This window comes from Rhizobium anhuiense, assembly GCF_003985145.1.
Lineage (GTDB): Bacteria > Pseudomonadota > Alphaproteobacteria > Rhizobiales > Rhizobiaceae > Rhizobium > Rhizobium anhuiense.
Genome location: NZ_ML133540.1, coordinates 57,672 through 100,566, shown reverse-complemented (window position 1 = coordinate 100,566; position 42,895 = coordinate 57,672). Strand labels below are relative to the sequence as shown.

Genomic DNA, 42,895 nt, shown 5'->3' with positions numbered 1-42,895 from the left:
GCCAGCGGGCAATCTTGCGGCGTTCATCGATATCGATCTGGGAGTAGGTGCGCTTCATGTCTCGTTCCTTGCAAGGATAAACCGTTGTTATCTATTGCAAGTCGCACTTCATCCTTGAACCCACCCCTCTTACAACATGATGTGGCGTAATCTAGTTTATGGACTTAAGACATTGATATATAATGATATAATGGTGATTCTAGCCGACATGAACCGTTACGTCATACCCAAGCGATCGAAGGGCTTTGCTGGTCCGCCCATTGCGCGGCGGATATCTGTCCGGCAATGCCCACCCTACAATCTCCCCCAGAGCGCTCACGCCGATCAGTTCGATTTTCCGCTTGGGATCGACAATCGCGTTCCAAAGGCGAACAGGGACGTCTTCAATTCGACCATCATAGAGAATGTAGGATAGAGTCTCCAATGCGGATACCCCACCGCGGTTTGGCGCCCGGTAGATATGTCTCGCCAGGGCATCAACTTTCTCGGGTATGTCGTATGGCCGGTCGCCCTTTAGCCCGATAAGTCGATTGGGCGCACGTCGGGCAAACTCCCGCGTTGCGTGGATTTTGCCGAGCACCTGAATGAATTCATTTTCCGTAAGGCGTTTTAGACGGTCTTCCGCAAACGCCCGCTGCAAGGCGGGGGCAGTCTTATTGAGCATCCGGTTCTCGTCTGAACTGTCCGGCCGCTTCTGCCACCATCGAATTGCAGTCTCAACGGCGGTATCTGGATCCAATCTGTTTCTGCCAAAATGCGTCTCGAAGTCTGCTCTCCTGCCGTCGAATGTATTCTGGTAGTAGTGAGCATGGAGGAACTGGTCGGCATGGGCACCCAACGGCGCGGTGGAGCTCACCCAAGACGGCCTGTTTCCGTCAACTGAAATCTTGACGGAGATGTCTCGAATAATTTGAAGAGTGCTGTTCCACTCATTCAGAAACGCTTGCTTGCGCTGCTCACCCGCTGACTTCGCGCTTGAACGTGCCAGCCCGCGGAAATGCGGAACGAGGGTGGTTGCGGTGAACGCTTCATCCGCAGCCTTTTGAGCAATTTTGCGCCTTGTCAGTTCCTTGTTCCTGGCCGAGATAAGATCGAACAGCTCCTGAGTCAACGGGGCAGCATGGGTCTCAATCTCAGCAAAGAATTGCTCCAGCTGAAGATCGTGACCGCTAGCCACCAGCTCGTCCTCGGTGAGGAAAACACCGGCCTCGACGTTATTCCACCACGCGCTTTGGGTAAGGTTTGCAGAGCCGATGTATGCGCCGAAGCCGCGCCACCAGATTACCTTCGGATGGAATTGGCGCACGAGCTTGCACGTATAGCGCCCCGACCTTCGGGAAAGGAAACGTTCGAGAATGAGGATACTCACCGGCACCTGTTCATCAAAACGTCCCCAGAAACGCAGCGGTAGTTTGTTTTCCCAACACCAATCAAAAAGAAGATCGTTTTCCGTGGCGTAAGCGACCGCAGCATCAACCCGATCAGTGTCTTCGACAGCATTCAACAGAATGTTTCGGAGATAGTTGCCGTTGATCCCGTTCAAAAGCAATTCCAAGCGGCGCCCCCTTTTTCTTCGACTGATCTATACTCTTTGAGGTTGTTGCGTCAAAGTCTGGTTCTTCTCCTCCGACAGCGGAAGGCTGCGACGGTGCCCTCGCATCAAATCACGGGAGCCGGGCGCAGACGTGATGCAGAAATACCCTACCCTGATCTGGCGATCTCCAAGCAGCCGTCCAAACCCGCTCTCTTGGCTACGGAGCGCGAGGTTTTTTCAGCGCCTGCCGAGCGTAAGAAGACGCTGATATCGAGGATCCTTCTCGAGCTTTGGTGCGACCTTCTTAATGTGGAAAAGAGCTTTATCGAGGCCACCTGGAACGATCGCTCCGTCATCCCCCGCAACCGACCGATCCATGATCGACAAAAGGGCCGCCGCTTTTTTAGGATCGTTGATAATATTGAAATCACCTCGATCTTCATCCAGGTCGATCACTCCGAAATCATAAAGCGACCAGCAGTCGAAGGGCGTAAGATATGGGAGAACCATTTCGGTTGCTTCGACATAACAGGATGCAGCCTCAGCCGGTAGTCGAGCAAGCCTCTCGGAAACGGCCTTTGAGCTAAGAGTAAGTTCCTTCGGCCACACGTCCGAGAAGACGGAGTTGACGATCTCGAAACGTTCCTCCTCCGTCAAATCATCGTCCGGTGCAAGATACTGCGAAAAGGCACGCACCGCCTCCGTGCGGACTTCATCTGTCCCCAGCCTCAACATCTGTTGGATCAGATCGAGGGACACGGCGGGTTCTGCGTTCTGAACACGATCCGTCAGCGCCGACCAGACGACGCGTTCCGACAGATCCCCTCGAACCTCGCTCGACAAGCGGTCGGATAGAGCTGCTGCCACCAACGACGGGGCGAGTTCTGCCACGACCTCCTTTTGAGGGAGGTGCGCCATCGAAAACGCTTCCCACAAGACGGTGGTTTCCTGGCTTTCAAGTGCGTTGATAAGCGGCTGGAGAAGGAAATCTCTCGACCACTGTTCTGCAGCAGCGATGAAGTAAGCCAGTTCCCTGACGAGAACAAACTGCGCGTGAAGGCGCGCTATCCCGATTGTCTCACTTATTGCTTGGAGCATTTGTGGCCAACGGCCCTGAGACAGTGGATTATCGCCCTTCTTTACTGTCGGGCAGGTTTCGACGAAGGCCAAGGCGAGCTGGCCGGCGGGGGAGTTGAAAGCCTCCTGACTATAACCGGAGCGATCCGCTTTGCTCGAATTCGTTTTCTCGACAGCGAAGGGCCACAACCGAAGCCAGGCATTTTGGAATTCCTCGCGGCTCGTGAGCAATCGATCCCAACTCGTCATGAACGACGCGAGGCCGTCAATGGCCTTAGACAAAACAGTCGCACGTTCGTCGACAATTGAAACACATATGGACAGCGCGATCAGGATCTTATCCTTGTCTTCTTGCGAAGCCGTGTCAGGCGTGGCGTTAAGGTTCGCGGGCCGGTAAGCGTATCCAAGTGCTTGCCACACCTTGGCAGCGACAGCACCCTCAGCCTTCGTCAGAAGACCGAGCACCACAGATGCGTTTTCTGCAATAAATTCCGAAGCGTTCTGACTTTTGTCGTCCCAGCCCGTATCTGCGAGCGATTTCGCCAGTTCGTCCAGGAGTTTGGTTGTCGGGATCGCGTCGAAGGTGTTCTCGACAGTCCTTACGCGATGGATCAGGCGGACACCCTGATTGAAACCGTGTGTCAGTTCAATGGCTGGCAGGTCTCCCGACCGGGTTGCGAAGTCGTCGAGCCATTCCTGACCTTTATCCGTAAGGTTGCCGCCCGCAGCTTGGATTCGTCGAAGCTCCACGAACACGTGGTGGTCCCTGTAACCTGCCCTGTCCGATTTCTCGATCCTGCTGGGAATAAGCTTCGCGGGCTCCCCTCTCAGTATTCGCTGCTCGATGCGATTTTGGTTGTCGGTAGAAAGTGTTGCCCATCGAAGCGCGCGCAACTCAGCGAATTCTGGATGTGCGCTCGCCCACCAGAATTCTCGGTCGGAAAGCTCTATGAGGAAAGCTGCGACCTCATCACTGTCAACAAGCGCCGGGTTCCGGGCCGCTGCGGCCCAAAGCCGCCGATAAAGCGTCCAACCTTCCCGGTCCCAATTGTCGATAACCCTACGGGCGGCCTGAAGGTCGAGGCTGCTGAGACGCTCCATCACCGCAAACATCAGCTTGGTCGATGGTGCGAACCCTTCACTATGACGATCCGGCTCACCGCCACCATCCGGATATTGCTCCGGAGGTACGAAATAGGCTCGGTGAATCTGCCAGTTTGTGACGTCCATATCCTTGGAAATTGAACCAATCATATGCCCGAGATTTAGTCCTGCGAGCAGCGCTGCGTTCAAGGCCGTCGCCAATTCGAAAAGGAAGTTGCGATCTTCATTCGCCTGAAGCCCGATGTCGGCCGGCATCAACCGGCTGCCACTGGATATGGACGCATAGATGAGATGCTTGAGATGCCGCGGTCTGGCGGGCTGCGCCTCTCCGGAAAGGGCCCTTAATCGCTTGGACGTATCGATCTGGAGCCACGGCCGAACCGCATCCACAATCAGACGGATCGTCTCTCGCGGGCTACCACCACCCTTTAGCTGCCTACGGATCTCGTACTTTTCCCGGTGCGTTTCGACATCGGGCCTTTCCCAATATTCGAAGACACATCTCCAAGCCAAGCTGTACGGATCGCGAACGGGCTTCGGCTGGTACTCAACCAAATCTCGCAGCGCTTCACGTTCTGCGATCTGATCTGGTTTCAGCTCGATTGCCCACTCGAGAATCGCTGTGTCCTCAAGTCGTCCGTCGGCGAAAGCTCGTGTTGTTAGATTAATCCTACGTTCGGTATCGGTAAGGCTCAATCTAGGCATATCAGCGCCCTTTCCCGGAATCGCGGATAATACGATTCAAGAACGTTAGCCAACGAGGCGACCGGCTGGCGCCAGAGAGGATTCTTGCAAGTTCAGCTTGTTCGCTAGGGTTGGACCTCCGCGCATAATATCTGAGAAATGATTGGGCAGCCAAACCTTCGGTACTGTCGGGGTCGAGGGCAGCGAGTTTCTTTAGGTAGGACTTCGTCCCTTTCTCATTCCGTCGGTCGGGGATGATGTCGGCCCACCGCACCAATAAATCACCCAAGGCCTTATGTTCGTCGATCTTGTCGTAGACGATGGGCGTGATCCCCCGGCTCTGCCATTCGACGGCCATCCGCTCATCACCAGGCTTGCAACCAACGAAAGCGTAACGCCGCTTAAGATCGACAAAGTGCCGCTCGTCAGCAGCGATCGCATTAAGAAGGTAGCGGACAGGTGAATCACTGGCGCTATAACCAACGAGAACGATGTGAAAAATTCTGGCTGCGTCATAAAGGAAAGACGTGATGAGATTGCGCCGGAGATATGAGTCCCCGAAATCCTGATCGGTCAAAATCAGCGCCGACCCCTTCTCCTTACGCCAGCCTAGTTTCCCATGAATATGAAGGATACCGGCAAAGTCTCGGCTGCTGCTGGGATTAGGTATTTCACCTCGAGCGAAGGCTTCATGCTGGACGCGAAGCTTTGAAGCAGCCTCGCTCAGAAGCCTGTCGAAGTTGGTCGTAACGAGGAGCGTCTGACCGTAACGCTGCCCGAGGCGTACCAGCGCGTCATGGACCGGGTTCGGTTCGATCGTCTGCGAAAGAACCGTTGTCGCTGCTTGTCGCATTGTGCTTTCTTTGCTTGGATCTCCGTCTATCCGACGCTCGAGCATGCCAAGAACGACGTCGAATTCGCGCTGGCAGAAAAATTTCAACTCCGTTCTCTGCTCGTGGCTGAGCAGATCGGTCACCTCATACCATTTCGGACCATCTTTTTTGGAGACGGCCTTGATCGCAGACGACATGGACGGATCGACAATGTCGTAGATTTTCGCGACGAGCCCGCCAAAATCGGGGAGCTGGGTCGGTTTCGGGTATGAAGCGCCCGCGCCGACAACAAAAAGAACACGTCCTTGATCCCTTGCAAGAAGAAGGTCTTCGGGCAGGCTGGGAAGGCCAGGCCAAAATATGACTTCGCTAGACATCCCGGCTCCCCTGAATCCACCCTGCGTTGAGACGGAAGGTACATAGTCGCGCTACCACTTGAGCGCTCAGCTTGCAACTGTAACTGGACCGCCCTGGTCACCAGCACGCAACAAATGGCGCGCCGTGCCGACCTGCGGCTTGAGGTTCTCGCCAAACCTGCCGCCGCCAAAATCTCCCCGCCGTCTTCGCCGGCTGCTCGGGCTAGCAAAATTCAGGCGGCGGCAGATCCTCCGTGTGCGCTCCAGCCGCACGCGTCATTCCAATGGGCCCGGGCAACAGAAAGCGAGGGGCAACCGTCCTTTCTGGTCAACGCCCTAGGTGCCGATGGTGGGAACAACACAACGCTCAAACACAAGTGAGTATCTATTCTCCCATACGCGTTTAAGATGTCTTGTAATTATTTAATATTTTTAATTATTTGAGTTTACTAGATAACGCGTCGCTGGTTCGAGTCCCTTCAAGGCGCGCGCAATTTCCACCGATCGCCATCCATAGCCGTCGATAGCCGCTGAAATTATGAGGGTGCAAAAAGCGGAAGATGGTCCCCTATCGAATACTCTTGTACTCTGCCGCCGAGTACTGGCGGGCGACGCTGCCTCAATCGACGACCGTGCCGAACACGTCGAGTCCGAGTAGCTTTACGTTTTGGAAACATCCCAGCACATCGGTCTGATCAGGAAGATAAGCTGAAAAGCCGCTAGAATTTCTAGCGGCCCTTTTGATCGCAGAGGCTTGGGAGTCAAATTACTCTGCGGCGACCTGTTGAGGGCTAAGGCGCAGCGCAGCTGCGCGACGGTGGCCTTCCAGTTGCTCGGTGGCACTTTGGCGAATAGCTGCCGGAGCTACGGCAGCGACTCCACGCTCGTCGAGCCACTGGTGCGTGGCAATCTTGACGTATGAGCCAACCCAAAGGCCACCCGTATAGCGACCGGCTGCCATCGTTGGCAGGGTGTGGTTCGTACCGCAGCACTTGTCAGAGTACACAACGCTGGCCAGTTCGCCGATAAAGATCGAACCGTAGTTGCGGAGCTTCTTTGCGGTCGCCTGAGGGTCACGGGTGTGAACCTGAAGATGTTCAGTGGCGATGTAATCGGAGTAGGCGATCATCGTCTCTTCGTCTTCGACGACGGTCACTTCGCCGTAGTCCTTCCACGCAACGCTGGCAACCTGAGCGGTCGTCAAGGTTTCGAGCTGCTTTTCGACTTCATTGATCGTCTCTTCAGCAAGCTTACGGTCCGTCGTAACCAGCCCTACACGGGTGCGCACGTCATGCTCAGCCTGAGCCAGCATATCGGTCGCGAGGGTTGCGGGGTTGGCGGTCTCGTCAGCGACGATGAAGATTTCGCTTGGGCCTGCAAGCTGGTCGATACCGACCTGACCAAAGACCTGCCGCTTTGCTTCGTTTACAAACGCATTGCCCGGACCGACGATCTTGTCGACGGCAGGAATCGTTTCAGTACCATAGGCCATTGCAGCAATCGCCTGGGCTCCGCCGACGCGGAAGATTCGGTCTGCACCGGCGAGATGGCAGCCGGCAATCATAGCCGGATGGGCATTCGGTGGAAGGCACGCGATGACCTGGTCACACCCGGCGACTTTTGCAGGGACAACCGTCATGACGGGTGCCGAGAGGAGCGGATAGCGACCACCCGGGACATAGCAGCCAACGATTTCTATCGGGATGACGCGATGGCCAAGGTGCAGCCCCGGAAGCGCCTCAATTTCCAGCGGGAGTATCGTGCCCAGCTGCGCTTCGGCGAAGCGACGGACGTTTGCAATGGCAAACTCGGTGTCTTCGCGAGTTTGCGGGTCTAGATCGGCGATAGCCTTGAGCTTCTCTTCGTGAGTAACTTCGAAGTTGGTCACGTTGGCCTTATCGAACGCGACAGAGTATTCGCGAACGGCGGCGTCGCCATGCTTACGGACATTCGCAATTATATCCTTTACGGTCTTTTCGACAGGAGCCGTATCCGAGACAGCATCTCGGGTCGGTTCCTTGACCCGTGTAAACTTACCTTTCAGCGCATCGAGACGCGACGTCATCAAAACCTCCTATGTGGGATGATCCTGATGAGCATCGTGAAACTTTGGCACCCTCGCAATTGCCTACAAACAACGTGTTCATTATTATCACCAACTCAGTAGCCGCTAGCTCCACGAAGGTATCTCGATTGTGGCGAAGGTGGCATGCTCAGGCGGTGCAATAAAGGGGAACGATAATTGCCAAAGATTGGTAGTAAGCTCCGGGAACTGCGCCGCCGCCGCGATCTCGGTGTGAGGGAGTTGGCGGCGCGCTCAGGAATTTCACATTCGACGATTTCGCTTATCGAGCGAGACAAGATGAGCCCTTCAATAGATACGCTCGGCGCGGTATTGGACGCTCTAGGAACGACCCTTCCGGGATTTTTTTCCGATCTCCAATCCAGCCTGCCATATTCTCCATTCTATTCGTCTGCGAACTTGGTGGAGATTGGAAAGGTTGAAACAATTTCATATCGTGTCATCGGCCTCGATCATCCCAATCGACAATTACTAATGTTACACGAGCGCTATGCACCCGGGGCTGACACCGGCGAAGAGTTTACGCATGCGGCACAAGAGGCAGGCATGGTCCTTTCCGGAGTGGTCGAAATCACCGTCGGTAACCAAAAAAAGGTTCTGAAGCCGGGTGACGGCTACTACTTCGATAGTCGCCTTCCACATCGCTTTCGAAACCTACATGATGGACAGAGTGAAATCTTGAGTGCCATTACCCCTCCGACATACTAACTTTGCTGTCATCTATTGCTGGTGAGTATAGTCACCGGGGGCGTTATCCCTGCTTCCCTAAGTCGCAAAACCTGCTTTGCTAGGTCGATAACTAAAAGGGGGAGCGTCCTATGGTTCTTTGCAAAGCTACTTTCATCGCGTCAACTGTTCTCGCGGCTAGCGGTTTCCATAGCCGCGTGATCTGACAAGTGTATCCCGGGGCGAGAACATCCAAAAGGCACGGCGCAAGATCTTCTTCGCGCCGGCTCGTGCAGTTTCCCCTTCGCCACTTCGATGGACGAGACCGTGCTGACCTTGTTCTTTGCGGGGCCAAGGCAAAGAACATCGGCGCGCCAAATGTTCTCGACAACTCGAGAAAATATCGGTCCCGCGAACGCGGCTGCAGGGTTTCTTTTTATCGTGGGAACGATGCTCATCGCGGGACCGGCATCGCCGGCTCAAAAGAATACCAAGCGAGCCTAGCAGAACATAGCTTCCCGGCGGAGCGTCTTTTCTCTCCGGAAAGCTCAAAAAGACGGCCAAAGGCCAGCAGTACTCTCCAACGCCGTTGGAAAGTTTGGTGTCGAGCGCCCGTACTGGGCCAATCGATGAAAAGGGGAATAGCAATGTTTAAGAGACTTATTGCTTCGGCGCTGGTGGCGTCGTCTGTAGCTAGTTCTGCGATGCCGGCAAATGCAGCAGAAGATGGCGTCACGCTCGGTTTCGCTGTGGCGTTCACGGGTTGGGAAGCAGCTTACGATGGTGAAGCCACTAAGATGGCTCAGCTGTGGATCGAGCAGCAGAATGCAAAGGGCGGGCTTCTCGGCCAACCGATCAAGCAAATTCAGCAAGATACGAAGTCCGACCGCGTCGAAGGTGCCAAAGCGGGCCAGGCGATGGTTCAGGGTGGCGCAGATGTTGTCCTGGTAACGGCTGATTACGACTACGGCGCTCCAGCAGCTCTCCAGGCTCAGAAGGCTGGCCTAATCTCCGTGTTCCTAGGAGCATCTGATCCCAAGGCCGGTGTCGCTGGCGTTGGTAAGCTTTCCTTCACCGCCAACAATGCTGGCCAGGTTGAAGGCGCGACAATGGCCGAATGGGGTATCAACAGGCGTGGCTTCAAGAAGGGCTACGTGCTCGTAGACAACCTCCTCGAGTACAACAAGTCTTCCTGCGCTGGTTACGAATGGGCGTTCCCACTTCACGGCGGTACGATCATGGCGAAGGACGAGTTTAAGAACGGTGACGCCTCCATCAGTTCGCAGGTCACTCGACTTGCCAATGCTGTGCGCGACGAAGGCGTTGACAACGTGATGCTGTGCTCAGTCACCCCTGGCGGCGCAAGCGCGATCAAGCAGATCCGAGCTGCTGGAATCAACATTCCGATCTTGAGCAACACCGGCATGGATGGCCTTTATTGGAATAGCGCCGTTCCTGACCTCAAAGACTTCTACGTGCCTGTCCAAGCGGTCTTCTCCGGCGATCCGCGTGCAGAGGTTGAGGCACTGACGAAGGCGTATGAAGCAAAGTACGGCAGCCGCCCTGCGACGCAATATGCTTACCCGATCTATGCGTGGCTCGACCTTTACGCCAAGGCAGTAACGAAGGTGGGTTCGACCGATGCCGAAAAGGTTGTTGTCGAGATGAACAGCTACAAGGATACTCCGACGGTTCTTGGTACGCGCTCGTTCTCTGACCTTATTCACATCCAGACGCAAATCCCGATGTTCGTTACCGAGATCAAGGACGGCAAACAGAACGTCATTGAGGAAGTGAAGATAAGCCAAGATATTCCAAACGACGTTCTCTACCGCCTGAAGAAGTAAAGGCGTAGAACTGGGCACGCCGGTTAACTGGCGTGCCCCTACAAAAAAAGGGGAATATCATGGCTGACATTTTGTCGCTTCACTCAGGCAATGACGCTGCTACGCCCACCGCTAGCGGCTTGGTTGCAAGGAATCTGACCGTTCGTTTCCAGGGTCTTGCGGCAATTTCAGATGTTTCACTTCACGTGGGTAACCGGGAAATCTTTGGCCTGATTGGACCGAACGGTGCCGGAAAGACCACGCTGGTAAATTGTCTCACGGGGTTTCAGACCCCGACAGAAGGAGCGATTTTTCTTCATGGTTCGGACACAGCTGGTTGGCGAGCCGACCGGTTTCGCCTTGAGGGCATCGCGCGTACTTTCCAGTCGGGGCGGTTGTTCAACGACTTGAGCGTTCTCGAAAACGTAGAGGTCACTGGCCTTGGGCTTGGCCTGGCACGAAATCCAGCGCGTGCGGCAAGTTATGAGCTGCTCGAATGGATTGGCATCGCAGATAAGGCCTCCATCGCAGCCGGAGCTTTAGCCTACACCGATCAGCGCCGATTGAGCATCGTGCGCGCCCTCGCCGTCGCCCCCAAATTCATTCTCCTCGACGAACCAGCAGCTGGCATGTCGGACGCGGAAGCTGACGAACTCGTACATCACATTGCCGAAATCCCTGATCGCTTCGGATGCGGGGTCCTGTTGATCGAACATAACATGCACGTCGTGATGAGCATTTGTCACCGCGTGCACGTCCTCGACGGGGGCAAAACCCTGGCGGTCGGTACGCCGGATGAAATCAAACGACATGAGGGCGTTCTCGCCGCCTACCTCGGCATGGAGGCCTGACCCGATGTCAAACACCATCCTATCGCTATCCCACATTACAGTCCGATATGGACAGATGACCGCGTTGCGAGATGCTTCGATCCATGTCGATAAGGGCGAGGTCGTGTGCATAATCGGCCCCAATGGAGCGGGTAAGTCCACTATGCTCGCAGCCGCCGCTGGCGGCGCACCGGTTGTCTCTGGCAACATTCAGTTCAATGACAAAGCGATCACCGGAGTGGCTCCGGAAAAGATTGCTCGCCTCGGAATTTCCCTGGTGCCTGAGGGACGACATGTCTTCGGCTCGTTGACTGTGGAAGAGAACCTTCAGATCGCTGGATACATCCAGAAGGACAGCAGTCAGGCCAAGCAGGACGTCGAACGGGTGCTGACATATTTCCCCGGTCTTCGAGAGCGCCTGAAGTTTCCGGCTGGCCGCCTTTCTGGTGGTGAGCAGCAGATGTTGGCAATCGGACGGGCACTCATGACCCGTGCAAAACTGATCATGGTCGATGAGCCTTCGCTGGGTCTGGCCCCGAAAATCATCGACCAAATCTATCAAATCCTGCTGGATATCCGCCGCACGGAGGGTCTCACCCTCCTGATCAACGAGCAAAGTTCCAACCGCATTCTCAAGCATGCCGACCGCATCTACGTGTTGCGTGGCGGAGTGATCCAACTTGAGGGCAGGGCGGCTGATCTCGCGGACGGCGAAGCTATCCGTGAAGCCTACTTCGGCTTCCAGCACTCTGACGCTCGGGAGACACAACAATGATCAATTTCATTCAGAACATGGTTGATGCCCTAAGCCTGGGCAGCATCTACGCTCTTGTGGCGCTGGGTATCGGTCTTCTGTTCGGCATTCTTCGGCTCATCAACTTCGCACATGGCGATCTGATCACTATCGGTGGCTATAGCCTGATCGTGCCATCCGCAGATGTTACCTCCCAGATGCTCATCGGAAACTGGAGCTGGTGGACGCTGCTTCCGTCGGTCTGCCTGATCGTTGTGATCGTCGCCCTGCTCACAGACGCACTGGTATTCCGACCCCTTCGGCGCGCGAACGCGACAACTCTGATGATCGGATCATTCGCCTTGAGCTACATCATCCAGAATGGTCTCCTTCTGGTCTACAGCTCACGTGCCAAGGCCGTCGATCTCTGGCCGTCGTTGAACACTCAGATCGAACTGGGCGCTGTTCGCCTGCCGGTCCTTCAGCTTACCACCATCGGGACGACATTGGTATTGATGGTTGCCCTGATCGCTTTCCTGCGCGGCACTCGATACGGCGTCCAGATGCGAGCAGCCGCAGAAGATTTCCGCATGGCCCAGTATCTTGGTGTGAACGGCAACTTCGTAATCGGGATGGCATTCGCAGTAACTGGTATCCTGGCAACGGCAGTCTCACTTCTCTACGTCACTCAGACTGGCTCTCTAAGCCATACCATGGGCGTTCCACTGGCACTCTTCGGGTTCGTGGCCGTCGTCATCGGAGGAATGGGAAGCTTGGTTGGAGCGGTTGTCGGTGGTTTCTTGGTCGGCATTCTGCTGGTGATGCTGCAAGCCTACTTACCTGCCGATCTTCGTGGCTTCCGAGATGCTTTTGCCTTCGGCATCCTTGTCCTCGTCCTGCTCGGTCGTCCTTCGGGTCTCTTGCCATCCAGAAACATCATTGAGCGAGTTTGAGCCATGAAGGGACACACAAATCTTTCGCTTTTCGGCCAGCATTCTTCAGCAGTCGTGCTGTCGTTGGCCGTCGCAGCAATCGCACTTGTCACCACGCTCGTTGGCGATGAGGCCATTGTAACCTCCGTCACAGAAATGCTGATCAGAATGACGCTGGTGGTCGGCCTTTACATCTTCATTGGTAACTCAGGGATCACTTCATTCGGTCACGTCGCGTTCTCCTGCTTAGGCGCATACGCGGTCGGCTGGGCGACTGCAGAACCGATGTTCAAGCAAATGATGCTGTCGGGGCTTCCGATGTTCCTGCAGGAAAACCAGTATCCATTCTGGATGGCAATGGTCGGTTCGGCTATACTACCTGCTATCGTTGCGCTCTTGTTCGGCCTGGCCATAATGAGGTTGAACGGGATCGCGGCATCGATTGCGACATTCGCCTTCCTCATCATCGTGAACAGCGTTTTTGCCAATTGGGATAGCGTCACCGCCGGTGTCAGCTCAATCATCGGCATTCCGACGGTCGTGGGTCCTTGGGTAGCAACTGGTGGGGCAATTTTCGCAATTCTGGTCGCCAACCTGTTTCAGACCTCGCGATTTGGCATCATGCTGCGAGCCTGCCGGGACGATGAGGTTGCTGCCAAAGCTTCCGGCGTTCGCGTGGTACGGGTTCGACTAACTGCTTTCGTACTGAGCGCTGCCGTAGCCGGTGTCTCTGGCGGGCTTTACGCCCAGTTCCTCGGAATTCTGGCTATCGATGCTTTTTACCTCAACCTGACATTTATCTCCTTGGCGATGCTCGTCGTCGGTGGAGTGGGCAGCCTGTCCGGGGCGGTATCCGGAGTAGTCGTCGTGACGGTGATCGTCGAGGTTCTCCGGTTTCTGGAACGGGGTTTTACGCTCGGCAGCACTTCAATTGCCCTGCCGCCCGGCAGCCAGGAGATCGGTCTTGGCATCATCATGGCTTTGATTCTGATCTTCAGACCCGGTGGCATCGCTGGTGGACGCGAACTTTTCGCCCTGACCGGCAGGAAGCGCCACTCGGAAAAATTATTAGCGGATGCCAGTCAAACGGCGACTGCCACACACTGACAGATTGGATTTATCGCACGCGGCAATCGCTCTAGGGCGATATTTCGTGAAGGCCTTTGTTGGCGGCGCTGCCGCACGTGAATTTGACGGAGAACCCAATGACATATCGTATTTCGGTCGATACCGGCGGCACCTTCACTGACGTGGTGGTATCGGACCCCGAAGGCAATCTGACCATCGGTAAATCGCTGACCACGCCGGATCGAGCGTTCGAAGGCGTCAGCAACTCAATCGCCAACGCAGCGGAGCAGCTCGGCAAGACTCTGATCCAGCTGCTTGCGGAAACTTCGCTGTTCATCTACGGCACCACGCGCGCCACGAACGCGATTGTTACCCGCCAGGGTGCAAAGACCGCGTTCCTGACGACGGATGGTTTCCCGGATGTTTTGGTGTTCAAGGAAGGTGGAAAGCGCAACCCCCACGACTTCAGTGTCGATTTCCCGGAACCGTACATTCCTCGTCGCCGGACCTTTGAAATCGACGAGCGGATGAGTTCGGAAGGTACCGTAAGCCGTCCCCTCAACGAAGCTCACGCCGTCAAGGTGTTGCTGCAGTTGAAGGAGGAGGGCTACGAGGCCATTGCTGTGAGCCTGATCTGGTCCGTGGCGAACCCTGCGCACGAACGGCGCATTGGCGAATTGATTGAGCAACACCTTCCGGGTTTGCCATATACATTGTCGCACCAGTTGATCCCTATTGTTCGTGAGTATCGTCGCGCTTCCGCCACTTCAATCGACGCGTCGCTGAAGCCCCTGATGCAACAGCATCTCCGTCGCCTGAACAGCGATTTGCGCGAAGCGGGTTACGAAGGAGACGTCCTAGTCTCGACCTCAATTGGCGGCTGCAACCAGATTTCCGACGTCATCAGCAAGCCAATCCAGCTCGCGAAGTCCGGTCCCTCGATGGCACCGGTAGCCTCCCGTGCGTTCAGCACCATCGAGAACTGCGGCGGCGACATCATCGTCTGCGATACCGGCGGAACGACCTTCGACGTCGGTCTCGTCCGAGAGAATCAGCTCGTCTACTCGCGTGACACCTGGCTGGGTGGAGAATGGACCGGTCATCTCCTCGGAATCTCCTCCGTCGATATCCGCTCCGTAGGCGCTGGCGGTGGTTCCATTGCCTGGATCGATGACGGTGGCCTTCTGCGCGTCGGTCCTCACTCGGCTGGCTCGGTTCCGGGGCCGGCTTGCTACGGACGCGGGGGTCAGAAGCCTACGGTATCGGACGCCGCCTGTGTGCTGGGATATTTCAACCCTGATTACTTTCTGGGTGGTCGGATGACGCTCGACAACGAAGCCGCCCGCAAAGCTGTGGAAACGGTTGCGACAAGCATTGGTCGGTCCATTGAAGAAGCCGCATACGGCATCCTGAGCCTGGCTTCGGAAGTAATGATCAAGGCGATCCACGACATCACCATCGGGCAGGGTATCAATCCGCGCGAAAGTGTCATTCTTGCCGGGGGCGGGGCCGCTGGCGTCAACATCATGCTGATTGCAAAGGAGTTGGGCTGCAACAACGTGCTGCTCCCGAAGCAGGCATCTGCCTTGTCAGCGTCCGGTATGCACTTCGCGAACATTCTGACGGAGGAGTCTGTTACCCACTTCACGACAAGCGCCAACTTCGACAGCGCCGGTCTGGCTAACACATTGCAGGGTCTGACCGAGAAGCTTGACGCCTTCTACGCCGGTCTGACGAACCTACCGCAAGGCACCAAGCACCGCATTGAGTATTTCGTCGAAGCTCGTTACGCGAGCCAGGTTTGGGAAATCTCGACACCGGTGGTCGATCCCGACTTGTCGTCTGACGAGGCGAGGAACGCACTCATCGAGAGCTTCCACCGCACACACGAGCGTCTCTTTGAAATGCGCGACGAAGGGAGCTCCATCGAATTCATCAGCTGGAAGGCCCGCTTGAGCGTCGAAACGGGCATCTCGCAGACAGCCAAAGAGCCGGTCGGATACTCGGAGAGTTTCTCCGGTCCGGAAATGTACCGCAACTGCTTTTTCGGTTCCGGTAATCCAGCCAGGACCAGGATTCATCAGGGCGACAACATTAAGCCCGGCATGATCTTCTATGGACCATGCATTATCGAAGAGCCCACGACAACCGTCGTTGTGTTCCCTGACATGACCGCCCGCGTAACGGCCAATGGCCATTATCTTCTCACGTTCTGACCGAGGCCTGATATGACCGACACTAATAACTCTAAGCTCGATACCGTCCTAACGGCAGTTCTAGCCAACCGGGTCGATGGCATCGTCCGAGAAATGACCAATACGATGCTGAAGACGGCACGGTCCGCCGTCATCAACTCCGCCCGTGACTTCTCGTGCGCTATCGTGACCGCCACGAACGAGTTATTCGCCAGCGCTGAGGGTCTCCCGATCCACATTTTCGGAACAGACTTGCAGACCAAAGTAATGTGCGACAATCACCCGGACATCGCCGAGGGCGACTGCTTTCTGCATAACGACCCATATTCCGGCAATACGCACGCCGCCGACCACGCTTTCATGGTGCCTGTGTTCTTCGAGGGCGAGCACCATTTTACAGCAGTCGCAAAGGCTCACCAGGCCGATTGCGGCAACAGCCTACCGACGACCTACATGTCGATGGCTAAGGACGTTTACGAAGAAGGGGCGTTGATTTTCCCGGCCGTACGCATCCAGCGCGATTACAAGATGGTGGGCGACGTCGTGAATATGATGCAGAAGCGCATCCGGGTTCCATCGCAGTGGTACGGTGACTTCATGGCCGGGATTAGTTCTGCTCGCATCGCTGAGCGTCGTCTGAAAGAGATGTGCGCAAAGTACGGCAAGGAAACGATCAAGACTTTTATCACATCCTGGCTTAATTATTCGGAGCAGCGCATGGTCAACGCCGTCCGTTCTCTTCCAGCGGCTAAACTTGAAAATCATGGCCGACATGACAGCATGCCATTCCTTCCTGAAGGTATCCCGCTCCAGGTGAAGGTCACGGTCGATCCGGACTCGGCCTACATCGACATTGACCTTCGCGACAATATAGACAACGTCGATTGCGGTCTCAACCAGAGCGAAGCCACAGCGACCTCCGCCGTCTTGGCCGGTCTGTTCAACAGCTTGAACAGCGACGTTCCGCAAAATGCGGGTTCATTCCGTCGCGTTCGCGTCCATCTCCGCGAAGGTGCGGTGGCTGGCATCCCGAAGTTCCCGCATTCCTGCTCGGTCGCGACAACCAACGTGTCGGACCGTATGATCAATCTCACGGGGGCGGCATTCGCTCAGCTTGGGGATGGGCAGGGGTTGGCCGAAGGGGCGGTTGGCCCAGGCATCGGTATGGCGGTCGTATCCGGTCGAGACCCGCGCTTTAATGGTGCTCCGTTCATCAACCAAATCCATCTCAACATTAACGGAGGTCCGGCGTCTCCAAAGGCCGATGGTTGGATAACCTACGGCATCCCGGTCGTTGCAGGTCTAATGTATCGAGATTCTATCGAGATCGACGAACTGAAGCATCCGCTGGAAGTTCGGCGTCTGGCTCTTCTCCCTGGCACGGGCGGGGCAGGGCGCTTCCGTGGAGCGCCGAGCGCTGAAATCGAATTCGGGATTAAATCAGACGCGATGACAGTGATGTACCCTGGCGATGGTCAGGAAGAACCACCAAAGGGCGTGCGGGGTGGTCTCGATGGTGCCCGTGCAGAACGCTTCGTCATCCGTAAGAACGGTGAGAGCACCAAGCTGCCTAACGCAGCTCGCATCGAGCTGGCTCCAGGTGATGCCGTTCGCGGAATCGATTGCTCCGGCGGCGGGTACGGTTCGCCGTTGGAACGTGATCCCGAGCGCGTGCTGAACGATGTCCTCGAACGGTACGAGACCGAGGAGAGGGCTGCCGACGTCTATGGGGTCATCTTCGACAGCTATCCCGTCCGCGATGGTTCCAAAGTTGATGTGAAGGCCACCGGCGAGAAACGACGTGCTCTGGCGACCATCTGAGAACAACCTTCATCACTTCCCTGGCCCGCACACTAAGCGGCGGGCCTTCTTCGCCGCGCCTTCGGGCGCGGCTTTTTCAATGGCCGAGAGGTAACGATGCATTCTTCAAGCAAAAATACTCAGGTCGGAAAAGACGCCGCACTCAATGAAGACAGAGCGCCTGATGGACTGAGGGCTAATTATGGTCCAATTGGAATTAAGGCTGTAGCGGCCGCCTGTGTGGGTAGAAAAGCCACCAAGCCGGGCGGGGAGATCAAAAAGCTTACTGTGCAGCACCTGAGGTCGCTTGATGATCGCGCAGATCATCAGGAGTGACGCTTGAGAGCCGGTGGTTATAGGTAGGCGCTGGAACTCAACCAGGAGGGTGGCTAAGAGTGATGCTCTCGAACGGCATGAAAAATCGAGCAGCGGATAAGCTATCCCGGAATAAAACTGTGGTGTCACTATCCATTCCGCCCATGTCAACATGCGGTTCAGCGTGACGAAGAAGTCCTTCCAAATCTCACGTCGAAGACGTTTAGGCTGAACCGCCAGCATAGGCGATCGAGGACATCGGGCCCACCAATTCCTTTGGCGGGCCATCTACGAAGTCAATACCGTGCTCCACGGGACAAATGACGACAGGTTTTATTGGGAGGATTGTGAAGGGGCGAAGGTTGCCCATGCGTTCCCGCGGCTGTTCAACGGCTATGAGCGGCGGGTGGCCGATCGCAGACTCGCGACAATTCCCCTACTGCCTAAGAGCGCGTCACGGGCATCACACTGAACGGCCGTCAGTCTCATGTGCGCGACAGTCAGGAATTCGAATGTCGCCATCTCAATGACTGGGTCCGTCATCGCGGTTCTCAAGCACGATCTCGGGCAGCCCTCCAACTCGACAGACAAGCCGCGACTGCCCAGATGTCAGCGTTTGAGTAGCCGAGCCGCGGGGCTTCGACCCCGCTTTTCTCTAAACACCATGCGACGTGTTTTGGCAAAGAAAAAAGGGCCGACGGAAAACCGCGGCCCATGAGTGTGAAGGTCATGCACCTCCCCGACCGAGAGATATGACAATGTCTAGCTTTTTTCGTCATCCCAAAGACGCGGTCGTTCCCGACTCTGTATTGCCTGCCAATTGCAACGCTTTCGCTCGCCGCATGATTTAGGCGGTTGCCGTTACGCCGAGCGCCGCGCCAGCCATGAACCGGGAGCCAAAATCACCAGGCAAAGCTGGCGCGTGGCTCATTGGTGCTATCGGTGCCTAAAAGAGCAACTACGGTCTATTGCATATCAGACATCACAGAAGGGGCTGTGTATGCAGGTCAAGTCCCAAGCTGTTTCCCCTTATCCACCGGTGTGACCTCCCAATCTATTAAGTCGATAGAACGCCGAAGGATCGCTTCAGCCCCAGTGAGATCGGCCGAGCTGGCGATAATATGTCCAATTATATCCGAGCAATCGCCTCTCCGGACAAGGGAAACACCGGGCTCAACATAGAAGGCGACCTCAGCGATTCCTGGTACAGCGGCGGCAAGGTCGATACCGCGGATGTGGGCTAGCGTGCCGTCGCAATCGGGCGCTAAAAATTGGGCTACCGAAGCGCGGGATTGTCTTATGGGGTGATCAGACTCTTCTCCAATCACGCACTTGATATGCTGCTCAATGATGTCCACACCGTGGGCAAGCTGAATCAGCCGTGGAGTGGTCCACCCTGGAAGACGTGGATTGACTTCCATTATGACGGGGCCGCTTTCGGTCCAAAGCAATTCGATGTTGGCTGGGCCCCAGCCAAGACCTAGTGCTTGCAGGCATCGTAACGAGATATCCGAAATTTGATCATACTGTTCCTCGGTCAGCTGGGCCGGGAAAATACTCTGGTAGGGGACAAAATGCGGCGGGGGACCGAAGTAGCCGGAACCGACGGCAACAACCTCATTCCCCATTGTTACGACGTCGTAGAAAGGGCCTTGTGCGAATTCCTCGACAAGAATCGTTTGCGAAGAACGCCGTGGGATCGTCTCTCCTAGCAGGTAGGCCGTATGTTCGGCGAGCTCGCCCGCATCGCGGCATAACCGTACGCCGCTGCTGCCGTTGCCCATTGCTGGCTTAACAATAACCGGCAGCCCTATGTCGGTGGCTGCCATATTCACGCTTTTTGCACTAGTTGCCCGCCGGAAACCTGGAACCGGTAAACCGGATTGCATGAGGAGTTGACGTTGAGCGAGTTTGTCAGAGCACCGTTCGATACATTCAGGATCAGGGCCCGGCAGATTGAAGTGTCGGCATAGTTTTCCGACGGTCACATAGATTGATTCGCCGCGAGTGGTAAAACCCGTAATTCCGGCGATATCATAAGTTGCAGCTAGCTTGAGGCATTCATGCAACATCGCATGGAAATCCTCGGTATCAACCGCTATCGCCTCACTGCCTTCCGCAATAATGTAGTGATAGTCGGTTGGGTCAGTGGCCAGCGTAATTGGATGAAGTCCCTGGCGTTGTGCCGCGTGAACATACATTTGACCATTATTCCTCGAACCTTCAACGAGGATGAGTGCTTTTCTTTTCATCGTGGTGACCTTTGATGTGCGAGCTTTATCTGGGCGTCCGCGACGGGTTTCCAAAAAAACCGGTTTCTGCAGCCATTTCTCCGGATGCAGAGGTTCACGTGTACCGATCGAGTCCCTCCGATCATTGAGTGGAATGATTTGCAAGTCTCAGTCATGGTATGCCCCCCGCCAGAAGTCTGGTCTGGATATCGGATTGAAGCTGCGGCAGCTTGGACATAAGATACTTGTTGTTCTCCGCTATACGCTGGAGAAACTGTTGATCGTACATGGTCACATAGTTGAGCCTCGCAACTGCGGCTGCCTGCAACACCGGGATTGACGAGAGATCTATTACAATTAGCGGTGCGAGCCGTAGAAGAGCGTCTTGAAGAACAGCTTGGTATTCTGGGTTTACGTCAGCGGTTGCGATGACAACGGCGGAATGCGGTTCCGGTATGCACCCGATCTCTCCTGGACGCATCATGTCGACTCCTATTTTTAACCTGGAACCGAGACGTTTGCGAAGATTTTTGGGATTCCGCGTAACGACGACAGTTGAGCGAAACATTTTTCCCGGGCCAGTACTGACAAGCTCGCGGCCGAGCATACCGGCGCCGATCACGTAAAGGCGATCAGGTACAACTGAACCCCCAAGCTGCTCCGCGATCATGTCGCAGACAATTCGATCGTAGTTGAATGGTGCCGTGAAGCGCTGCCGCTCGCGTGAGCCGCAACTCACGTCAATTGCCAATCGCGAGATGCGGCAAATCCGAAGGTCCGGATCAAGCAGTCCCACAGCTTTCGAAAGTTGCTCTTGAATGTAGGGCTCCCCAAGGATCTGGGATTTGGCACCTGAGGAGATCTCTGCTAATCGCTGGGCGACAGCGTTTGATCCTTCAACAACCTTGTGTGGAAAACCACGGAATACTTCGATGTCCGTGCTTTCGACGTCGAACTTTTCGCCATAAACTTCAACTCGCAAACAAGTCGTCAGCAAAAGAAGTCCACGTCTTGCGAGATCGACACCCATTGGCTTTATTTGCGCAGAGTGCCGCGCCATTTGAAGGGGTGAAGTCATTTCGTAATCTACGTAATGGCCAACAATTTCGTTCATAGCCCTACTCCTGACGTTTGTATGCGGCTTTCGGGTTGTCCGGAATTTCGCGGAAGCCTCCTGTGCACCTCTCCGAGCGGCGACTTGCAGAGCCACCGTGCCGGAATCTTAGGTACCGGATCGCCATTGCGATTGACGGCGAAGCTTTGGCTGGGATCAGCGCGGCGCTGAGGTATTGCGTTATAATCACCCCTCATTTTCGATTGCTGGTCACAACGGTCCTTGTGATCGTCGTGCCAATTGATTGATTCCGAAGAGAGAGGGACCTTAAACTCCGCAACGAGTCGATGCGAAGTTGCAAGGCCGATGCATAGAAGAAGCGTCGGCCGAGCATACCCTCGACGGCAGTGGCTTATGATCGTATTTGTCACCGGGTGGACGCGTATCTGCGCAGTGTCCGGCACTTGTTTGATACAGACCACGATGTGCATAGTTAAGCTCCCAATCAGATTCGGGCATCAGGGACCCGGCTTACTCTGAGCACTACTCGTGCCAATCAGGTTGCGCCGGTAACCTCTAGAGATTGAACGTGTTTCGTTGTCGCTGTAGGGAGGGGTGTTGTAGGGTCGCCGACATGTTCTGTCGTAATTGGCCCCGGCTTTCGCCCGGAGAGTAGCGACGGAGCGTTCGTCATGTCCTGGAGATCAAACCTAGCAGCAGGTATTTTTCCATGCACTTGCGGGAACTGGGAATCATTGCACGTTCAAATATCTGGTCAGCCAGGGCGACGCTGCATATTGAGTTGAATGGTCCTGCGCGACATAACGCACCAAACATCGTCGCAGCCGAAACCCTTCCGCCCGTCGACTGCAGGTACGCGCTTCGCAAATCAATCATGAGCCCGGCATAGACCGACGGATTGAGACGAACCCGGCGGAGATTCTCGACAAGAGGATCTGCGACCTTCCAGCGACGATGGCGCACTGCAGGCGAAGCCTTCCAACGATCGAGCGCGTTGGCGAACCGTCACGGCTGCACCAGATGGCTGTTGCCCGCCTCCCCTGTGAGAGATCCAGGCGAACCGGCCGTTCATTTATCGATACCGGCGCTGGAGCGTGTATTGATCGTAATGGTTTCGATCATTAATGCGCCGCGCAAGGTGCTCGGGGACGAGTATGTTAATCGGGCTCTCGGCAATGCCGACGATTTCTCCCGCCCTTCCAGTTCTCAGTGAATATTGCTGGGGTGCCGCCTGCTCCGACAATGGCCTCGACCTCAAGCAGCGCAGCCTTGTCAACCTTGGAATGCTCGCGGCCCGCCGACCAGGCAGCGACGCGACGTAGATGGCGGCCGACCGGAGTAGGCCTCGATTGCATGCACCATATATGCCGTGGGCGGTCAGGTACGGCGGCATGCTGAGCGTCAGTTCGGAATCGAGGATCGCCTACTCCTGATGAGGCGCGACGAGATCACGACTTTCCGTTCGGCGGTGTCGCTACGATGGCGATCGGCCCGCCGTGGTCGCCGCCCGCAAAAGCGGCAGCCGCTCGCCGGTGGCAAGGTAGATACCATAGACATCATCAAGCCAACCCGGGGATTTCGAGAGATAGACGACGAGCTTTGCCGTATGCGGCGCGCTGCCGCCGCCGATCGATAGGATAGCTTCGATGCCGCGCTGGCGGCAAAGTTCAGCCGCCGCTCCGATGACATGCGATGGTAGGTGACCAGGCCGTCGAACACGGTAAGCGCGATATCCCGCGGGAATATACCATCAACCAATGCTGAAGAGCGGTATTAAGCGGAAGCAGCCATGGCCGCATAACTTGAACGAAATGGTCCCGAGTAAATCCGGCGCGGTTCAACCTCACGCAAATGCGGGATGTTCTTGCAACACCTCATTTGCTAGTTTTCCTCTGCCGATGTGATCTTCTTGCTGAAGTCCTTATCCGTCGAGCGCACGTGGATGCGCAAAATACGTGAGTTCACTTGCTTAGCCTCTGGATTCGGAACTCGCCTTTCCTGCAGTCGTCGAGCGCGAAGCCAGCGAGACATAGAACGGGGCGCGGCCCCAAACCTCGAACATGATGTCCATTATCTCTGCATTGGCGCAATTCAGCGATTTCATCGCTTGCTCGTACGACGATCGGCCTACCGCTCCGCTTGAGAGCTCATACAATGATCGGCCTTTGTCCCGCGCTTGCCGGATCGCGTCCGACTCCCAGACGGTTGCTGTCAACAGATCATCCCCCAGGGATTCCCGCAACATTGCGATTGACTTCTGCTGTGAGACGTCACGCGGATCGTGCCTTGTCACCAGATATTTGAAGAAATCATGATTTACGGTCCTCCCAGCCCTTTCGATCAGTGCGACGAAATGCGTGAAAGAGTAGAGGGACGAGGTCATTGACACGATCTCAGGCATCTCAGGGCGGACCGTCACAAGAACGCCGGTTGCTGCTTCATATGCACCCGCGGTCAGAAAGCCTCCATCTCCGCAGGCGAGAACGATCACATCATAATCCGCCTCAACTTCCTTAAGCGCAGACACCATCCTGGCGCTAGCGTCCGGGTACCTCAATTTCTCGCTACGGAAGCGCCGGTCACACTCCTCTTCAAAAAAAGAGAGTTCGGCAGAGCCCGGAACGAGATCAAGACCATCAAAAAGGGTGGGTTGGATTGCTGACCGCATACTTTCCTGATGCTCGTCAAAGCGTATCGCCGCATAGATGCTCGCATTGTGGACTGGATAACCAAAGTAGTAAAAACCGAACATCTTAGATAATGAGCCGTGCGAATCGAGATCTATAGCGAGGACGCGGAAACCTTGAAGTGCAAGGCCTTGAGCCAGATAAAACGATGTGGTGGTGCTTGCGGGACCGGCGACTACCGAGATGATCTGCAGCTTATCACCCTCGCGTCGCCGCGGGCGAAACTTCAAAGCCTCTTTTGGACGGGCTGAAGCGAGATGATTACGGAGTTCGTTGATCTGTTCCAGTGTATAGGAGCGTCGTCCTGCGGTCCCAAGCTCGGGTGTCGGGCCTTGCCCATCAATTGACAACTGGCGCAGATAGCTACCCGACACACCGAGAATCTCAGCGACCTCGCCCAACGAGAACGAGCGCAAGGTCCTGAGGTCTGGAAGTGGTGCTCTGGCAGCCACGCCCTGCGCCTTTATGGAAGCCCAAATACTATCGCTATGGCCGAACGCGCTCCACTATACGCTCTTCATCGTCTGGTTTCTCGGATTGTGGCATAAAAACCTCGTGACGGGTTTTGTAATGAATGACGGTTCTATTACGACATTAGGTAGGCAGCAGTCAATATGCTTCGCCTCATCGCTCTATCGAGACGGCCTTTCGTCAGCCTCATCTGATGTAGTTGTATTGCTCCTCTTCGTGAGAGCGCAGCGAAGCATTTCCTCGGCGACCCGCTTCGGGCTCGGGCGTGGGTCAGTCTTCGAGCGGAAGTATGTTCCTCCATCGCGGGGGCCTTTGCAGGTGAAGCAATCAATCCAGCCGCGCTGACGGTTCTGCTCAACGGCATGACCTATTATGCAAAGACACTGAGCGGTGTGACGTTGCAGATCGAAGACGCGCAGAACGACGTTTCCAAGCAGCAGAGCCAGATCCAGAATTTCATCGCCTCCAAGGTCGATGCAATCATCGTCAACCCTGTCGATACCGATGCGACCACGGCGATGTCGAAGCTCGCGGCCGATGCCGGCATTCCGCTGGTTTACGTCAACCGTCAGCCGGTCAACGTCGACACGCTGCCGGACAAGCAGGCCTTCGTCGCTTCCAACGAGCTGGAATCCGGCACGCTGGAAACCAAGGAAATCTGCCGCATTCTCGGCGGCAAGGGCAAAGCTGTCGTCATCATGGGCGAGCTTTCCAACCAGGCTGCGCGCATGCGGACCCAGGACGTCCATGACGTCATCAAGACCGATGAGTGCAAAGGCATCGAGATCGTCGAAGAGCAGACGGCCAACTGGGATCGTACCCAGGGCGCTGACCTGATGACCAACTGGCTCTCCAGCGGCATCGAGTTTGATGCCGTGATCTCCAACAACGACGAAATGGCGATCGGCGCCATTCAGGCGCTGAAGGCGGCCGGCAAGGATATGAGCAAGGTCGTCGTCGGCGGCGTCGACGCCACGCAGGACGCGCTTGCCGCCATGCAGGCGGGTGATCTCGACGTCACCGTGTTCCAGGATGCCGCCGGCCAGGGCAAGGGCTCGCTCGATGCAGCGCTCAAGCTCGCCAAGGGCGAAAAGATCGAAAAGAAGGTCTACATTCCCTTCCAGCTCGTGACGGGACGACGCTGGATATTGGGTTGAATGGTCCTGCGCCGCGCGATGGCCTCGGTCGTGGGCCAGCTCGCGCTTGGTGTAGGGGCGCATAATCGTGCGTACGAGCAGATTTCTCCGCGTCGATGCCCGCCTTTTAGGTTCATACGCGCTCGCCCCAGTGTGTGACAAAATCCGCCGTAGATTTGACGGCTCTATATTACCCTGTGCTGCTGCTTGCTCGCAAAGTTAGTGAAGCTTCGCGGGCCTTCTGCGATTTATTGTCCGTCAACATTGCGCATCGCCCGCGCGGAGTCGCCCTGCAGCGATATCAGGAGCTGCAATGCTCGATCAGCTAGGCCCGCCGGCACAAAAATATGGTCGTGGTGATATGCAGCCACCATGTTGCACGGTATGCCAGCTTCTGCGAGACAGGCAGCGACGCCCGCCGTGAGGCCGACGCCATCGAGCGCAGAATTCACATTGAGAGTGATCTGGCGCATCGCAAGTGAAGTTTCGAACCCCGCTCCGTGCGCCTCTCCTTTCTCGAGGACGACTGCCAAGCCTTCTCTTTCTTGAAATGTCGCGATCGGGTTTAGATTGTGAACTTTGCTCCCTTCATTGGGTAACGAGCAGAACACATACTCGCCGTCTTCGAGCGAGGGCTTCATATTCGACAGCATATCGAACTTGTCTCGCAACACAGTAGTCATTATAGCGGTCCCGCTGTCGATAATCATCGTGTCTTAAGGTGGTCAGTCATTGTGTAGGACGGGAACCGGTGACCTTGCCCCGTTGAAATAATCCATTTTGAAGTAAGCTCTGGCCCATTGAGAGGACCAGAGGATGAAGCGCAATCGTTTCACAGACGAACAGATCATCGGCATATTGAAGGAGCACGAGGCAGGCACGCCGGTCTCGGAGCTTTGCCGCAAGCATGGCGTCAGCGATGCTAGCATCTATAAATGGAAGGCCAAGTTCGGCGGCATGGAGGTGTCCGAGGCCAAGCGGCTGAAGACGCTTGAGGACGAGAACACGAAGCTGAAACGGCTTCTGGCGGATGCGATGCTCGACAATGCTGCCTTGAAAGACCTTTTGGGAAAGAAGTGGTGACGCCCGCGGCCAAGCGGAAAGCTGTTGCGCATCTGATGAGCCATCATGGGATGAGCGAACGGCGGGCGTGTAAAGCCATTGGTTTTTGCCGAATGACGGTCCGTTATGAGACCAGGCGCGACGATGATCATGAGCTTCGCGAGCGAATGAAGGCGTTGGCGCATGAACGTCGCCGCTTCGGATATCGACGCATTCATGTGCTGCTCCGGCGGGAGGGTCACCTCGTGAACCACAAGAGGCTCTTCCGGCTCTATCGGGAGGAGAAACTGACGGTGCGCAAGCGCGGCGGTCGCAAGCGAGCGATAGGCACGCGAGCGCCGATGCTGGTGCCGATGGTGGCCAATGATCGCTGGTCGCTAGACTTCGTGTCGGATCAGTTCACCGATGGGCGCAGGTTGCGGATTCTGACCGTCGTCGATGATTGCACGAGGGAGTGCCTGGCGCTCGTCGCCGATACATCGCTTTCCGGTCTTCGCGTCGCACGGGAGCTTGACCGGATTATCGAGGTGCGCGGCAAGCCGAGGATGATCGTCAGCGACAACGGCAGCGAGTTCACCAGCAACGCGATCCTGCAATGGGCGGACCGGACCAAGGTTGACTGGCATTACATCGCGCCTGGAAAACCGATCCAGAACGCTTTTATCGAAAGCTTCAACGGGCGGCTGCGAGACGAGTTCTTGAATGAAACTCTGTTCTCGTCGCTTGCTCATGCCCGGTCTGCGCTTTCAAACTGGCGTAGCGATTATAACGATCAACGCCCGCATTCAGGCCTTGGCTGGCTGACACCGGCCGAATTCGCTCAGACACTCAACCCGCGACGTGATGCGGTGCTGCGCAGCCGAAATGGCTCCGCACCGCAACCCGCCGCTACCGAACCAACAACAGCAACCAAAAACCGCTGGAGCGAACTCAAAACTGGATAAAACTTGGGGGCAAGGTCACCGAGAGCGAACAAATGAGATTTCCTTAACTGACATAAGGCAGATTGTCGATGTTGGATCGAATCCGTCGCTCAAAGCTTGCGTTGCGAAGGACTTCGACAAGTGCCTGAAGCTGTGATTACAGGTTTTGACCTTGCCCTCAAGTTTTATCCAGTTTTGAGTTCGCTCCAGCGGTTTTTGGTTGCTGTTGTTGGTTCGGTAGCGGCGGGTTGCGGTGCGGAGCCATTTCGGCTGCGCCGCACAGGATAGAATTCCCGGCATTGCAAGTGGCAAACGTTACGCGGCGAAAAACAATCCACGGCGAGGCGCCGAGGCTTTGCGATGCAAGCTCCGTTCGCCGTCGATTCCGGAAAGTGCTCCGCCAATACTGATGACAACGAATGGAACGGCAACAACTGTATGAGCGATGATGACCCTAAGTAGGTATTCGTCAGGCCGAGTCGAGCGAGAAGCACCTGCATCCGAACACCAAGCACCACCGCAGGCACCACCATTGGCAGACGGAAAAGTGTGCGGAATGTCCGCGCAACAAAAGGGTTCGAGCTCGAAGGCCCAAAGAAGCCGCCATTTCAAGTAAGGTGGCTAACAACGTAGTCCCGCCACCAATCATCAGGCTGTTGACGATCGATCGCCGCCACGTGTCCGCCGGAAGCAGTTCCTCAAACCAACGAAGGGAATAGGACGGAACAGGGTAGGTCAGAATTACGCAAGACCAAGGCGGCCAAACGCCTGCTGGAAGCAAGGATACCTGCCGAAGCGCATCGTCACCGACAAGCTCCGCTCCTATGGAGCGGCACGGCGGCAGGTCATGCCTACTCGACCATCGATCGCACAAGGGGCCCGAACAATCGTGCCGAGAATTCGCATTTGCCGCTGCGAAAACGTCAGCGGATGATGCAACGATTTCGCTCACCGGGTGCGTTGCAACGCTTCACCAACATCTTCTCGGCCGTGCGAAATCTCGTCGTCCCTTCACACCCAACGCGTTCCGCCATCGCGGTTCACCTGCATCGTCTCGATGCGTTCGCCCAACGGAAAATGGCTACTGCAGTGACGGCCTGAGCCCGCATCATACCGCAAACGCACCTAGAGAAGTTAATTTGACATCGCCCTTTTCGCCGATCGCACCTTGGTCGTTGGCACTCTTAGCACGACCCCCGTCAAGGTCCACTCCCTGCCCGCATCTCACGGCATAGCCGCTGGGACGGGTTAATTGGTTTCTCTGCGTTCCGCGTCCAGCCAGTTTTCGAGCTTCAGTCCGGGATACGCCAGGAAGTCCCGCGTGTTGTTGGTCACCAATACCGTGTCCAGAGCGATCGCATGCGATGCGATCAGTTTGTCGAGATGATCTTTCTTCCGGTCTCTCGTCGCCATTCGAACCGGACCGTAGGCACGCGCTGCTGCGATCCCAAACGGCTCTACCGTGATCAGCTCGGCCAGGGCGGTGAGATTATCAAGTTCTCGTGCCGGATCATCGGATGCGGAAACACCGTACTCGAGTTCCGCGAAGGTGATGGCGGACATCACCACGTCCCCTACATAGCAACTGGCAAAGCGGCGAGCGACCTGCTCCGGCTGGTTTTTCATCAGGTAGATACACATGTTCGTATCGAGCATGTAACGCGCCATCAGATCTTATCCCGCTCCTCTTGCTCATGGGACTCTCTTCCGTCGCGCATGAAATCCGGAGAGAAGCGGGCGAATACATCCAGAACGCCGGCCAGGGAGCGATGCACAGGACGGATGCGAAGCTCGTCGCCGATGCGCTCGATTTCCAACTCAACATCGGTTCGCTCAAACGCCAGTTCCGCCGGTATGCGAACCGCCTGGGAATTTCCATTCTTGAAAGCTTTAGTGGTGTGCATGTCATCAACCTTGTGTGTACGTGGATGTACTATATCCTAGGCTTTCCACTTTGTACATCCTTAGTGTGTACGTTTAGCGCTTGGACGGGCGCATCTCGCAACAGGTTGAGGTCGCTCGTGCCGAATCGTGTGCTGGTCCACCCGCCAGCGGGTATTGGCCCATTCGGGTAACAGTTCGTTCCTGCCCCGTCCAAATCTAGACAGACGATTGAGAGCGCGATGCCGCGCTCACATTTGCAAGGAGCATCCGTAGAAGGCGTATGCGCGTCTCACCCGTGACATGCCGCTCTTACGATAGGCCGGTGCTTGCGCCAATGTCGCCGGCAGCCGCGACTTCGACGGCGTAGTGCGAAAGGCGGTGAAATGTTCGCCGCTCCTCGGCGGCCATGGCTGGCGCGAGCAGAAAGCCGTGGCGGTAGAGGCCGTTGAGCGAGATCACCTTCCCCTGATGGCTTGCACGTGGAAGATTGTCCGGAAAGGCTGGGCGGATTCCGACACCCGTTTCGATTATGGTTGCATCGGCAAAGGCCGGATTTAGCGTGTATGCAGCGTTGAGCAGTTCCATCAGTGAACGGGCGACTATAGGCCCGTCGAATTCCGTCTCGATCATCGTCGCGCCGACCATGAACAGACCGTCTCCACGCGGGACGATGTAGACGGGGAAACGCGGATGGAGCAAGCGGACCGGCCGGGAGAGATCCACGTCAAAGCTTCTAAGGTAGAGCATTTCGCCGCGAACGCCGCGCAACTCCTTCGCCTCGCCGATCTGCGCTGCGCCCGTGCAATCGACGACACCGTCAAAGCTCTCCTCGTGCGGGCTCTCGCCCACGAAGGTGACCCCCTGAACCGTCAGCTTGGTGCGCAGCAGACACAACACTCGCCGAGGATCGAGATGGGCTTCGCGGCGAAAGAACAGCCCATGCCGGAATCGCCCGGAAAGAGAGGGTTCCAGCGACGCGATCGCCGGCTCTTCCAGCCATTCATAATCGGTCGTGCGGCAGGCAAAGCGTCTCAGTTCACCAAGATCGCGGGCCGACGCGACCACGAGCGTTCCGTTTCGTCGCACCTCTCCAGGCACCATTGCGTCCCATTTGTCGGCGGCGGTGAGGCCGCGCATCAGCACGGCGCCATCAGCACTCTCCTGCTCGCACCAGGGCGCCAACATTCCGCCCGCGAGCCACGATGCAGCGCCGAGGAAACTGCCATATGGATCGAGCACGGTGACCTCGGCATCTCGAGCGCGCAGTTCATGCGCCACCGTCAGGCCGGCAACGCCGGCGCCTTTGACAAGCACACGCATCTCATTCGCCCAATTGCTGTTGGGTTTCTATCGGCATATAGATGCCGCCGCCCTCACGATAACGCGCTGCCATCGCATCCAGACCCTCCTTCTGTGCTTCGGCGCGGATATCGTGCGAGATGCGCATGGAGCAGAATTTTGGGCCGCACATGGAGCAGAAATGCGCCACCTTATGGGCTTCCTTCGGCAACGTCTCGTCGTGGAAGCTGCGGGCGGTTTCGGGGTCTAGCGAGAGGTTGAACTGATCCTCCCAGCGGAATTCGAAACGGGCACGCGAGAGCGCGTCATCGCGCAGCTGTGCTGCCGGATGCCCCTTGGCGAGATCAGCCGCGTGGGCCGCGATCTTGTAGGTGATAACGCCGGTCTTGACGTCAGTGCGATCGGGAAGGCCGAGATGCTCCTTCGGCGTGACGTAGCAGAGCATCGCGGTGCCGAACCAGCCCATCATGGCTGCGCCTATTCCAGAGGTGATGTGATCGTACCCCGGTGCGATATCCGTCGTCAGCGGCCCGAGCGTGTAGAAGGGTGCCTCGCCGCAGACCTCGAGCTGCTTGTCCATGTTCTCCTTGATCTTGTGCATCGGCACATGGCCGGGGCCCTCGATCATCACCTGGCAGTCTTTCGCCCAGGCGATCTTGGTCAGCTCTCCCAGTGTTTCCAGTTCGGCGAATTGCGCTGCATCGTTGGCATCGGCGATGGAGCCGGGACGCAGGCCGTCGCCGAGCGAGAAGGAGACGTCATAGGCGCGGCAGATGTCGCAGATCTCCTCGAAATGTTCGTATAGGAAGCTTTCGCGATGATGATGGAGACACCACTTCGCCATGATCGAACCGCCGCGCGAGACGATGCCGGTGACGCGGTTGACGGTGAGCGGGATGTAGTGAAGCCGCACGCCGGCGTGGATGGTGAAATAGTCGACGCCCTGTTCGGCCTGTTCGATCAGCGTGTCACGATAGACCTCCCAGGACAGGTCTTTGGCAATGCCCTCGACCTTCTCCAGCGCCTGATAGAGCGGCACGGTACCGATCGGCACCGGCGAATTGCGGATGATCCATTCGCGGATATTGTGGATATTGCGGCCGGTGGAAAGATCCATGACCGTGTCGGCGCCCCAGCGGGCCGCCCAGACCATTTTCTCGACCTCTTCCGTCATGGACGAGGTGACAGCAGAATTGCCAATATTGGCGTTGATCTTCACCAGGAAATTCCGGCCTATGATCATCGGCTCGGATTCCGGATGATTGATGTTGGCGGGGATGATCGCCCGACCCGCCGCCACTTCCTGCCGGACGAATTCCGCCGTCACATGGTCCGGAATATGGGCGCCGAAGCTTTCGCCGTCGCGGACCATGGCATCCGCCTGCGCCTTGCGACCAAGGTTTTCGCGGATGGCTATGAATTCCATCTCGGGCGTGATGATGCCTGATCGCGCATAGGCGAGCTGGGTGACCGCCTTGCCATCCCTGGCTCGTAGCGGCTGACGTTTAGTGGGAAATTCGGGCGTCAGCCTTTCGCCGCTGGCAAAGCCGTTGTCTTCGGGGCGGATATGGCGGCCCTGATAGGCTTCGACATCGCCGCGCGCGAGCACCCAGTCGCGGCGGAGCTGCGACAGGCCCTGCTCGATGCGGATATCAGCACCCTCGATCGTATAGGGACCGGAGGAATCATAGACGACAACAGGCGGCTCGCCCGATGTCGGATGAACGCTGATCTCGCGCATCGGCACACGGATGTCGGCGTGTATGTCTCCCGGGATGTAAATCTTCCGCGACGCCGGCAGCGGGCCTTTGGTGACTGTGGGGGTGATGGTCTTCGCGGCAATTTTCATGGTTTGAGGCTCCAAGTTTTCGATTGGAGACCCAGTCCTCAGCCGGAATGATGAAAAGACGCCGGCACGGATTCCGCGCGTGAATCCACTGCTTCGAGCGCTTGCACCGTCCCTACGCCAGTATGAACTGGATCAGGTTCAACGGGTCACTGCGCCACAATCGGCAAAGCCGTATTGTCCAGCAGTATCTCAGCCCCTTGCCGGGACCCCCCTGGTGAATGCAAAAAGGGTAGAGGCTTGCCGAGGGGACTGTCAAGCGACAATCTGCGATGGCTCGGGGTTAGGTTACACACAGGATATCGTGCGTGTCGCCGCTGTTAAACGATGGACAAGGGCAATCGTCCGGCCGGCACGCTTCCGCAAGACAAGCGCCCTTGTCGCATGCACGAGATACCGAAGCACTATTGAGAAAGCAGACGCGGAACTGGAAAGTCTAGTACTTTTTCCGTGTAGCTTTCGACCAGGGCGCTAAACGGCGTGCCGTCTGGAAGTTTCAATACGGCTCGATGTTCGAGCAGGAACGCCGGCAGGCCGGGGGAACTTGTTTCATGCGCTGTTAAGCCGTCCATGTCCCAGCCTTCGGATAGAGGGGACCAGAGCAACTTGGCAGACAGGTTTGTGCGAGTGAAATTGAGAGCCTGAACGGCTCTGCCAAACGCGATATCGCTGGTATTCAACGCCTGATTCATCTCTGCAGTTAATTTTGCAGGTACATACCAGTTGTCGGCTTCGGACAAGACGCGTTCGCCGCAGACCAGTCGGACGCGGCGATAGGCGATCAACTCACCGGGTCCGACGCTCAGAAGATCACGGATGTGCTCATCGGCCGGTTTGCCTTGCCCGCCCACACGCTGAGCTACGATCTTTGAACCTTCCGGTGCGAGCTTATGCGCGGCGCACCAGCGGTCAAGGGTAAACGTGGCACTGGCGTTACTCAGGAGATTTGCATTCAAGGTCTGGAGGATCGCAAGCGCTTCCACTCGAGATGCCGGCGTGTTCAGCCACTGAGATTCTATAGAAGGCTCTTGCGCAACTGCGATCTGGGTGCCCAGCAAGATGGCGGCCGCTGCAAGTGCGGCGATGCGAATGCATTTCGCAGGACATAATGACATGGAGAATGAAATCCTTTCTGTAGTATAATTGGGCAAACCTTGCGGGTCAAATATCCTTGATTTTTGCCGACGGGCGACCGTTGTCCGCGTATATGATAGCGGCAGCAGGGTTTGAACTGCGGCTCGCGTGTACCGCACGATGGTCAGGTTTCTGAAGACTTTCTTACCATCTTTCGAATTTGAAAGCGTTGGCGACTGAGCCGGCGCTTCCATTCTGGAATTTGGAAACCCGAGAGACGTGGATTTCAAATGAGAAACCTGGCGGCCGGCCCGAATTCTCCCAATTCTATATTCGTAACTCTCACTCAAAGGTTCAACGCCTTTGTCTTCGCCCTCGCTTGTTGCGAGATGTTCATATAGCTGGATCGGATAAAATAGCTCGCAACCGAAAGCAAAATCCAGAAGCCATTGTTGGAAAAAAGTCTTCTTCGTCGACCGGGAGCCCTCCTGCCGGTCGATTGACAATTGCAGACCAGGCAGCGACGCGCCATCGATGGTTGCCAACCGCAGATGCGAGTAGCCAGGGTGCTTGTCTGATTGCTTTTTGTGGTGCATGTCATCGTGCTCCTTGTGCGAGCCTCCCGACGATGATGTCGCCGGCAAGTTTTCAGCATTCATAGGAAACGATATTCCTGTGGTGCGCTATCGCAGCTCTTATTTGGGACAGTTCATGAAAACCATCAGCAACGCAACAGATGAGCCGGATATATTTTATAGTATACCTTTCTTCGCCGCAAAAATACAAATTGCATTATAAACTTCTGTGAGCTGTAGGATATATTATTGCTTATATACATACATATATTGATTTCACGGCTTTAAGGGGCTGGATGGAATGCAGGTCTCCGAAGGCCACGGCAAACGTTCGCTGGTCGAAATGGCCATCGGACGATACAAGTCTATGGGCGCGCCAGGTCGCCCCTAGCGGAGCACCCTTTGTCGCCGTGCCGCAGGCGCATTTCGAATGCCGCGCATGATTTGATCCTTCAGTCGATACCAATTTGGGGACTTATGCAGCAAGCGACATTCGACGGGTTCCTACACGAGACGAAGTCGAGAACACGTGCTGACACATGACGTACACGGTCATCAGTCGGCGCTCCCTATATAGTGGTCAGGGTTGCTGGTGATCCAACTGCCCGCGCACCTCGTTTCCGCGCTTCAGGAGATTGAGGATTGGACAGAGCTTTTCCACGGTCGCCCGCAGTCTGGCGACGTCCGCGGTACTTGCGGGAGATACTAGTGTGACCAGGTAGTTGATGTCCTGGGGATAGACGGGAACGTCTTGATATCCTTCTGCACCTGCACGCGGATCGATCGTGGCGGAGACTTCCGCATGCAGCGATTCCAGCGGCACGCCCTGATCGGAAGCGTGGATCAGAAAAGTATGGGTCAGGCAGCTCGCAAGCGCACCGAGCAGCAGTTCTGGAGACGACGGACCCAGATTATAGCCTGCGAACTCGGGCGGGCTGTCGGAAATGACCTGGAAATCTCGAATTCGGATACGTCGCACGCCGCTGCGGCCTTCAGCGCTTGCACTGGCCTCAAGTGTGACCGCACTCAGATCCCCCTTTCTGACGCGCGCCCGCCAATCGAGTAGTGCTTCGTGCTTCTGTCGGAGATACTCATTCAAAGTTGCCATGGCTTGCTAATATTCCTGTTGTGGAGACCGATGCCGAGATGGCCAAAGCGCCACGTTGCGCGCGCCGCTCAACCACGAGCTCGCGAGAAATGGGATCAATGAAAACAATCTTTGCTAGGTAAGACAGTTGCTGGAGGTTCAGCCTCTTTGCGATTCCGCGTCCGACGGGGGCTGTGTCGCCGTCAATTGTCCGCTTCCCGATCAAGACGATATCAGGCCTCAATGTCCGGCACCTGTTTGATACAGACCACGATGTGCATAGTCGTTTAAGCTCCCAATCGGACTTGGACTGTAGGGCCCCGCTTACTCTGAGCACTTCTCATGCCAATCAGGTTGAGCCGGTAACCCTGCGACATTGCAGATGTTTATTGTCGCTATACCGAGGGTGTTTTGTAAGGGTGCGGACATGTCGTGTCGCAATCTGCCTCGATCACTACCGCGATGGAGAGGGCGGCGGCATACGGTGACCATCAAGCCTCGTATTAGAACGGGCACCTATTTCCAACGATTTGGTCCTTTGTTACCTAGGAGGTAAGCGCCCTGAACAAGATTGCTCGAATAGACGCGTGCTGGAACCTCCCGCTCTAAGCGCGAGAGATCCAAATGGAAGATGCTCTCCATCGGGGTACAGTCAGGTCCTTAAAAACCGACCCCTCTTGACTGTTGGCCATCATTCTCATATCCGGTCTTGGTAGAATTTACTAATCGAGCGGATCTCAACTTCCTGCTACCGGTAAGCTAGGTCGCCACTCTCGGCTATGATCGAGCCGCCACCAACAACCCATTCCCAGGTCCATGAACTTTGAAACGGATGACGAACATCGCCGTCGATCTATCGCGTATTCGCGCAAAGCCTGTTCAGGATCGACGTTTGGCCATCCACCGAACGCTCGGCCGTAACCATCTCCATAGCTCCTCGGTGACGTGTGAGGAGCGACCGGCGACACGAGCTCTCGCGCCCGCTCCGTTGCCTGCCGCCAATAAAAGCGCTGCCAATCTCCCGCGCGGTGTCCCTATACTGCCTTTAGATTCTCTTGGCGAGCGCATCGCGATCATTGGCCCCTCAAACGCAGGCAAGTCGACTTTGGCGGTTGCCCTGTCTAGAAAGCTCCGTATTCCAGCCGTGCATCTCGATCAACTTCACCATCTGCCCGGAACGGATTGGCAGTCGCGCCCGGAAGCAGAATTTGCCGCGCTTCATGATGCGGCAATCCACGAAGAGCGGTGGATTATCGAAGGCAGCTACTCGCGCCTGATGCCGCAGCGATTAGCCCGCGCCATCACTTCAAATCACTGGCTACGCTTTTTTCGCTATCTCAAGCGAACCCTTGCCGATCAATCGGATCGCGCCGGACATCTCGAAGGTGCCAAAGACAGCATCAAATGGGAGATGATTTATTGGATTCTCTTTAAGAGCCGTAACAGCGGCGTCAGATATGCGACGGTTCTTCAGGAGTTCGGCTTGCCAACTGTCGAGTGCCACACTGCGACTGCCCTGAATAGCCTCTATCGCGATTGGGCTCTGCCGATGCCCCGGTAGGAACTTTTGGCCCGACGTTCATGGCAATTCGCAGGCGAATTTAGGATGATGTTTTCTCCATCTGCCCTTTGCAGCCGCCGCGGTTTAGATAGTGTGACGTCTGATTCCTAGCGAAACCAAAAAGCTCGGTTCCTACACTGTGCGCTGCTCATCGAAATGTCCGAGCGTAATCGCAATTTCTCATCACCTAGATATTTGATCCCAGGCTTTGATGGGGCATCCTTGTCTTCCGAATCAAGGGATGCGCTATGGGCCAGGTTCTTCATGGGAGCGCCACGACGACAGAGGCAGTCCGTCGAGCGATACAACATAGTCAAGAGAGCCTGAGAACGCTTTCGAAGCGTTACGGGATCAATCAGAAGACCGTCGCCAAGTGGCGGAAGCGGTCCTCGGTTGCGGACCTTCCGACCGGCCCGAAAGAGCCGAGATCGACGGTGCTCTCCGTCGAGGAGGAGGCCGTTATCGTTGCCTTTCGCAGGTACACGCTGCTGCCGCTCGATGACTGCCTCTATGCACTGCAGCCGACAATCCCGCATCTTACGCGGTCTTCGCTGCATCGTTGCCTGCAGCGTCACGGCATCGGCCGCCTGCCGGATGTCGATGGCGACAAGCCGTCGAAGAAGAAGTTCAAGAGCTACCCTATCGGCTACTTCCACATTGACATTGGCGAGGTGCGCACCGAACAGGGCAAGCTGCACATGTTTGTCGCCATCGATCGCACCTCGAAGTTTGCCTTCGTCGAACTGCACGAGAAGGCTACCACTGCCGTCTCGCGCGAGTTCCTCCTACGCTTGATTGCGGCCGTCCCCTACAAGATCCACACCGTGCTCACCGACAACGGCATCCAGTTCACCACACCCGGCGCTGGCGGCTCGGCTGTCCCGCTGATCAAAGAAGCGATCGCCAATGGCGAACGCTTCCGGGCCCATGCCTTCGAATACACCTGCGCCACCAGCGATATCGAGCACCGCACGACCAAGCCGAAGCATCCGCGGACCAACGGTCAAGTCGAGCGGATGAACCGTACCATCAAGGATGCCACCGTCAGACGCTTCTACTATGAAAGCCACGATCAACTTCGTCAGCACCTCGCCGACTTCGTCGCCGCTTATAACTTTGGCCGCAGGCTCAAGACCCTCAAGGGCCTCACACCCTACGAGTTCATCTGCAAGGCATGGGCTTCACAGCCCGAACGCTTTACCCTCGATCCGCTCCATCAAATGCCGGGCTAACATCCAACTCCGGTCTCCAAAATACGGTTGAGTCGCAGCACTCTCACCCCGGCTTAAAGACAAACAAACGCCATCCACCGCTACCGTGCTACAGATTGAGGACAAAGTCGCTCAACGCAACCAAGTGGTCTAGGCCCTCGATCGTCGTGCTTCTGTCATCGGTGGATTGCGCGAAGGGTTTGGCAACTCCTGCTCCTCTGCTCTGGCGTGTTACCCATTGTATCGGAGAGATTGTCCTGGGCGGCAATTTAGAAACTGATACCCTCGGCCACGTCAACCGCCTTATCTCACAAATGAACCGCCTCAGCCGCGTCACCGCGGAACCCTGCCGCATAACCGCCATCCACTCCCGCAGAAATGACTTCGTCAATTTGAGTGGACCCCGTAGGGCCCGTGATATCGTGTTGTACCTGCGCATCAGGTCACTCGGGCTGAAGAGCGATAGCATGTGAAATTCGCAGGCCGTTGTGGACACAGCCGGCGCGATAGTGATTATTTGCAGGCTTGTTGCGATGCTGAAGACGTCGCTGAAAAATTACCGAGACACCGAGGCTTCTTAAATTGAAAAAAGTACAGCGCAGCTTTGCCGTCGAGTACAAATCAGGTCGGCGAAAACTCAACTCTAAACCGAGCTCGATTTGGGGAGACACGGATCTCAAGTCGGTTGCTCAAGATCTGCAGGACGAGGCAATGCCATTTATGTCATTAATTCCTGAGGCAAGAAGCAGCGAGTTGCTTGTAGCCCGAGAAGAACAGGCTGGACCGTTATTGACACTGCCGATCGGGCAGGAGACAAATGCATCGGCTTTACAGGAGACCACAATGGCCGATGAAAACGCTACGATGATCAATGCCGACACGCCGGCCGCCGCGGCGCCCGATGTACCGAAAAAAGTGCGCAAACCTCGCGCCAAGAAGGCAGTGCCTGAAACTGCTTCAGTAGCCGTTTCTGTGCAACCGGCAGCGGCTTCGAATGCCACCGCCGGAAAGCAGAAGAGAGGACGCAAAGCAAAGTCTGACGAAGGTGCGACAAGTGCCAGACGTGCGCCTGTCAAACGTGCTCCAAGGGCGGTGCAGACAGCGACCGCACCGTCGGTGGCTGCAGTTGATGAGTTTGCGGATCTTCTGCAGCTGGAAGAGGAAAACCAGAGACTGCGCAAGCTGCTGGCCGAGAAGCTCCGTGCAGAAAATGCCGATCTACGAAAGCGGCTCAACCTCGGTTGATCGGCAGCAGACGGCCAAGCGCTGGCCGCATTCTCATGCTTGTTGAAGTCAAGATCATGGCGGCAGTTCGTTCTGCCGCCAACGCTTTTTCTCGCAGTTGCACACGGGGTAGAATTCGAGGTTAAACAAATGGCGTCTCCATGGAAACTTCTTGCCCGGCTGGTGTCCCCGCGACGCCAGCAGAGACAAGAACACGGCTCGGCAGATGGCGTGAAGCCGGACGTATTGGCTATCGCCAAGCCGACTGAAAGAGCAGCCAATAACGAATTGGACGCCACAGACGGTCCGGCTGACAAAAAGCCAGTTCCTCACGGTCATTCCGCAGCGGTTCTAGCGGTTCCGGTTTATTCGGAAGAAACGGCAAGCGCTGTTGATGGTCGCGTAAATATCGATGGCGCGAGGCCCGTGGAAGCGCCTGATCCGGCTTTGTCCGATGAGGCTAATACAGCCGCGCATGCCGCACCTAGGGTCTTTCGTGTTGGCGAAGGTCCGACGCGAAAGCGCCGCAAGAAGGCGAAAATGAGTGCAGTCGTTCTTCGACCGTCTTCAAATGTTTCTACCGCTTCTGACGATGCAATCAATCTTGATGAAGAGATCAGCCTTCTCCGAGACCAGTTGGCGCGCAAGCTTCAAATGCAGAATGCACTGTTGAGGAGGATGCTGGAGCGGTTCGAATATTAATCGAAATGAAGAATCAACCCCGCATTGCCGCACGTTGGTTGTTACCGATAGGGTCTCTATCACGAGGGGATAAAGCCCTTGTTGTCATCCTGATTTGGCATCGATCTCACCCGACAATCATTTGTGATGCGGGGTTCAGGAGTGTGCTAGGCGCGGTCTAGTTTTTTGTCGCTATTGATGTTTCGGGCCCAAGATTGACGGAAATCAAATCGGCTCGACCTGATGTCTGTCACAACGCGATGATTTCTGGCACGAAGCGGGGGTAAACACTTTGGGTGCTGGCTCTCCAGCTCCGTCGATCGAAGCGCTGGACTGGCTACGCGGCGAACCGCTTTCCAACTTCCAGTTCGGCAAGATATACATCCTCGACTTCTTTTCGACTACCTGCGGACCCTGCGGGCGAGCGCTGGCTCGCCTGGGATCGCTGCAGAAGAAATACAGCGACATCAAAGTTGAGGTCATCGGAGGACGAGGCTCGAGCTCAGGTGGACGCATGGCTAACTACATGGCTCCCGCATTCGAAAATTCGGGTCGCATTCGACCACTCATATTCCGGTCGAGGCTTGCAAAAAATTCTTGGCTCTCCTGTTGGGCCTTCAACGGCCAGCGACCCTTCATTCAGCGTGTCGAAACCGTATGCCGGCTCTCCGAGTGGGCTTGCCCACGGGCAACAATGGACGGGACGTGGACTTGACGGTGGAATAGTCAGCGCGTGTCAGCGGATTAAAGCCTTTGTACTTATAACCGCAGCGTCGTTCCGTCTTTTTGTCCTCTCGTTGATGTGGATCAAGGAGCAATTTGCGGCTTCATGACAGTCCTGGCGAGAAAGACGGCCGCGAAGCGGTCGTCGGCGTACTGGGGACGACATCATGAATTACACAACGGAAACGATGGTGATCGCGGTCGCGGCGTTTCTAGCGCTGCTACTAGCCGCATTCGCGCATGATCATCTCTTTGCGGTTCATATGGGCATACTTTGCCTCTGCCTCGTTATGGGGGCTGTGCTGATGGTCAGCAAGGTTGAATTTTCGCCGGCAGGCCGACAGCGTAACGTCGATAAGTCCGGCTATTTCGACGAGGTGATACGGTATGGCTTGATCGCCGCGGTGTTTTGGGGCGTGGTTGGCTTCCTGGTTGGCGTGATCATCGCGCTGCAACTGGCCTTTCCTGACCTCAACATCGCCCCTTATCTCAATTTCGGAAGACTGCGGCCCGTGCACACGTCGGCGGTTATCTTCGCCTTTGGCGGCAATGCGCTCATCATGACGTCATTCTACGTCGTGCAACGCACCTGTCGCGCGCGTCTTTTCGGCGGCAACCTGGCTTGGTTCGTATTCTGGGGCTACCAGCTTTTTATCGTGATGGCTGCGACCGGATACGTTCTTGGAATCACTCAAGGCCGTGAATATGCCGAACCTGAGTGGTACGTCGACCTCTGGCTGACCATCGTTTGGGTAGCCTATCTCGCCGTGTATCTTGGAACGATCCTGAAGCGCAAAGAGCCACACATCTATGTGGCAAACTGGTTCTACCTTGCCTTCATCATCACCATCGCCATGCTGCACGTGGTCAACAACCTGGCGGTTCCGGCCTCGTTCCTTGGCTCCAAGAGCTATTCTGTCTTCTCGGGTGTCCAGGACGCGCTGACCCAATGGTGGTACGGCCATAACGCCGTCGGCTTCTTCCTCACCGCCGGCTTCCTGGGAATGATGTATTATTTCGTGCCGAAGCAGGCCAACCGACCGGTCTATTCATACCGGCTTTCGATCATCCACTTCTGGGCGCTGATCTTCATGTACATCTGGGCCGGCCCGCATCATCTGCATTACACGGCACTGCCCGACTGGGCCCAGACGCTCGGCATGGTCTTCTCGATCATGCTCTGGATGCCCTCCTGGGGCGGCATGATCAACGGCCTCATGACCCTTTCGGGCGCCTGGGACAAGATCCGCACCGATCCCATCATCCGGATGATGATCGTCGCCATTGCCTTTTATGGCATGTCGACCTTCGAAGGCCCGATGATGTCGGTGAAAACCGTCAATTCGCTCAGCCACTATACCGAATGGACGATCGGCCACGTGCATTCCGGCGCTCTCGGCTGGGTGGGTATGATCACCTTCGGGGCGATCTACTACCTGACGCCGAAGCTATGGGGACGCGAGCGTCTCTACAGCCTGCGGATGGTCAACTGGCACTTCTGGCTCGCAACCCTCGGGATCGTTGTCTACGCCGCCGTGCTTTGGGTTGCCGGCATCCAGCAGGGGCTCATGTGGCGCGAGTACAATTCCCAGGGCTTCCTCGTCTATTCCTTCGCGGAGACAGTCGCGGCGATGTTCCCCTACTACGTGCTGCGCGCCGTGGGCGGAACGCTTTACCTGGCGGGCGGTCTCGTCATGGCCTGGAACGTGTTCATGACGATCCGCGGCCACGTGCGCGACGAAGCTGCAATCCCAACCACTTTCGTGCCCCAAGCACAGCCTGCCGAATGAGGTGAGATATGGCATCGATACTTGATAAACATCAGATCCTCGAGAAGAACGCGACGCTTCTTCTCGTCGGCTCGCTGCTCGTCGTGAGCATCGGCGGCATCGTCGAAATCGCACCGCTGTTCTACCTGCAGAACACGATTGAAAAGGTGGAAGGCATGCGGCCGTATACGCCGCTCGAGCTGGCCGGACGAAACATCTACATCCGCGAAGGCTGCTACCTCTGCCACAGCCAGATGATCAGGCCCTTCCGCGACGAGGTCGAACGCTACGGCCATTACTCGCTCGCGGCCGAGTCGATGTACGACCATCCTTTCCAGTG

The 42,895-nt window shown here is 56.3% G+C and carries 31 protein-coding genes, 5 pseudogenes and 1 riboswitch (1 of these 37 running past the window's edge); of the genes and pseudogenes, 19 read left to right on the top strand and 17 right to left on the bottom strand.

What is annotated here, in order from left to right; all coding sequences use genetic code 11:
* Positions 1-199: 199 nt before the first annotated feature.
* The 4 genes from EEQ99_RS31240 to hisD all read right to left on the bottom strand — a co-directional run bounded on the left by EEQ99_RS31240 (position 200) and on the right by hisD (position 7,653).
* Positions 200-1,555 (bottom strand): phospholipase D family protein, encoded by a 1,356-nt coding sequence (locus tag EEQ99_RS31240; protein ID WP_127431723.1) that lies wholly within the window; start codon positions 1,553-1,555, stop codon positions 200-202.
* 216 nt (positions 1,556-1,771) lie between these two features.
* On the bottom strand, positions 1,772-4,411 hold the full coding sequence (locus EEQ99_RS31235) for a hypothetical protein (RefSeq protein WP_127431722.1): 2,640 nt from the start codon (positions 4,409-4,411) through the stop codon (positions 1,772-1,774).
* A 10-nt stretch (positions 4,412-4,421) separates the two neighbouring features.
* Complete coding sequence (locus tag EEQ99_RS31230; protein ID WP_127431721.1) at positions 4,422-5,609, bottom strand: SIR2 family protein; 1,188 nt, start codon at positions 5,607-5,609, stop codon at positions 4,422-4,424.
* A 745-nt stretch (positions 5,610-6,354) separates the two neighbouring features.
* Entirely contained in the window at positions 6,355-7,653 is a 1,299-nt protein-coding gene (gene hisD / locus EEQ99_RS31225) for a histidinol dehydrogenase (protein ID WP_127431720.1), read from the bottom strand.
* A gap of 177 nt (positions 7,654-7,830) precedes the next feature.
* On the opposite strand from hisD, the gene EEQ99_RS31220 reads away from it, so the two are divergent.
* The 9 genes and pseudogenes from EEQ99_RS31220 to EEQ99_RS31185 all read left to right on the top strand — a co-directional run bounded on the left by EEQ99_RS31220 (position 7,831) and on the right by EEQ99_RS31185 (position 17,742).
* Positions 7,831-8,379, top strand: a complete 549-nt coding sequence (locus EEQ99_RS31220) for a cupin domain-containing protein (RefSeq protein WP_127431719.1) — start codon at positions 7,831-7,833, stop codon at positions 8,377-8,379.
* A gap of 261 nt (positions 8,380-8,640) precedes the next feature.
* A pseudogene (locus tag EEQ99_RS34815) lies at positions 8,641-8,841 on the top strand (ABC transporter permease); the annotation flags it as partial.
* A gap of 143 nt (positions 8,842-8,984) precedes the next feature.
* Positions 8,985-10,184 carry an ABC transporter substrate-binding protein gene (locus EEQ99_RS31215; protein ID WP_164735997.1) on the top strand — a complete coding sequence of 400 codons (1,200 nt, stop codon included), beginning with the start codon at positions 8,985-8,987 and terminating at the stop codon, positions 10,182-10,184.
* Positions 10,185-10,243: 59 nt separating this feature from the next.
* Positions 10,244-11,014 carry an ABC transporter ATP-binding protein gene (locus EEQ99_RS31210; protein WP_127431717.1) on the top strand — a complete coding sequence of 257 codons (771 nt, stop codon included), beginning with the start codon at positions 10,244-10,246 and terminating at the stop codon, positions 11,012-11,014.
* A gap of 4 nt (positions 11,015-11,018) precedes the next feature.
* The gene (locus EEQ99_RS31205) at positions 11,019-11,768 is read left to right on the top strand and encodes an ABC transporter ATP-binding protein (RefSeq protein WP_127431716.1); all 750 of its coding nucleotides are present in this window, start codon (positions 11,019-11,021) and stop codon (positions 11,766-11,768) included.
* A complete protein-coding gene (locus tag EEQ99_RS31200; RefSeq protein WP_127431715.1) occupies positions 11,765-12,679 on the top strand; it encodes a branched-chain amino acid ABC transporter permease in 915 nt (304 codons plus the stop codon). Before EEQ99_RS31205 ends, EEQ99_RS31200 begins: the two co-directional genes overlap by 4 nt.
* Positions 12,680-12,682: 3 nt before the next feature.
* Complete coding sequence (locus tag EEQ99_RS31195) at positions 12,683-13,765, top strand: branched-chain amino acid ABC transporter permease (protein ID WP_127431714.1); 1,083 nt, start codon at positions 12,683-12,685, stop codon at positions 13,763-13,765.
* Between the two features lie 98 nt (positions 13,766-13,863).
* Complete coding sequence (locus tag EEQ99_RS31190) at positions 13,864-15,942, top strand: hydantoinase/oxoprolinase family protein (RefSeq protein ID WP_127431713.1); 2,079 nt, start codon at positions 13,864-13,866, stop codon at positions 15,940-15,942.
* A 12-nt stretch (positions 15,943-15,954) separates the two neighbouring features.
* The gene (locus EEQ99_RS31185) at positions 15,955-17,742 is read left to right on the top strand and encodes a hydantoinase B/oxoprolinase family protein (protein ID WP_127431712.1); all 1,788 of its coding nucleotides are present in this window, start codon (positions 15,955-15,957) and stop codon (positions 17,740-17,742) included.
* Between the two features lie 105 nt (positions 17,743-17,847).
* Here EEQ99_RS31185 and EEQ99_RS31180 read toward each other — a convergent pair whose 3' ends face one another.
* The 3 genes from EEQ99_RS31180 to EEQ99_RS31170 all read right to left on the bottom strand — a co-directional run bounded on the left by EEQ99_RS31180 (position 17,848) and on the right by EEQ99_RS31170 (position 21,381).
* Positions 17,848-18,279 carry a hypothetical protein gene (locus EEQ99_RS31180; protein WP_127431711.1) on the bottom strand — a complete coding sequence of 144 codons (432 nt, stop codon included), beginning with the start codon at positions 18,277-18,279 and terminating at the stop codon, positions 17,848-17,850.
* Positions 18,280-19,043: 764 nt separating this feature from the next.
* Positions 19,044-20,432, bottom strand: a complete 1,389-nt coding sequence (locus EEQ99_RS31175; RefSeq protein ID WP_308422573.1) for an ATP-grasp domain-containing protein — start codon at positions 20,430-20,432, stop codon at positions 19,044-19,046.
* 7 nt (positions 20,433-20,439) lie between these two features.
* The gene (locus EEQ99_RS31170; protein ID WP_127431710.1) at positions 20,440-21,381 is read right to left on the bottom strand and encodes a Rossmann-fold NAD(P)-binding domain-containing protein; all 942 of its coding nucleotides are present in this window, start codon (positions 21,379-21,381) and stop codon (positions 20,440-20,442) included.
* A 1,069-nt stretch (positions 21,382-22,450) separates the two neighbouring features.
* Here EEQ99_RS31170 and EEQ99_RS35285 point away from each other — a divergent pair.
* A pseudogene (locus tag EEQ99_RS35285) lies at positions 22,451-22,637 on the top strand (carboxymuconolactone decarboxylase family protein); the annotation flags it as partial.
* Between the two features lie 179 nt (positions 22,638-22,816).
* On the opposite strand, the gene EEQ99_RS35635 reads toward EEQ99_RS35285, so the two are convergent.
* On the bottom strand, positions 22,817-22,990 hold the full coding sequence (locus tag EEQ99_RS35635) for a hypothetical protein (RefSeq protein WP_375166090.1): 174 nt from the start codon (positions 22,988-22,990) through the stop codon (positions 22,817-22,819).
* A gap of 321 nt (positions 22,991-23,311) precedes the next feature.
* A pseudogene (gene repA, locus EEQ99_RS31150) lies at positions 23,312-24,575 on the bottom strand (plasmid partitioning protein RepA).
* Between the two features lie 224 nt (positions 24,576-24,799).
* Here repA and EEQ99_RS31145 point away from each other — a divergent pair.
* Complete coding sequence (locus EEQ99_RS31145) at positions 24,800-25,657, top strand: sugar ABC transporter substrate-binding protein (RefSeq protein WP_127431707.1); 858 nt, start codon at positions 24,800-24,802, stop codon at positions 25,655-25,657.
* A 227-nt stretch (positions 25,658-25,884) separates the two neighbouring features.
* Here EEQ99_RS31145 and EEQ99_RS31140 read toward each other — a convergent pair whose 3' ends face one another.
* Positions 25,885-26,319 (bottom strand): ACT domain-containing protein, encoded by a 435-nt coding sequence (locus EEQ99_RS31140; RefSeq protein WP_127431706.1) that lies wholly within the window; start codon positions 26,317-26,319, stop codon positions 25,885-25,887.
* 133 nt (positions 26,320-26,452) lie between these two features.
* On the opposite strand from EEQ99_RS31140, the gene EEQ99_RS31135 reads away from it, so the two are divergent.
* A protein-coding gene (locus EEQ99_RS31135; RefSeq protein ID WP_127431705.1) for an IS3-like element ISRle4 family transposase occupies positions 26,453-27,642 on the top strand; the annotation gives its coding sequence in 2 pieces (ribosomal slippage) (positions 26,453-26,702 and positions 26,702-27,642; 1,191 coding nt in all).
* Between the two features lie 261 nt (positions 27,643-27,903).
* Here EEQ99_RS31135 and EEQ99_RS35280 read toward each other — a convergent pair.
* A pseudogene (locus EEQ99_RS35280) lies at positions 27,904-28,402 on the bottom strand (ABC transporter permease); the annotation flags it as partial.
* On the opposite strand from EEQ99_RS35280, the pseudogene EEQ99_RS31125 reads away from it, so the two are divergent.
* Positions 28,397-28,722: pseudogene (locus tag EEQ99_RS31125) on the top strand (DDE-type integrase/transposase/recombinase); the annotation flags it as partial. The pseudogenes EEQ99_RS35280 and EEQ99_RS31125 sit on opposite strands and share 6 nt — an antisense overlap.
* 147 nt (positions 28,723-28,869) lie before the next feature.
* Here EEQ99_RS31125 and EEQ99_RS31120 read toward each other — a convergent pair.
* The 6 genes from EEQ99_RS31120 to EEQ99_RS31090 form a co-directional block, all read right to left on the bottom strand.
* Positions 28,870-29,289, bottom strand: a complete 420-nt coding sequence (locus EEQ99_RS31120) for a type II toxin-antitoxin system VapC family toxin (RefSeq protein WP_018496488.1) — start codon at positions 29,287-29,289, stop codon at positions 28,870-28,872.
* Positions 29,289-29,525, bottom strand: a complete 237-nt coding sequence (vapB, locus tag EEQ99_RS31115) for a type II toxin-antitoxin system VapB family antitoxin (RefSeq protein ID WP_127431704.1) — start codon at positions 29,523-29,525, stop codon at positions 29,289-29,291. Before vapB ends, EEQ99_RS31120 begins: the two co-directional genes overlap by 1 nt.
* Positions 29,526-29,814: 289 nt before the next feature.
* On the bottom strand, positions 29,815-30,825 hold the full coding sequence (thiO, locus tag EEQ99_RS31110) for a glycine oxidase ThiO (protein WP_244604876.1): 1,011 nt from the start codon (positions 30,823-30,825) through the stop codon (positions 29,815-29,817).
* Between the two features lies 1 nt (position 30,826).
* Positions 30,827-32,653: a phosphomethylpyrimidine synthase ThiC gene (gene thiC / locus EEQ99_RS31105; RefSeq protein ID WP_127431703.1), complete on the bottom strand. Its 1,827-nt coding sequence runs from the start codon at positions 32,651-32,653 to the stop codon at positions 30,827-30,829.
* Positions 32,654-32,744: 91 nt separating this feature from the next.
* A riboswitch (TPP riboswitch) is annotated at positions 32,745-32,876 on the bottom strand.
* Positions 32,877-33,054: 178 nt separating this feature from the next.
* A complete protein-coding gene (locus EEQ99_RS31100; RefSeq protein WP_127431727.1) occupies positions 33,055-33,765 on the bottom strand; it encodes a hypothetical protein in 711 nt (236 codons plus the stop codon).
* A gap of 1,114 nt (positions 33,766-34,879) precedes the next feature.
* A complete protein-coding gene (locus tag EEQ99_RS31090; protein ID WP_127431702.1) occupies positions 34,880-35,407 on the bottom strand; it encodes an OsmC family protein in 528 nt (175 codons plus the stop codon).
* 811 nt (positions 35,408-36,218) lie between these two features.
* Between EEQ99_RS31090 and EEQ99_RS31080 the strand changes: the two genes are divergently transcribed.
* From EEQ99_RS31080 to ccoO, 6 genes are all read left to right on the top strand, one after another.
* A complete protein-coding gene (locus EEQ99_RS31080) occupies positions 36,219-36,947 on the top strand; it encodes a P-loop NTPase family protein (RefSeq protein ID WP_244604875.1) in 729 nt (242 codons plus the stop codon).
* A gap of 248 nt (positions 36,948-37,195) precedes the next feature.
* Positions 37,196-38,179, top strand: a complete 984-nt coding sequence (locus tag EEQ99_RS31075) for an IS481 family transposase (protein WP_127431700.1) — start codon at positions 37,196-37,198, stop codon at positions 38,177-38,179.
* Positions 38,180-38,740: 561 nt separating this feature from the next.
* Entirely contained in the window at positions 38,741-39,403 is a 663-nt protein-coding gene (locus EEQ99_RS31070) for a transcriptional regulator (protein ID WP_127431699.1), read from the top strand.
* 129 nt (positions 39,404-39,532) lie between these two features.
* Positions 39,533-40,084, top strand: a complete 552-nt coding sequence (locus EEQ99_RS31065) for a hypothetical protein (protein WP_127431698.1) — start codon at positions 39,533-39,535, stop codon at positions 40,082-40,084.
* Positions 40,085-40,953: 869 nt separating this feature from the next.
* Complete coding sequence (gene ccoN / locus EEQ99_RS31055; RefSeq protein WP_127431697.1) at positions 40,954-42,576, top strand: cytochrome-c oxidase, cbb3-type subunit I; 1,623 nt, start codon at positions 40,954-40,956, stop codon at positions 42,574-42,576.
* A gap of 8 nt (positions 42,577-42,584) precedes the next feature.
* On the top strand, positions 42,585-42,895 hold the 5' end (the start) of the coding sequence (gene ccoO, locus EEQ99_RS31050; protein ID WP_127431696.1) for a cytochrome-c oxidase, cbb3-type subunit II. 424 nt of this gene lie beyond the right edge of the window; the window shows 311 of its 735 coding nt (coding positions 1-311); the start codon lies at positions 42,585-42,587; its stop codon lies off the right edge, out of view.

What these genes read in the sequence shown, in the direction of transcription:
- EEQ99_RS31230 (WP_127431721.1), bottom strand. Translation starts at nt 5,609, where the DNA reads ATGTCTAGCGAAGTCATATTTTGGCCTGGCCTTCCCAGCCTGCCCGAA.
- hisD (WP_127431720.1), bottom strand. Translation starts at nt 7,653, where the DNA reads ATGACGTCGCGTCTCGATGCGCTGAAAGGTAAGTTTACACGGGTCAAG.
- EEQ99_RS31215 (WP_164735997.1), top strand. Translation starts at nt 8,985, where the DNA reads ATGTTTAAGAGACTTATTGCTTCGGCGCTGGTGGCGTCGTCTGTAGCT.
- EEQ99_RS31210 (WP_127431717.1), top strand. Translation starts at nt 10,244, where the DNA reads ATGGCTGACATTTTGTCGCTTCACTCAGGCAATGACGCTGCTACGCCC.
- EEQ99_RS31205 (WP_127431716.1), top strand. Translation starts at nt 11,019, where the DNA reads ATGTCAAACACCATCCTATCGCTATCCCACATTACAGTCCGATATGGA.
- EEQ99_RS31200 (WP_127431715.1), top strand. Translation starts at nt 11,765, where the DNA reads ATGATCAATTTCATTCAGAACATGGTTGATGCCCTAAGCCTGGGCAGC.
- EEQ99_RS31195 (WP_127431714.1), top strand. Translation starts at nt 12,683, where the DNA reads ATGAAGGGACACACAAATCTTTCGCTTTTCGGCCAGCATTCTTCAGCA.
- EEQ99_RS31190 (WP_127431713.1), top strand. Translation starts at nt 13,864, where the DNA reads ATGACATATCGTATTTCGGTCGATACCGGCGGCACCTTCACTGACGTG.
- EEQ99_RS31185 (WP_127431712.1), top strand. Translation starts at nt 15,955, where the DNA reads ATGACCGACACTAATAACTCTAAGCTCGATACCGTCCTAACGGCAGTT.
- EEQ99_RS31180 (WP_127431711.1), bottom strand. Translation starts at nt 18,279, where the DNA reads ATGCTGGCGGTTCAGCCTAAACGTCTTCGACGTGAGATTTGGAAGGAC.
- EEQ99_RS31170 (WP_127431710.1), bottom strand. Translation starts at nt 21,381, where the DNA reads ATGAACGAAATTGTTGGCCATTACGTAGATTACGAAATGACTTCACCC.
- EEQ99_RS31140 (WP_127431706.1), bottom strand. Translation starts at nt 26,319, where the DNA reads ATGACTACTGTGTTGCGAGACAAGTTCGATATGCTGTCGAATATGAAG.
- EEQ99_RS31120 (WP_018496488.1), bottom strand. Translation starts at nt 29,289, where the DNA reads ATGGCGCGTTACATGCTCGATACGAACATGTGTATCTACCTGATGAAA.
- vapB (WP_127431704.1), bottom strand. Translation starts at nt 29,525, where the DNA reads ATGCACACCACTAAAGCTTTCAAGAATGGAAATTCCCAGGCGGTTCGC.
- thiO (WP_244604876.1), bottom strand. Translation starts at nt 30,825, where the DNA reads ATGCGTGTGCTTGTCAAAGGCGCCGGCGTTGCCGGCCTGACGGTGGCG.
- thiC (WP_127431703.1), bottom strand. Translation starts at nt 32,653, where the DNA reads ATGAAAATTGCCGCGAAGACCATCACCCCCACAGTCACCAAAGGCCCG.
- EEQ99_RS31100 (WP_127431727.1), bottom strand. Translation starts at nt 33,765, where the DNA reads ATGTCATTATGTCCTGCGAAATGCATTCGCATCGCCGCACTTGCAGCG.
- EEQ99_RS31090 (WP_127431702.1), bottom strand. Translation starts at nt 35,407, where the DNA reads ATGGCAACTTTGAATGAGTATCTCCGACAGAAGCACGAAGCACTACTC.
- EEQ99_RS31080 (WP_244604875.1), top strand. Translation starts at nt 36,219, where the DNA reads ATGACGAACATCGCCGTCGATCTATCGCGTATTCGCGCAAAGCCTGTT.
- EEQ99_RS31075 (WP_127431700.1), top strand. Translation starts at nt 37,196, where the DNA reads ATGGGCCAGGTTCTTCATGGGAGCGCCACGACGACAGAGGCAGTCCGT.
- EEQ99_RS31065 (WP_127431698.1), top strand. Translation starts at nt 39,533, where the DNA reads ATGGCGTCTCCATGGAAACTTCTTGCCCGGCTGGTGTCCCCGCGACGC.
- ccoN (WP_127431697.1), top strand. Translation starts at nt 40,954, where the DNA reads ATGAATTACACAACGGAAACGATGGTGATCGCGGTCGCGGCGTTTCTA.